This is a genomic window from Streptomyces sp. WI03-4A (assembly GCF_033792105.1).
GTDB lineage: Bacteria > Actinomycetota > Actinomycetes > Streptomycetales > Streptomycetaceae > Streptomyces > Streptomyces collinus_A.
In genome coordinates, this window is the sequence record NZ_JARAUO010000047.1 from 1 (window position 1) to 54,870 (window position 54,870).

A 54,870-nucleotide genomic window follows, 5' to 3' on the forward strand; every position below is an offset into this window, starting at 1 on the left:
GGCGACGGACCGTCTGCGGGGCGTGCGGCACCTCGCCCCGCGGCGCCCCGCGCGTCGTCCGTGGCGCCCCCGTCGGGCGCGTCGGGCGCGTCCTCGGTGTTCTCCGTGTCCGCCGCCGGTGCGCCGTCGAGGGTCCCGGCGGGCTGCCCGCGTGCCTCGCTCGGGGGTGCGGCGCCGAGCCGCCGGGCCAGCCAGACCGCGTCCGCCACGTCCTCCGCGGTGGGGTCGAGCCCGCCCTGGCGCAGCTTGCCGATCAGCTCGTCCAGGCGGATCCCGGGCATCCGGCCATCACCTCGTGCGGTCGAGCGGCTGCATCAGCATCTCGGCGATCCGTTCCCTGGTGATGCTCTGCGCCCGTGGGTCGTGCCGGGTGAGGAAGAGGGCGTTGAGGAGCTGGTCGGCGGCGAGCACCTCGCCGGGTTCGCGCTCCAGGAACCTGCGGATGAGGTCCGCTCCGGCGCTGACGCCGTCCGCGCCGAGGTGCGCCTCGACCATGGCGGTGAGCTGCTCCTCGCCGGGCGGGTCCAGTTCGAGCTGGATGCAGCGCCTGAGCAGCGGGGCGGGGAAGTCGCGTTCGCCGTTGGAGGTCAGGACGATCACCGGGAAGGCGGTGCAGGCGATCCGGCCGCCGTGCACGGGGACCCGGTCGCCGTCGTGCGTGAGCACCTCGACGACGGGTTCGCGGTCCGCGAGCCGTTCCAGCTCGGGGATCGAGAACTCGCCTTCCTCCAGGGTGTTGAGCAGGTCGTTGGGCAGGTCGAGGTCGCTCTTGTCGAGTTCGTCGATGAGCAGCACGCGGGGCTGCGCGGCGGGCAGCAGCGCGGTGCCGAGCGGGCCGAGCCGGATGTAGGAGCCGATGCCGGGGGCGGCCGTCGTGCCCTCGCCGCCGCGGGCCCGCTCCAGCTGGACGTCCTGGAGCCTGCCTATGGCGTCGTACCGGTACAGGCCGTCCTGGAGGCCGGTGCGGCTGACGATGGGCCAGCGCAGCACCTTGCCCAGGCCGAGTTCGTGGGCGATGGCGTACGCCAGCGTCGACTTGCCCGTGCCCGGGTTGCCGGTCACCAGCAGGGGGCGGCGCAGGTAGAGGGCCGCGTTGACCGCGTCCACCTCGGCCGGCCGGGGCGCGTAGTTCTCGACCATGCGGCGGCGGACGCCGAGCCGGCGGGCGCTGCTGGGGTCCTCGGAGCCGGTCTCCTCGCCGTCCCGTGCGGCGGTGAAGTCGCGCCAGGGCGGCGGCGCCGGCAACCGCAGCATGCCGTCGTGCGGCTGGCCCACTCCGCGGTAGATCCGCCAGTCGTTCACCTTGGGCTCCTCCCGGCTCTGGTGATCATGCAGCGGACCCGGCCGTCCGACGTACGAGGCTACCGTCAGGCGACCGTGTCTGCCGAGGTTCGAAGCGCCCGGCGTTCACTTCCGGACCTCCGAACAGCCTTGCGGGGCAAGCGGGTTGACGGGCTGTCCGGCCGGCGTGCCGGACCGGTCAGCCGCCGGGCGCGGCCAGCGGAGGTGGTCGCATCGTCTCGGCGGCGTACGGCGGCCGGTCGGGCGGGTCGACGAGGACCGCCAGCTTCCCGCGCAGGCCCCGCTCCCGGGCGGTGTCCGGGTCGTAGAGGCTGATCCGCAGGTCGCGCACCTGTTCGTGCAGCCCCTCGGCCCTGCCGGCCGTCCCCAGCACATGGGCGACCTGCCGGTGGAAGTCCCGGCACTCCTCGTGGTCGTGCCGGTCGCGCCGCCACAGCACCACCGAGTGCCCGGCCATGAGCGCGTCCTTCATCGCCGCCTGCCCCTCCCCGCTGCCGACGGGACCGCAGTAGACCGGGACGGACGTGTCGTCCATCGCCGACAGGGCGCCGTAGTACGGGTAGCGGCCCGAGGGGCGGACCTGGGCGGGGTGGCCCTCGGCCGGGGAGCGGCCGTGCAGCGGTTCGTGCGCGAGCGGTCCGCGGACCGCGCCGCGCCAGCGTTTGCGCCACTCGGGAGCGGGCGGCCGGGCGTTGCGCCGCACGTCCCGTACGACGACGCTCCGGCGCATCCCGAGCGGCATGGACCGCTCGTCGACGAAGTCGTCGTCGTCGATGGCGTCGTCGATGCCGATGCCGAAGCCGTCGGCAGCGAAGTCCGTGTCACCACCACCGCCGTCCGTGGCGGTCCACCCGCCGGAGCCGTACGCGGGGTCCGGCGGGGCGGGGGCGTCGGGGAGCAGCTGCCACTCGTCCACCGGCAGGTCGAACAGGGCGCGGGGCAGGAACACCTCGATCGCGGCCAGGTGCTCGTCGTGGTCGCCCTGGCCCAGCGCCCGGGCGAGCGGTGCGCGCAGCGCCCCGGCCAGGTCCTCGGCCCGCGCCCCGCGGTCGTCGGCGTCGACCGGGGTGACGTCGAGGCCGTCGTGGATCAGCTGCACGGTCCAGGGGTGGCGCCCGTCGTACATGGGCGCCCCGACCTTGACGAGGACGTCGGTGCGGGTGCCGGGCGGCGCCGCGGCCGGTGGTGCGGCGGCCGGTGCCGCGGCGGGGCCGAGGCCGTCGCCCGCGGGGGCGTCGACCCCCTCGAGCAGGGCCCGGACGGCCTCGCCGACCGCCCAGTGCCGGTGGCCGTCGGCCTGCCCGGCGAGCCAGTGGGCGAACGCGCTCAGCCGCGCGGGGTCCACGGACCCGGGGTGGTCGCGCACGGCCCTGCGGACCGCCTTGGCCGCGTACAGCAGGACGGCGTCGAGGTCCACCAGTGTGCCGCCGCCGCCCGGTTCCAGGGTGCGCAGCCCGTGCAGCAGCGCGGCACCCTCGCGCCAGGTCCGCACGTCCCGCAGCACCAGCGAGCGCAGCCGCTCGCCGCGCACCTGCTCCTTGACCTCCTCCACGAGGTGGACGACCTCGCCCGCCCCGGCGGGCGGCGGCAGCTCGGCGAGGTGGCCGTAGAGCCGGGTGCGCAGCTCGGCGCCGATGCCGGTGACCGGGGGCGCGAGCGCGGGCAGTCCGGCCCGCAGGGCGGTCCAGTGGGCGTACGACGAGGGGTCGTCGAGGAGGCGGACGTGGTGCAGGTCGTGGGCGCGCAGCACCTCGCGCAGGACGTCCGTCCCGGCGCGGCCCTCGCGCGGGTCGGGCAGTTCGTGCAGCGCGGTGACCGGGACGGCGACGCCCTCCTCCCGCCGGCGGCCCTTGATCACGCCGACGACCGCGCCGTGCCGGAGGTCGAGCACGGGCCCACCGGACAGTCCGCCGATCGGCAGGCTGCCGCCGAGCAGCAGCGCCCGCGCGTCGGAACCCGTGAGTTCTCCGGTGCCGTGCCTGACGCCCAGCTCACCGGTCTGCACGGACCAGCCGTACAGCCCGACGGGGGCGCGGGCGGCGGGCTCCCGGTCGCTCAGCCACAGGCAGCGCACGTCGTCGGCGCCGGCCACCCGGACGAGCGCGAGGTCGGGGAACGGCCAGGGGTCGCGCGGCGGCTCGCCGGGCCCGGGCCGTGGCGCGAGGAGCACGGCGGTCCCGGTGCCGGTCCGCTCCCGCAGGTCACCGGCGGTGGTGCGCTCCTCCCAGGTCACGCGCAGGGCGTTCTCCCCTCGGCACACCGCGGCTCCCCCCTTCCCCACGACGTGGGCGCAGGTCAACAGCCAGCCCGGGGCGATGAAGAACCCCGACCCCCAGTAGGCGTCACGGTCCGTTGCATACCCGTCACCCGGTGCGCCGATGCGTGCGAGCGAGGGGCGCACCAACTCGTCGAAGGCGCTCATGCGGTGCCGGGGGCCGGGGACCTGGGCGGTACGACGGAACCCCCGGGTGCGGCGGGGTCCGTGCCACCCCCGGCCGCCGCGGGTTCGGTCCAGGTCAGGGACACCGTCAGGGAGGACGTGCCGCCGCCACCGGCGATGGCACTCACGACCGTGCCCGACTGCGCCGTCAGTTCGATCCCGAAGCTGACGGACACCTCGACCGGGGTGGGTGTGTCCAGACCGGCGCGCAGGGAGCGCACGACGCCCCCGACCGTGCCGGCGAGGCCGCCCGCCATGCCGATGACCCGGTCACCGAGGCCGGTGTCCCAGTACCCGCCCTCGTCCAGGGCCTCCTCGCCGGTCCTGCCGATCCTCGCCCAGACGACGGTCCCGTCGTCCAGCCGTACGCGTTCGAGCCCTCCACCCATGACGCCCCCGTTCGCTGGAATGGGAGGAGAAGGCTAACGCCGGAGAAAGCTGAGAGGGAGGGCAGACGGACGATACGGCTGATGATCGCCGTTGCGGCCGGGGCGCGGGGACCGGACGCGGGGACCGCTCGGGCCCTACTCGTCGTCCTCGTCGTCGAGCCGGGCGAGCCAGGTCGCGAGCCGCTCGACGGGCACCTCGAAGTCGGGGTTGAGGTCCACGAACGTGCGCAGCTGCTCGGCAAGCCACTCGAAGGTGACCTCTTCCTCGCCGCGCCGCTTCTCCAGCTCCTCGATCCCGCGGTCGGTGAAGTACATGGCTGCCTCTCCTGCGTGTCCGCCTGCGTGCCGCCCGCGCCCCAGGTCGTGTGACGGGCCGCGCGGTGGATGGTCCAGCACCAGCGTATGCAACGGCGCGCGTGGCACGGACGGCCGCCCGTCGCACGAACAGGTGCCTTGACTTTCCGTGACCACGATATATCGTGTTTCCCGGAAGACGCGATATGGCGTGTCGCGAGAGTCGCGACCGTGTCCGGCCGAGGAGGCTCCCCATGTCCGAGTGGTCCGTCGCCGAGCCCCGGAAGCTCACGTTCGACACTCCGGTGAGCGACCTGCACGTACGCATCGTCAACGGAACGGTGAACGTCGTGGGCACCGACGAAGGTTCCGCCCGCATGGAGGTCACGGACATCGAGGGGCCACCCCTGGTGGTCACCCAGCAGGGCGGCACCCTGACGGTGGCCTACGACGACCTGCCCTGGAAGGGCTTCCTCAAGTGGCTCGACCGCAAGGGCTGGCGGCGCAGCGCCGTGGTCTCGCTCGCGGTCCCCGCCGACACGCGCGTGGAGGTGGGCGTGGTCGGCGCCGGGGCGGTCGTCTCCGGCATCAGCGGCCCTGCCGTGGTCAAGGGAGTCACGGGCGACACGACCCTGGTGGGGCTGTCCGGGCCGGTCCGCGCCGACACCGTCTCGGGGAACCTGGAGGCCCAGGCCGTCACCGGTGATCTGCGGTTCAACTCGGTCTCGGGCGACCTGACCGTGGTCGAGGGCTCGGGCTCCGCCGTCCGCGCCGACTCCGTCAGCGGCTCCATGATCATCGACCTGGACCCGGACGGCCCCACGGACGTCCGGCTGACCAGCGTCTCCGGCGAGATCGCCATCCGCCTGCCGCACCCGGCCGACGCGGAGGTGGAGGCCAACACCGCGAGCGGCACCATCTCCAACGCCTTCGACGGACTGCGGGTGCACGGCCAGTGGGGCGCCCACAAGATCACCGGCCGCCTCGGTGACGGCAACGGCAAGCTGCGGGCCACCACGGTCTCCGGCTCGATCGCCCTGCTGCGCCGCCCGCCGGGGGAGGACGAACCGGCCGCCGCCTGGGAGTCCGGGCCCACCGCGGACACCGCGCCCGACCCGGCGACCGGATCCGAGACCGTCCCGGGGGACAATCCCGTCACCGGCCAGGGCGCCGACGCCACCCGCGACCCGGCCGACGGCACGACCGACAAGAAGGTGCTCTGACATGCCCCCCGTCTTCGCCCACGGCCGCCTCCGCCTGTACCTGCTCAAGCTGCTCGACGAGGCCCCGCGCCACGGCTACGAGGTGATCAGGCTGCTGGAGGAACGCTTCCAGGGCCTGTACGCCCCCTCGGCGGGCACGGTCTACCCCCGGCTGGCCAAGCTGGAGGCCGAGGGCCTGGTCACGCACACCACCGAGGGTGGCCGCAAGGTGTACGCGATCACCGACGCCGGCCGCGCCGAGCTGGCCGACCGCAGCGGCGAGCTCGCCGACCTGGAGCTGGAGATCCGCGAGTCGGTGGCCGAACTGGCGGCGGAGATAAGGGCCGACGTGCGCGGTGCCGCCGGTGACCTGCGGCGCGAGGTGCGGGCGGCCGCCTCCGAGGCCCGCCGGGGCACCACGGCCGGCGGCGACCGGACGGGCCCCTTCGGGGAGTTCGGCGACCTCGGCGACAAGGAGGCGTGGCGCGTCGCCAAGGAGGAGATGCGCCGGGCCAAGCAGGAGTGGAAGGAGCAGGCCCGCCGCGCCAAGGACGAGAGCCGCCGGGCCCGCGAGGAGGCCCAGCGGGCCCGCCACCAGGCACAGGAGGCCCAGGCACGGGCGCGGGCGCAGGCCCAGGAGGAGGTGCAGCGCATCGCCCGCCGGGTCCAGGAGCGCGTGCAGGACCACTTCACCCGCGGCGACTGGCCGACCGGCGTGCGCGAGGGCCTGACCGAACTCGCCAAGGAATTCGGCGAGTTCGGCAAGGACTACGGCAAGGAGTTCGGCAGGGACCGGGGCTTCGGCCGCGCCTCGGGGGAGCCGGCCGACGGCCCCCGGAAGTCCGCCCCCGCGACGGGGCCCGACTACCTCTCCACTCCGGAGGACTTCCCCGCCGAGTACGAGCCGGCCTGGGCCCACGAGGAGACCACCGGCGACCCGGCCCGCGACCTCGACCGGCTGCTCGACCGCTTCCGCGACGGCATCCGTGACGCCGCCCGGGACCACGGCGTCAGCGACGACCAGGTCCGCGACGCCCGCCGCCACCTGTCGGCGGCGGCCGCCCACATCGGGGCGATACTGCGCGGCCCGAAGGTCTGACCCGCCGCGCGTCGGCCGGGACGGACCGGTGGTCCGTCCCGGCTCGGCACTGAGCCCCCCGCCAAGCGGCCGACGGCCGGCGGTCGCCGACCGGTCAGCGGGTCAGCCGTTGGTCAGCACGATCTTGCCGAACTGCTCGCCGGAGGCCAGCCGTTCGAAGCCCTCGCGGGCCCGGTCGAGCGGCAGCTCCTCGTCGATGACGGGCCGCACACCGGTGGCGGCACAGAAGGACAGCAGGTCCTCCAGCTCCTCCTTGGTGCCCATGGTGGAGCCGACGACCTTCAGCTCCAGGAAGAAGATGCGGGTCAGCTCGGCGTGCGAGGGCCGGTCACCGCTGGTGGCGCCGGAGATGACGACGGTGCCGCCGGGCCGCAGCGACTTCACCGAGTGGGACCAGGTGGCGGCGCCGACGGTCTCGATGGCGGCGTCCACGCGCTGCGGCAGCCGGGCCCCCGGTTCCACCGCCTCGACCGCGCCCAGCTCCACGGCCCGCTTGCGCTTGGCCTCGTCCCGGCTGGTGGCGAAGACCCGGAGGCCGGCCGCCTTGCCGAGCACGATCGCGGCCGTGGCGACACCGCCGCCCGCGCCCTGCACGAGGACCGAGTCACCGGGCCGCACCCCGGCGTTGGTGAAGAGCATCCGGTACGCGGTCAGCCAGGCCGTCGGCAGACAGGCGGCCTCCGCGAAGGACAGCTCCTTCGGCTTGGGCAGGATGTTCCAGGTCGGCACGGCGACCTGCTCGGCGAAGGTGCCCTGGTAGCGCTCGGTGAGGATGGAGCGCGGCTCGTTCGGGCCGACGCCGTGGCCGGTCTGGCCGATGACGGAGTGCAGGACGACCTCGTTGCCGTCCTCGTCGACACCGGCGGCGTCGCAGCCGAGGATCATCGGCAGCTTGTCCTCTGCGAGGCCCACGCCGCGCAGGGACCACAGGTCATGGTGGTTGAGGGAGGCGGCCCGCACGGTGACGGTACTCCAGCCGGGCCTGGCCTCGGGAGCCGGGCGCTCCCCCAACTCAAGTCCGGTCAGCGGCTGGTCGCGGTCGATTCGGGCGGCGTAGGCAGCGAACATGGCTCGACGATAGGTGCGCCGTGCAGCGGACGAAACCGCAGGGGGCTGTGACACATGCCCTCTTGCGTGACGGCACCCGTGCGGCGCAGCGGTCCCGACGGGTGGACGCGAACCGGGACGGGACACAGGGAGCGGGAACGGGGCGGGGAACGCGAAACGGCCCCGTCCGTGGGGACGGGGCCGTTTCGCGCGATGTCGGCTGACGCGCCGCGTCAGCGACGGGCGACGCCCTCCGCGCGGGCGGCCGCCGCCACGGCCGCGGTCACCGCGGGAGCGACCCGCTCGTCGAACGGCGAGGGGATCACGTAGTCGGCGGCGAGGTCGTCACCCACGACGGACGCCAGCGCCTCGGCGGCGGCGATCTTCATGCCCTCGGTGATGCGGGTGGCCCGCACCTGCAGCGCACCGGCGAAGATGCCGGGGAAGGCGAGGACGTTGTTGATCTGGTTCGGGAAGTCCGAACGACCGGTCGCGACGACCGCCGCGTACCGGTGCGCCACCTCCGGGTGCACCTCCGGGTTCGGGTTGGCCATCGCGAACACGAAGGCGCCCTTCGCCATGGAGGCGACCGCGGACTCGGCGACCGTACCGCCGGAGACGCCGATGAAGACGTCGGCGCCCGCGAGGGCGTCCTCCAGCGAACCGGTGACGCCCGCCTTGTTGGTGAAGCCGGCCAGCTCGCGCTTGACCGGCGTCAGGTCCTGGCGGTCGGCCGAGACGACGCCCTTGCGGTCCGCCACGGCCACGTCCCCGATGCCGGCCTCGACCAGCATCTTGGCGATGGCCACACCGGCCGCGCCGGCGCCCGAGATGACGGCCCGCAGCTGGCCGATCTCCCGTCCGCTCAGCCGCGCCGCGTTGCGCAGCGCCGCCAGCGTCACGACCGCCGTGCCGTGCTGGTCGTCGTGGAAGACCGGGATGTCGAGGCGCTCCTGCAACCGGCGCTCGATCTCGAAGCACCGGGGCGCCGAGATGTCCTCCAGGTTCACTCCGCCGAACGAGGGAGCGAGCCGGACCACGGTCTCGACGATGTCGTCGACGTCCGTGCAGTCGAGCGCGATCGGCACCGCGTCCACGCCGCCGAACTGCTTGAAGAGGATCGCCTTGCCCTCCATCACGGGGAGGGAGGCCTGGGGACCGATGTCCCCGAGTCCGAGCACGGCCGTACCGTCGGTCACGACCGCGACCACGGAGGACTTCCATGTGTAGTCGTTGACAAGCTCCGGCTGTTCCGCGATCGCGGTGCACACGCGAGCGACGCCGGGCGTGTACGCGAGGGAAAGGTCGTCCTTGTCGCGGATCGGCACGGTGGCCTGCACAGCCATCTTGCCGCCACGGTGCAGCGCGAACGCCGGATCGAAGGAATCGAGGGGCTCGGCCCCGTCCTGATCCGTGCCGTTGTCGCTGCGAGGATTGACGATCTCCGCTGCCACTTTGTTGTACCCCTTAGGTATGCATGGTTTGAGGGTCGACCACTCCTGGTGAGGGGTGGGCGGGCACCGCGCCGGGTCCGATTGCTGATACGTACGGACCGACGCGACGGGCGCGCCGCACACGCGCCCTGAGCCCCGGATGAGGGGTGTAAAGAACCTTCTTACCGGACGGACGGCGGTCACGACGAGTCCATTAGGTGCAAGGTCACATCACGGACCAGAACGCCACACCCCGGTGACACGCGGCTGACACGAGCACGCCATCGTCGTGACCGGTCGGTAACTACAAGGGCGTCGACAACGCCACACCGGGGGACCACATCGTGAGATGGTCCGAAGATTTTCCGGCTTCGCTGATGGATTTCCGCAGATCTGCGGGTCCGACGGCCCGTCGTGACGGGACCTGATCGTGTTCGGGGATCACCCGTTATCCGATTTTGACATAGCGACGCCCTCGAATGGCGTAGTCCGAATGGCAAGATGCCGTAAACCCACGAGGTCGCGACACCCGATGGTGTGTGTTTCCGTCGACCCATCGGCACCTCTCCCATTCGCCGGAGGAACCACGATGACCGCAAGCTCCACCCGTCGTACGACCGCCGCGCACTCCCGTCTGGCCGCGGTCGGTGCGATCGCGGTCGCCGGAGCCCTGCTGCTCACCGGTTGCGGTGACCAGACCAAGGACAAGAACAACGACTCCGGCAGTGCGTCCACCAGCAACGCCCCGCTGGCCGACAAGCTTCCCAAGGACATCCGCGACAAGGGCGAGATCAAGGTCGGCTCGGACATCGCGTACGCCCCGGTGGAGTTCAAGGACTCCTCCGGCAAGGTCGTCGGTCTCGACCCCGACCTGGCCGCCGCGATGGGCAAGCAGCTCGGCGTGAAGCTCACGTTCGAGAACGGCACCTTCGACGCCCTGCTCACGGGTCTGCGCTCCGGCCGCTACGACATCGCGATGTCGGCGATGACGGACAACAAGAACCGCCAGGAGGGCGTCGACCCGGACACCGGCAAGAAGGTGGGCGAGGGCGTCGACTTCGTCGACTACCTGACCGCCGGTGTCTCCATCTACACCCGCAAGGACGACACCAAGGGCATCACGTCCTGGTCGGACCTGTGCGGCAAGAAGCTCGCCGTCGAGCGCGGCACCGTCTCCGAGGACCTGGCCAAGCAGGAGGCCAAGAAGTGTCCCGCGGGCAAGAAGCTCACCATCGAGCCGTTCGACGACGACCAGCAGTCCCAGACCCGTCTGCGCTCGGGCGGCGTGGACGCGGCCTCCTCCGACTTCCCGGTCGCCGCGTACGCGGTGAAGACCTCCGGTGGCGGCAAGGACTTCCAGGTCGTCGGCGACCAGGTCGAGGCGGCTCCGTACGGCATCGCCGTGGCCAAGAACGACACGCAGCTGCGCGACGCGCTCCAGGCGGCCATGAACGCCATCATCAAGAGCGGCGAGTACCAGAAGATCCTCGAGAAGTGGGGCGCCGAGGACGGCGCCGTCAAGGAGTCCGCCGTCAACGGTGGCAAGTGACCCGCGGATCCCGAGCGGCCACTGGAAGGCAACACCCGTGACTGACATGAAGAAGACGGCGGAGCCGGCGGACACCCCGCCGGCCGGCCCGGAGGCCATCAAGGCCATCCCGGTCCGCCACTACGGGCGGTACGTCACCGCCGTCATCGCGATCGCGATCCTCGTGGCGATCGTCTACGCGTTCGGCCAGGGCAAGATCAACTGGCACGCGGTCCCTGACTACTTCTTCGACGACCGGATCCTGACCGGTGTCGGCAAGACCCTCCTGCTGACGGTCCTGTCGATGGTGATCGGCATCTTCGGCGGCGTCGGCCTCGCCGTGATGCGCCTGTCGAAGAACCCGGTGACCTCGTCGATCGCGTGGTTCTACATCTGGTTCTTCCGCGGCACCCCGGTCCTGGTGCAGCTGTTCCTGTGGTTCAACCTGGGTCTCGTCTTCGAGTACATCAACCTGGGTCCGATCTACAAGGACTACTGGTCGGACTTCATGACGCCGCTGCTGACGGCGCTGCTCGGCCTGGGCCTGAACGAGGCCGCGTACATGGCCGAGATCTGCCGGGCCGGTCTGCTCGCGGTGGACGAGGGCCAGACCGAGGCGGCCCACGCGCTGGGCATGAGCCACGGAAAGACGCTGCGCCGCATCGTCATCCCGCAGGCCATGCGGGTGATCGTGCCGCCGACCGGCAACGAAGTGATCAACATGCTGAAGACGACCTCGCTCGTGGCGGCCGTCCAGTACCCGGAGCTGTTCCGTTACGCCCAGGACATCGGGCAGAACTCGGGCGCCCCGGTGGAGATGTACTTCCTGGCCGCGGCCTGGTACCTGATCATGACGTCGATCCTCAGCGTTGGCCAGTACTACATCGAGCGGTACTACGCACGTGGCTCCAGCCGCAGCCTGCCGCCCACCCCGTGGCAGAAGGTCAGGGCGCACCTCACGACCTTCTCGAGCAGGAAGGTCACGGCATGACCGACAAGACGATCACGGACTCCGTGGTGCGGCACTCCACCGTCCCGATGGTCAAGGCCGAGGGCGTGCACAAGTCCTTCGGGCCCGTCGAGGTCCTCAAGGGCATCGACCTGGAGGTCAAGGCGGGTGAGGTGTTCTGCCTCATCGGCCCCTCGGGCTCCGGCAAGTCCACCTTCCTCCGGTGCATCAACCACCTGGAGAAGGTCAACGCCGGCCGTCTGTACGTCGACGGCGAGCTGGTCGGCTACCGCCAGAAGGGCGACAAGCTGTACGAGCTCAAGGACAGCGAGGTCGCGCTCAAGCGCCGGGACATCGGCATGGTCTTCCAGCGCTTCAACCTGTTCCCGCACATGACCGCGGCCGAGAACGTCGTCGAGGCGCCGGTCCAGGTCAAGGGCGTCAGCAGGAGCCAGGCCAGGGAGCGCGCCATGCAGCTGCTGGAGCGGGTCGGCCTGGCCGACAAGGCCGGGAACTACCCCTCCCAGCTCTCCGGCGGCCAGCAGCAGCGCGTGGCCATCGCCCGGGCCCTCGCGATGGACCCGAAGCTGATGCTGTTCGACGAGCCGACCTCGGCCCTCGACCCGGAGCTGGTCGGTGACGTCCTCGACGTCATGCGCGACCTCGCCGAGTCGGGCATGACGATGGTCGTCGTCACCCACGAGATGGGCTTCGCCCGCGAGGTGGGCGACAGCCTGGTGTTCATGGACGGCGGCGTCGTGGTCGAATCCGGCCATCCGCGGGACGTGCTGACGGACCCGCAGCACGAGCGGACGCAGTCCTTCCTGTCCAAGGTGCTGTAGGACCCCTGCGAGAGGGGCGGTACGAGGATCCACGTCGATCCTCGTACCGCCCCTCTCGCGTGCTACTTGAGCGCGAGGAGCAACGTGTCCGACGGCGAGCACCACACCGCCCGGGCCTCGCCGAACCCGATCTCGCGCAGCACGCGCGCGTGCCACGCCGCGGACGGCATGTCCCCGTCGGCGTGCTCGCCGTAGATCTCGAAGCGGCGGGCGGTGGGCCCGGCGAGGACGGGGTCCGCCTGCGCGAGCTGCCACCACTCGGCCCAGTCCAGGGCCCCGTCCCGTTTGGCCTGATCCATACGGGCATGTCGCAGGGCCCGCTCCGCCGCGTTGATCCGCGGCGTGCTCTCGTCGATCATGTGGTCCGCGTTCATGAAGACACCGCCGTCGCGGACCAGCCCCGCGACCCGACCGTAGAGGGCCGCGAGGGGTTCGCTGTGCAGCCAGTGCAGGGCCGTGGCGGTCAGGACCGCGTCGTAGGAGTCGTACGGCAGCAGTGCCGGCCAGTCGGGGTCCTTGAGGTCGGCGGTGACGAAGGAGACCCGGTCGTCGCCCTCGAAGGTGCCGCGCGCGATGGCGAGCAGCGCGGGGTCGAGGTCCACCCCGGTGCTGGTGCCGCGGGGAACCGGGCCAGCAGCCGGGCGGTGATGCTGCCGGTGCCGCAGGCCAGGTCGAGCACGCGCGGGGCGGTGCCCACGAGCGCCTCGACCATGTCGAGCATGATCCGGAACCGCTCCTCGCGGTCCGGCATGTACCACTCCTGCTGCCGGTCCCAGCTCTCCTGCCAGGCGGCCCAGTCCGTTCCGGTACCGGTCGTCATGGAAGCCCCGTCTCCTCACGTCCGCGTAATACCCTGGAAGCACGACCGGCTGTTACCCGACCGCAGACACGACCATAGAGCGCCCTCGTAAGGACTACAAGTGGAACTGGCCTATTACTCGGACTACGCCGTACGGCTCGTGAACAGCGAGGAACCGGTCCGCGGCAAGGACGCCCTGACCTCGGTCGAGGCCGTCCGCGACCTGTTCGGCGGCAACGCGTCGGCGGCCCGCCGCGCCACCGACGCCGACGTGACCCGCTTCCGCTCGGTGCGGGGCCGGTTGCGGGGCGTCTTCGAGGCGGCCGACCAGGGCGACGAGACCCTCGCCGTGGACCTGCTGAACTCCCTGCTGCTGGAGTTCCCGGTGAGCCCGCAGATCTCCGGCCACGACCACCGGGACGAGGACGGCCGCCCGCTGTGGCACATGCACCTGGCCGACCACCCGTCCAACGCCACCGCCGGCTACGCGGCGATCGCGGCGATGGGCCTCGCCTTCCACCTGACCGAGTACGGCGTCGACCGGCTCGGCCTGTGCGAGGCAGCGCCCTGCCGCAACGCCTACCTCGACACGTCCACCAACCGCTCCCGGCGCTACTGCTCGGACCGCTGCGCGACCCGCGCCAACGTGGCCGCCTACCGGGCCCGCAAGCGTCTGGAGGCCGACCGGTCGGGCAGCAGCGGCCTTGCCGCGCCGAGCACCCAGCGGGCGAGTGCGAGCGGTGAGCGCTGACCGTCCTTGAGCGGCCGGTAGCGCAGCCACGCCCGGCCCAGGATCAGCTCTTCCGGCACCACCCCGTAGTCCGTGCTGTCCCCGCCCGCGTACGGATTGTCCCCGAGCACCCACCAGCCGCCCTCGCGCCGCTCCACGGCGCGCTTGACGACCAGCAGGTCCTGCTGGAAGGGATGACGCAGGACGACGACGTCCCCCGCCCTGATCGCCGCCCCGTACTGCAGCAGCAGCCGGTCCCCGTGGTGCAGCGTGGGCACCATGGACGGGCCCGTCACCTCGGCCAGCCCGAACGGCGCCCCGGCCCTCCCCCGCTCGGTCTCCTGCGACAGCTCCGGCATCACCGGCACCTCCCCGGTCCGTTCCTCCACCAGTCTCAGTCTGACCCTGGACTTTTGTCCTAAGCCCTAGGGGGCACTCAGGAAAACACGTCTCCCAGGGAGTAATGTCGCACCTGAGAAGACGATCACGAGGAAGGAATGCTCCATGCTTTCCCGCCTGTTTGCCCCCACGGTCAAGGTCAGCGCGCACTGCGACCTGCCCTGCGGTGTGTACGACCCGGCCCAGGCCCGCATCGAGGCGGAGTCGGTCAAGGCCGTCCAGGAGAAGATGGCCGGCAACGACGACCCGCACTTCCAGGCGCGTGCCACTGTCATCAAGGAGCAGCGCGCCGAGCTGGCGAAGCACCACGTCTCCGTGCTCTGGAGCGACTACTTCAAGCCCCCGCACTTCGAGAAGTACCCGGAGCTGCACCAGCTGGTCAACGACACCCTGAAGGCCCTCTCGGCCGCCAAGGCGTCCACGGACCCGGCGACGGGCCAGAAGGCTCTGGACTACATCGCCCAGATCGACAAGATCTTCTGGGAGACGAAGAAGGCCTGAGGGCACTTCTCCCCGACGGGGGCCCGGCCGGTTTTCCGGCCGGGCCCCCGTGGCGTGCGCGGACCCCTGACGTGAGCGGACCCCGCCCGTCCGGCACCGCGGGGGTACCGGGCGTGCCAAGCTGAGGGGCATGACCCTGGAGGACCTGGTACGACTGCGCCGGGTGCGCGACCGCATGGACCGCGAGTACGCCGAGCCGCTCGACATGGCCGAGCTGGCCCGCGGCGCCCACATGTCGCCGGGCCACTTCCAGCGCAGCTTCCGCAAGGCGTACGGCGAGACGCCGTACAGCTATCTGATGACCCGCCGGGTCGAGCGCGCCAAGGCGCTGCTGCGCGGCGGCGAGCTCTCCGTCACCGAGGTGTGCTTCGCCGTCGGCTGCACCTCGCTCGGTTCCTTCAGCTCCCGGTTCACCGAGCTGGTCGGCCAGACCCCGAGCGCCTACCGGGCGGGCTCGCACGAGGAGAGCGCGGTGATCCCGTCCTGCGTGGCCCGCTCCCTCACCCGCCCCCGCCGCCGCCCGTACTGACGGGACCGGGGCATCGGGAGGGCGTGGCGGGCCTGCCCGGCCTGGGGCCTGTTGCGAAAGGGGCGTCGTCGCCCGCACGGCAGGCGCCACCTTCGCACCAGGCCCTAGCGTGAGGCCATGGATCTGAAACTGAAGCAGTGTTTCATCGCCGTGGACGACCACGACAAGGCGCTCCACTTCTACTGCGAGGTGCTCGGTATGGAGGTCCGCAACGACGTGGGCTTCGAGGGCATGCGGTGGGTCACCGTCGGGTCGCCGCTGCAGCCGGACGTGGAGATCGTGCTGGAGCCGCCGGGCGCGAGCCCGGACATCTCCGCGGCCGACAAGCAGGCGATCGCCGAGCTGCTCGCCAAGGGCCTGCTGCGCGGGGTCATCTTCACCACCACCGACTGCGACGCGCTGTACGCGCGGGTCCGGGAGGCCGGCGGCGATGTCCTCCAGGAGCCGACGGACCAGCCGTACGGAGTGCGCGACTGCGCCTTCCGGGACCCGGCCGGCAACATGCTGCGCTTCCTCCAGCGCCCCGCGGAGCAACCGGTCGGCTGACCGGCGGTACTGATCCTTCTCCCGGCCGGGAGCGGGGACGGCTGCCTACCATCCGGTCATGAACACGATCCGCTGGACCTACGCCTTCGTCGACCGGCCGCTCGGCCGGCTCGCCGAGGCCCACGCCTTCTGGACGGCCGTCACCGGCACCGGGCTCTCCGGATTCCGGGGCGAGCACCGGGAGTTCGTGACGCTGCTGCCGGACGGCGCGGACCCCTGCCTGAAGCTGCAGGGGGTCCTCGACGGCGAGGGCGGGGCGCACCTCGACTTCTTCGTCGAGGACGTGCGGGCGTTCCTGGCCACGGCCACCGGACTCGGCGCGGTGACGGCGGCCGACCACGGGGACTGGGCCGTGCTCCGCTCGCCGGGCGGGCAGCCGTTCTGCGTGGGGGCCTGGCAGGGCGAGGCGGTCCGGCCGCCCGTGGTCGAGGGCAGCCGCCTCGACCAGGTGTGCCTGGACGTCCCGCCCTCCGTGTACGACGCGGAGACCGCCTTCTGGGCCGCGCTGACCGGCTGGGAGTCGCCGGCCGCCTCCCGGCCCGAGTTCCGCGTGCTCACACCGCCGGCGGGCCTGCCGGTCCGGATCCTGCTGCAGCGGCTCGACGACGAGCGTCCGCCCTCCGCCCATCCAGACCTCGCCTGCGCCGACATCGGGGCGACCCGGGCCCGGCACGAGCGGCTGGGCGCCACGGTCGTCGGCCGGGGCCCGCACTGGACGGTGATGCGCGACCCGGCCGGCGGCGTCTACTGCCTGACCGGCCGCGATCCGGAGACCGGCGGGCTGCCCCGGACGTGAACACGCGACCGGGCCGGCCCGGTCGGCCCGGTCAGCCCCAGGGCTCCACGTCCACGACGGCGTCGACCGGCACCGGGCCGTACACGTGCGGGAACTCCTCACCGTGCGGCGGCATGGCGTCGTACCGCACCGGTACGCCGAGCAGGGCGGGGTCCACGACCAGCACGACGAGTTCGTCGGGCCCCTCGTAGTCGCCGTACAGGAAGGCGGCGATGCGCGGGAGTTGCTCGCGGGTGGAGAAGTGGATGAACCCCTCCTCCTGGAGGGTGCGGCCGCGGGTGGACACCTCGTAGGCGCCGGCCTCGCGCGCCGCCTCCCACAGGGAGCGTTCGGTGATGTGGACGATGTGCGGCAGTTTCGGCATGCGGCCACGCTAGAGCCTCGGCAGGGCCGCGCGGCACACCGCGGTCCCGGCCGGCCGGGACCGTCCGCTCAGTAGCCGGCCGCGGCTCACTCGACGGGGCGTGCCGCGCCGGCGCCGGGCGCCGGGGCGCCGGGCTCGCTCCGCACGGCCCGCTCGGCCGGCCCGCCGCGGGCCGCGCAGTCGGGGTTGCGGCACGGGCCGGGTCGCCACACGGGAACCCAGGCGCCCAGCGTCTTGTGCCGCCCGACGACCGTGTCGACGGACTGTCCGCAGACGGGACAGACGTGTGCCTCCCTGTCCATGCCCTCAGGGTAGGGCGGCCGGGGGCTCAGCGCTTCCCGGAGTACGTCCGCACGAGCGCGCCGTTGCCGAACTGCCGCACCGAGTCCGGGCCGGACTCCTGGATGTCGAGGCCGGTGGCGAACATCGGCATCCCCGTGCCGTGGACCATCGGGTAGGTCTCGAGACCGTCACCGTGCTCTACCTGGCCATGCTCGGGCTCATCGTGGAACACCTGACCCTGCCCGGTGTCCTGGACGACGCCCTGCCGGGCGTGCGGGTCCCGGAGGGCCTGGTCGAGGCGATCGTCCCGGGCGGGTAGCGGCCCTCGGGCCCGGGCGGACGAGCCTGCGGACGTACGGCGGCCCCGCGCACCTGGGGATGCGCGGGGGCCGCCGGGCCGGAGCCACCGGCGGGGGCGCGGGGTCAGGAGCCGCACACCCCGGTGGCTCCGGGGTCTTCGCCCGCCGGCCGCCGGCGCGGGCCGCGGCCGCCGCGTCACAGGTCGCGGCGGCCCCGGTCACCGCGCCGTCGGCCGACGGCGGTCCAGGGTCTTCCGTCCGGATCAGGCCGCACGTGGCCCGAGCAGGCCGGACGAGGCCGGTGTAGGCCCGAGGAGGCCCGGTCAGGCCGGACCAGGCCCGAGGAGACCCGAGCAGGCCCGGTCAGGCCGGACCGAGCCGGACCAAGCCGGACAAGGGCGGACCCGGGCGCCAGGGCCCGCGAGCCAGGCACGGTCCGGGCGGCAGGCCCTAACTGCTGCGCCGGGTCACGAACTCGGCCAGGGCCAGCAGACCGCCCGCCGCCTCCGGTGCCGGCACGGCGCGGGCCAGCTCCTGCATCGCCCGGGCCATCCGGTCGGCCGCCTCCGCCTGCGCCCAGTCCCGGCCGCCGGCCCGCTCGACGGCCAGGGCCGTCCGCGCGATCTCCCCGCCACCCCCGTCCTCCCCCTCGGCGTAAGGAGTGCCGTAGAGCGCGGCGAGTTCGGCCGCGGCCGGGGTACCGCTGGCCAGGGCCGCCACCACCGGGAGCGACTTCTTGCGGACCGCGAGATCGGCGCCGGCCGGCTTGCCGGTGCGCCGCGGATCGCCCCATATGCCGATGACGTCGTCGATCAGCTGGAACGCGAGCCCGGCCTGGCGGCCGAACCCGTCGAGCGCCGCCACGTCCTCCTCGCCGGCGCCCGCGTACAGGGCGCCGAGGGCACAGGCGCAGCCCAGCAGCGCGCCGGTCTTCGCCTCGGCCATGGCGAGCACCTCGTCCAGCGTGACCTCGTCCGGGGCGCGGCGCTCCATGGCCGTGTCCGTGTGCTGGCCCTCGCACAGCTCGACGACGCAGTCGGCGAGCCGCACCGCGGCCGGCCCGGCGGCCGGGTGCGGGTCCTCGGCGAGCAGGCGCAGGGCCAGCGCCTGCAGGGCGTCACCGGCGAGGATCGCGTCCGCCTCGCCGAACACGGCCCAGGCGGTGGGCCGGTGTCTGCGGGAGGTGTCCCGGTCCATCACGTCGTCGTGCAACAGCGAGAAGTTGTGGACCAGTTCGACCGCGGCGGCCGCCCGGACCGCCGCCGCCCTCGCCCGGGACCCGCCGAGCGCGGCGGCCGCGGCCAGCACGAGCGCCGGTCTGATGGCCTTGCCCGCGTTGCCCGCCGCCGGTGTGCCGTCGGCCTGCTCCCAGCCGAAGTGGTAGAGCGCGATCCGCCGCATGGCGCCGGGCAGTGAGTCGAGGGCCGCCCGCAGCGCCGGGTCGACCAGGGCCCGGGTCCGCGCCAGCAGCGCCGCCGCCTCCTGTCCGTCGAGCGGGCCGGGTCCGGCGTCGCCCGCGGCCCCCCGCCGCTCGCGCGGCGCGGGCGCACGCTCCCTGGTCCCCGTCATGAAGTCGGTCATGGGCCCCCCTCGCACAGTCCGCGGCCGGCGCCGCCTCCGCTCCGGCCGGCCGCACGCACCGAGGGCGTACCCGCCCCGGAGGGCGGGGACACGGCCGCGACGTACGGAAACGTCACCTCCACCGGCCGATCTCGACGTTCTCCAGCACACCGAGGGCGTCGGGCACCAGAACGGCCGCCGAGTAGTACGCCGTGACCAGGTAGTTGATGACGGCCTGCTCGTTGATACCCATGAACCGGACGGACACGCTCGGCTCGATCTCGTCCGGGATGCCGGACTGCCGGAGCCCGATGACACCCTGCTCGGCCTCGCCGGTACGCATGGCGATGATCGAGGTCGTGCGTTCCGGTGAGACGGGGATCTTGTTGCACGGGTAGATCGGCACACCGCGCCAGGTCGGGATGCGGTTGCCGCCGATCTCGACGGTCTCCGGGACGAGTCCGCGCTTGTTCAGCTCGCGCCCGAACGCCGCGATCGCACGCGGGTGGGCGAGGAACAGCTTGGTGCCGCGGCGGCGGCTGAGCAGCTCGTCCATGTCGTCCGGGCTGGGCACACCGTCGTGCGGCTGGAGACGCTGGTCGTACTCGCAGTTGTGCAGCAGTCCGAAGTCCCGGTTGTTGACCAGCTCGTGCTCCTGACGCTCCTTGAGCGCCTCGACCGTGAGCCGCAACTGCTGCTCGGTCTGGTTCATCGGCTGGTTGTAGAGGTCGGCGACGCGCGAGTGGATGCGCAGCACCGTCTGGGCGATGCTCAGTTCGTACTCGCGGGGGCGGCCCTCGTAGTCGACGAAGGTGTGCGGGATGTCCGGCTCACCGCTGTGGCCGGCCGCCAGCTCGACCTCCTTCTCTCCGTACCTGTTGGTCCGCTGCTCGGGGATCGAGCGCAGCTCGTGGACGTGGTCGCGCAGCGAGTCGGAGCGCTCGGCGACCTGCTCGAAGTCCTGGCGGCTGAGAGTCAGCACCGTGCAGGCGGTGTCCGCGCGGGCCGTGTACTCCCAGATCGCGTCCGGGTCCAGCAGCGCCGCCTCGCCGAAGTAGGCGCCGTCGGCGAGGACACCGAGGACCGCGTCGTCGCCGTACGGGCCGGTGCCGATCTTCTCGACCCTGCCGTGCGCCAGCAGATGGACCTCGTCGGTCCGGCTGCCGAAGGAGGCGATCAGCTCGCCGGGCGCGAACTCCCGCTGCCGGCAGCGCCGGGCCAGCTCGGTGAGCACCTCGTCGTCCTCGTACGACCGCAGGGCCGGCAGCTCGCCGAGTTCCGCCGGGATGACCTCCACCTGGTCCCCGGTCTTGACGAAGGTGATACGGCCGTCGCCGACGGCGAACGTCAGACGCCGGTTCACCCGGTACGTGCCGCCCTGCACGTCGACCCAGGGCAGGGTCCGCAGCAGCCAGCGGGAGGTGATCTCCTGCATCTGTGGGGCGGACTTGGTCGTGGTGGCCAGGTTCCGCGCAGCCGCCGTGCCGAGAGACTGCTGGGGCTTGCCCTGCTCCGTGCGGACCTCTTCGCCTACCGACATAAGAAAATGCCCTCTCCTGTATGCCCGGCGCCGCATCGCACACCGGTCTCGCGGTCGAGCCTTCCAGTACGAAGAGCGACCACGCCATTACCCGAAAGAGCGGGAATGGATCATCGCACTAGTGGGCAGAAAGAGGGACCTTGTCCAGCACCGCCCACGATGCGCGATCTGTCCGGATCGGCTCGCACAGTGTGCGAACGATGTAGGCCAGGACGTCCGTTTTCGGTAGAAGCTCCGGTACGACGGGGCCGCGACCGGCGGCCACCGGGCACAGCACGAAGGAGCCGGCCATGGCCCCTCCCCTGTCCGCGAGCGGATTTCTGGACGCGCTTCGCGCGGAAGGCGTCACCGTCGTCGAGGTCGGCGACTGGCGGCACCACAACCGCAACCACAAGGGGCCCTGGGGTCCCGTCCACGGCGTGATGATCCACCACACCGTGACCCGCGGCAGCGCGCGCACCGTGGAGATCTGCCGGGAAGGTTTCCCGGCACTGCCGGGCCCGCTGTGTCACGGCGTGATCACCAAGGACGGCACGGTCCACCTGGTCGGCTACGGGCGCACCAACCACGCCGGCCTCGGCGACGACGACGTGCTGCGCGCCGTGATCGCCGAGAAGCGGCTGCCCCCGGACAACGAGGCCAACACCGACGGCAACCGCCACTTCTACGGCTTCGAGTGCGAGAACCTGGGCGACGGCGAGGACCCCTGGCCCGAGGAGCAGCTGGACGCGATCGAGCGGGTCGCCGCGGCCGTGTGCCGTGCCCACGGCTGGACGGAACGGTCGGTCATCGGCCACCGGGAGTGGCAGCCGGGCAAGGTCGACCCGCGCGGCTTCACGATGGCCTGGCTGCGCGAGCGGGTCGGGGAGCGGCTGAAGGGTTAGTCGGGGCCCGGGCGACAATGGTGGCGTGACCAGCCCCGGCCAGCTCGCCCCGCGTCTGCCGTCGCCCCTGGAGGAGATACGGGACGACCGGTTCGACCGGCGCGGCCTGCGTCTCCTGCTCAAGCGGGACGACCTCGTCCACCCCGAGCTGATCGGCAACAAGTGGCGCAAGCTGGCGCCGAACCTGGCGGCGGCGGGGGGCCGGCCGCTGGTCACCTTCGGCGGCGCCTGGTCCAACCACCTGCGGGCGACCGCGGCGGCGGGCCGGCTGCTCGGGCTGCCGACCACCGGCGTGGTGCGCGGCCACGAGCTGGCCGACCGCCCGCTCAACCCGTCGCTGTCCCGGTGCGCGGCCGACGGCATGCGGCTGCACTTCGTCGAACGGTCGGCGTACCGGCGCAAGGACGAGCCGGAGACCCTGGCCGCGCTCCTGCGGGCGGCCGGCGCCGAGGACGCGTACGTCCTCCCGGAGGGCGGCAGCAACACCGCGGCGGTGCGCGGCTGCCGCGAGCTCGGCGTGGAGCTGCGCGGCCGCGCCGACGTCGTCGCGGTGGCCTGCGGCACCGGTGGCACGCTCGCCGGGCTCGCCGCCGGGCTGGCCCCGGGGCAGCGCGCGCTCGGCGTCCCGGTGCTCAGGGGCGGCTTCCTGGCGGGCGAGGTGACGGCCCTCCAGGAGCGCGCCTTCGGCGCCCGCACCGGCGCCTGGTCCCTGGACGACCGCTTCCACTTCGGCGGCTACGCCCGCACCGGCCCCGAACTCGACGCCTTCGCCGAGGACTTCGAGCAGCGGCACCGGCTGCCGGTGGAACGTATCTATGTCGCCAAGTTGCTCTGGGGACTTGTCGCCCTGGCCGAGGAGGGCGCCTTCGCGCGCGGGACGGCCGTCGCCGCGGTCGTCACGGGCCGGCCCTTCCCCGCGGCCTGACGGACGCCTGGACGCCCCGGCGGGCCCGCCGGCCCTCCGCTACCCGGCCTCGCGGTAGGCGGCCGCCTCCTCCAGGTCGAGCCGGCGCAGCAGCGCGCGCAGCATCTCGTCGTCGATGTAGCGGTGGTCGCGGAGCCTGACGAAGACCTCGCGCTCGGAGCTGATCATCTCGCGGGACAGCCGGCGGTAGGTGTCGTCCACGGACTCCCCGGTGACGGGGTTCAGCTGGCCGAGCCGTTCCCAGACGGCGTTGCGCCGGCGCTCCAGGACCGTGCGCAGGCGGTCGGCGAGCGGCGGGGGCAGCGCGTTGCGCTCGTCGGAGAGCAGTTCGTCCAGGCGGTTCTCGGCGGCCCGGGACGCCTGTGCCTGGGCGTTGGCCTCGGCCAGCGTCTCGGCCTGCCGGTCGCGGCCGGGGAACCTCAGCAGGCGGATCAGCGGGGGCAGGGTCAGCCCCTGCAGGACCAGGGTGCCGATGACGGTGGTGAAGGTCAGGAAGAGGATCAGGTTGCGCTGCGGGAAGGCACCGCCGCCGTTCACGGTCGCCGGGATGGAGAAGGCGATGGCCAGCGAGACCACGCCGCGCATCCCGGCCCACGAGGTGACCATCGCGCCACGCCAGGTGGGGTCCTCCTCGCGCTCCCTCACGCGCGCCGACAGGCGGGGCAGGAAGGTCGCGGGGTACACCCACGCGAACCGGGCGAGGACGACGACGAGGAAGAGGACGACCGCGTACCAGGTCGCCTCGGCACCCTCGTAGTGCCCGAGGCCCTTGAGGACGACCGGGAGCTGGAGGCCGATCAGGGCGAAGACGGCCGACTCCAGGATGAAGGCGACCATCTTCCACACCGCCTCCTCCTGGAGCCGGGTGGCGAAGTCGACCTCCCACGCGCGATGACCGAGGTACAGGGCGACGACCACGACCGCGAGGACCCCGGAGGCGTGCAGCTGCTCGGCGACCCCGTAGGCGACGAACGGGATCAGCAGCGAGAGGGTGTTCTGGATGAGCGGTTCCCTCAGGTGGGTGCGCAGCCAGTGCAGGGGCGCCATGAGGACGAGCCCGACGCCGACGCCGCCGACGGCGGCGAACAGGAACTCGCGGATGCCGCCGGCCCAGGTGGCGCCCGCGCCGACGGCGGCGGCGACGGCGACCTTGTAGGCGGTGATCGCGGTGGCGTCGTTCAGCAGGGACTCGCCCTGGAGGATCGTCGTGATCCGCGACGGCAGACCGACCCGGCGGGCGACCGCCGTGGCGGCCACCGCGTCCGGCGGGGCCACCACCGCGCCCAGCACCAGGGCGGCGGTCAGCGGCATTCCCGGGATGATCACATAGGCGGCCCATCCGACCACGACGGTCGCGAAGAGCACGTAGCCGACCGACAGCAGGGCCACCGGTCTGAGCTGGGCCCGCAGGTCGAGGTAGGAGCTGTCGGTGGCCGAGGTGTAAAGCAGCGGGGGCAGCAGCAGCGGGAGTACCACTTCCGGGTCGAGTTCGTAGTCCGGCACCCCGGGCACGTAGGAGACCAGGAGGCCGACCGCGACCAGCAGCAGCGGCGCCGGCACCGGTCCGCGCCGGGCCGCGGCGGCGACCGCCGCACTGCCCGCCACCAGCAACAGCAGCGGCATCACGTCCATGGTTCTCGCCCACCCTCGTTTTTCGCGCGGTCCCCCGCACGCCCGTCGTACTGTGGCAATCATGAAACAGTGCACGCACACCGACGCGCTGCCGCTCCACGAGCCCGAGCCGCTCGCCGCGACCTGTCCCGAGTGCCTGCGGGACGGCACGCATCCGGTGCAGCTGCGCCTGTGCCTCACCTGCGGCCACGTCGGCTGCTGCGACTCCTCGCCCGGGAGGCACGCCACGGAGCACCACGCGACGACCGGTCATCCCGTGATGCGGACCTTCGAGCCCGGCGAGGACTGGCGGTGGTGCTTCGTCGACCACGTTCTCGTGTGACACTTCACAGGGACGGCACGCGGCCGTGACCGCCGACGGTTCGGGCGTCTGACGCCGGGGTACGTCAACCCGGCGCGCGCTCTTCCCTTTTGGGGCCGCTGACCCTCTAGACACGGAGCGTATCCACAGCTTTACTGTGAGTGACGCCAGGGGGTTGGGGTCCCGGGGACAGATACGTTCGGAGCGCGATAGCGTCACCGCGGAACCACGTGTGCGTTACCCCGGGGGGCGACCCTCGGCCCCGTAAAGCTTGTACCACCATGGAGGTGAGGGTGTCCCAGATCGCAGGCGAGCCCGCGACCCAGGACTTCGTGGAAGTCCGGCTGCCGGCTGCGGGTGCCTACCTGTCGGTGCTGCGGACGGCCACGGCCGGCCTGGCGGCCCGTTTGGACTTCACCCTGGACGAGATCGAGGACCTGCGCATCGCCGTCGACGAGGCCTGCGCGATCCTGCTGCAACAAGCCGTGCCCGGCTCGGTGCTGAGCTGTGTCTTCCGGCTCGTCGACGACTCGCTGGAGGTCACGGTGTCGGCGCCGACCACCGACGGCCACGCGCCCTCGCGGGACACCTTCGCGTGGACCGTGCTCTCGGCCCTGGCGGGCAAGGTCTCGTCCGCCGTGGACGAGGACAGGACCGTGTCGATCAGCCTCTACAAACAGCGCGGCGCGGGCCCCGGGCCGGCGTGAGGAACGGGGACGGGCCGGTGCGGGACGAAGAGCGCGGCACAAGGGAGCTGCCGACGGGGGACCGAGAGTCCACGGCTGCATCCCGACGCATGGCGGACGGCATCGACGGCATCCCCGAGCAGGCCAGGCCACACCCGGAGGAGGACTCCGCGGAGGCCGCCGGCGACGGTGCCGCGCAGAGCACGCCTGCTGAGGGACGTGGGACGGCCGGCTCCGCCGCCCGCGCGCAGGCGGGGGCTCGGGGAAGGGCTACGGGCGGGACGATGAGCGAGCACGAGCGACACGCGGAGGACGGCGCGCCGGGCGCAGAGGCCGCGCCGACCCCTCACCACGACCCCCAGGACCGCAGCGGGGCGCGTGTGATGTTCGTCGAGCTGCGCAAGCTGAACGCGGGCAGCACGGAGTACGCGGAGCTGCGCAACCAGCTGGTCCGTATGCACCTGCCGCTCGTCGAGCACCTGGCGCGCCGCTTCCGCAACCGCGGCGAGCCGCTGGACGACCTCACCCAGGTCGCCACCATCGGGCTGATCAAGTCGGTCGACCGCTTCGACCCCGAGCGCGGTGTGGAGTTCTCCACGTACGCCACACCGACGGTCGTCGGCGAGATCAAGCGGCACTTCCGCGACAAGGGCTGGGCGGTCCGCGTGCCGCGCCGGCTCCAGGAGCTGCGCCTGGCGCTGACCACGGCGACGGCGGAGCTGTCCCAGCTGCACGGCCGCTCCCCCACGGTGCACGAGCTGGCCGAGAAGCTCGCCATCTCCGAGGAGGAGGTCCTGGAGGGCCTGGAGTCCGCGAACGCGTACTCGACGCTGTCCCTGGACGTCCCCGACACCGACGACGAGTCCCCGGCGGTCGCCGACACCCTCGGCGCCGAGGACGAGGCGCTGGAGGGCGTGGAGTACCGCGAGTCCCTCAAGCCGCTGCTGGAGGACCTGCCGCCGCGGGAGAAGCGCATCCTGTTGCTGCGCTTCTTCGGGAACATGACCCAGTCGCAGATCGCGCAGGAGGTCGGCATCTCGCAGATGCACGTGTCCCGGCTGCTCGCCCGGACCCTCGCCCAGCTGCGGGAGAAGCTCCTGGTGGAGGAGTAGCGGTACCGAAGTGGGCGGCGTCTACTCCGCCCGGCCCGGCCCCTTGATCCCGAGGGCCCGGGTCGTCGCCGGGTTCACCAGCAGCACCAGGGACGCGACGGCCACGACGGCGAGGGCGATGCCGCCCGGAATCGCCATGCTGTCGGCCTTGAGCAGGTTGTAGGCCACCGGGAGCGCCATGATCTGCGTGATGACGGCGGGGCCCCGGCTCCAGCCGCGCCTGAGCAGCAGGCCGCGCGCGGCCAGCAGCGGCAGCAGCGCGAGCACCATCAGCGTGACCCCGCCGGTCACGGCCTGCTGCCGGTCGTCCGGGTCGCCGGTGAGCCCGAGGACGAGGATCCAGACGCCGCCGACGAGGAGGGCCATCCCCTCCAACGCGGAGAGCGCCGCCGCGTACGTCAGCCGGCGCGGGCGCGCTCCGGCGGTGCCGTCGGTGCCGCCGCCGGCCTCGGTCGCGTCGGTGGCGCCGTCGTTCTGGGTGGGGTTCTGCTCGCTGCTCACCCCAGAAGGGTAGCCGTGCCCCGCGCCGCGGGCCGGGGCGGAGCGGCCCCGGCCCGGTGTCCGGAGTGTCCGGACTCACGCCCCCGTCTCTTACCCGATCCCTACCTCGGTCTGGGCCGGGTACCCCCCAGTAGGTACGCTGCCATCCATGCGTGCACTCCTCGTGGTCAATCCGGCGGCAACCACCACAAGCGCACGCAGGCGTGACGTGCTGATCCACGCGCTGGCGAGCGAGATGAAGCTGGAGGCGGTCACCACCGAGTACCGCGGCCACGCCCGCGACCTCGGCCGGCAGGCCGCGGAGAGCGACGACATCGACCTCGTCGTGGCCCTCGGCGGCGACGGCACCGTCAACGAGGTGGTCAACGGCCTGCTGCACGCCGGCCCCGACCCGGACCGGCTGCCCGGCCTCGCCGTGGTCCCGGGCGGTTCCACCAACGTCTTCGCCCGCGCCCTGGGCCTGCCCAACGATCCCGTCGAGGCCACCGGCGCCCTGCTGGACGCCCTGCGCCTGGGCAGCGAGCGGGTCGTCGGCCTCGGGCTGACCTCGGGCACGCCCGGCACCGAGGACGAGGCGGTGCCGGACCGCTGGTTCACCTTCAACGCGGGTCTCGGCTTCGACGCGGGCGTGGTGGGCCGGGTCGAGCAGCAGCGCGAGCGGGGCAAGAAGTCCACGCACGCGCTCTACGTACGTCAGGTGGTCCGGCAGTTCCTCGGCGAGCAGCACCGCCGGCACGGCCCCATCACCCTGGAGCGGGACGGCGCGGAAGCGATCACCGACCTGGTCGTCGCCATAGTCTCGAACACGTCCCCGTGGACGTATCTCGGCAATCGCCCGATGTACACGTCACCTAAGGCGTCGTTCGATACCGGGATCGACGTGCTCGGTCTCAGCCGCCTGTCGACGGCCGCGGTTGCCCGGTATGGCACCCAGTTGCTCACTTCGTCCCCCGAGCGCGGACCCCACGGCAAGCACGCCCTCTCCCTGCACGATCTGGACCGGTTCACCTTGCATTCGAAGGTCCCCCTCCCCCTTCAGATGGACGGCGACCACCTGGGACTGCGTACGAGCGTGACGTTCACAGGCGTACGCCGCGCACTGCGTGTGATTGTGTGAGCGGAAGAGGCGAAAGTCCTTTCACTCGAACGTTTAGGCCAGGATCCACCCCATGGAAGTACGGCTGTGACCCAGTCGACACCGAGGAATCAAAAAAAACTTTCCTGAAGGGGTTGTATCCGCCGCTGAGGTTTGCGAGTCTCTACGTGGCGATCGGGACGGCCCGCAAGACCGGCCTCCACTGATCACCGGAACCCCTCTTCAAACCAAGGACCACGCCGGGGAAGACTCGGCGGTCGGCCCTTCACTTGTTGAGGGATTCGTGAAAGCGTTCACATTCACAAGCAACTTGCATGTAATACCAAGGAGAGGTAGCAGCCATGGACTGGCGTCACAACGCCGTTTGCCGCGAGGAAGACCCCGAGCTCTTCTTCCCCATCGGCAACACCGGTCCTGCGCTGCTGCAGATCGAGGAAGCCAAGGCCGTCTGCCGTCGCTGCCCCGTCATGGAGCAGTGCCTGCAGTGGGCGCTCGAGTCCGGCCAGGACTCCGGCGTCTGGGGTGGTCTCAGCGAGGACGAGCGCCGCGCCATGAAGCGCCGCGCCGCTCGCAACCGGGCCCGTCAGGCCTCCGCCTGACACTCCCACCCCTGCTGACAGCCTGAGCTTGGCGGCGCGTGCAGCGAGCACGCATCTCCCGCCCCCGAGCCGCAGCGCGCAGTACCCCCGATGCGCTTAGCGAGAGCAGAGCAGCAACGAGCACGAGCCTCGGACCCCCAAGGGTCCGGGGCTTTCTGCTTGCCCGCTGCTCATTTCTGGGCGCGCACCGGGATGTCGAGGATCACCCGGGTGCCGCGCTCCGGCGCCGGGACCATGTCGAACGTGCCGCCCAACTCGCCCTCGACCAGCGTCCGTACGATCTGCAGGCCGAGGTTGCCCGAGCGGTGCGGGTCGAAGTCCTCGGGCAGCCCGACCCCGTCGTCCTGGACGGTGACCAGCAGGCGGGCCTCCTTGGTGGTGCCGCCGCGGACCGCGGACACCTCGACCGTGCCGGTGTCGCCCTCGCGGAAGCCGTGTTCCAGGGCGTTCTGCAGGATCTCGGTCAGCACCATGGACAACGGGGTGGCGACCTCCGCGTCGAGTATCCCGAAGCGCCCACTGCGCCGGCCGGTCACCTTGCCCGGTGAGATCTCGGCGACCATCGCGAGCACCCGGTCGGCGATGTCGTCGAACTCCACCCGCTCGTCCAGGTTCTGAGAAAGCGTCTCATGGACGATGGCGATGGAGCCCACCCGTCGCACCGCCTCCTCCAGCGCCTCCCGGCCGCGCTCGGAGCCGATGCGGCGGGCCTGCAGCCGCAGCAGGGCGGCGACCGTCTGGAGGTTGTTCTTCACCCGGTGGTGGATCTCCCGGATGGTCGCGTCCTTGGTGATCAACTCCCGTTCGCGGCGCCGGAGTTCGGTGACGTCCCGGCACAGCACCAGTGAACCGATGCGGGTTCCCTTGGGCTTGAGCGGGATGGCCCGGAACTGGATGACCCCGTCGTTGGTCTCGATCTCGAACTCGCGCGGCGCCCAGCCGCTGGCCACCTTGGCGAGCGCCTCGTCCACCGGGCCCCGGGTCGGGGCCAGTTCGGCGGTGGTCTGCCCGAGGTGCTGGCCGACCAGGTCGGCGGCGAGGCCGAGGCGGTGGTAGGCGGAGAGGGCGTTCGGGGAGGCGTACTGGACGACGCCGTCCGCGTCCAGCCGGATCAGTCCGTCGCCGACGCGCGGCGAGGCGTCCATGTCGACCTGCTGGTCGGGGAAGGGGAAGGAACCCGCGGCGATCATCTGCGCGAGGTCCGAGGCGCTCTGGAGATAGGTCAGCTCCAGGCGGCTCGGGGTGCGGACGGTCAGCAGGTTGGTGTTGCGGGCGATGACGCCGAGGACGCGGCCCTCACGGCGCACCGGGATCGACTCGACCCGCACGGGGACCTCTTCGCGCCACTCCGGGTCCCCCTCGCGCACGATCCGGCCCTCGTCCAGCGCCGCGTCCAGCATGGGCCGCCGGCCGCGCGGCACCAGGTGCCCGACCATGTCGTCCTGGTAGGAGGTCGGGCCGGTGTTGGGCCGCATCTGGGCGATGGAGACGTACCGGGCGCCGTCCAGCGTCGGGACCCACAGGACCAGGTCGGCGAAGGAGAGGTCGGAGAGCAGCTGCCACTCCGAGACCAGCAGGTGGAGCCACTCGAGGTCGGAGTCGTCGAGGGCCGTGTGCTGGCGTACGAGTTCGTTCATGGAGGGCACCTTGTGAGCGTACCCGGGCCGTGAGTGGCCGAAAAAACACCCGCGGGCCGCGGCGCCTGAGAGGGACCCTCAACCCTCCCGGCACCGCAGCCCGGAGCATCATCGGCCGTGGGGTGTGCGGTCCCGGTCGGCCGAAGGTCGAGGAGCCGGGGCAGTCAGGGCAGAGAGCACCGGTTCCTCGGTCCGTCCTCCTGTGCGGGGAAGACGGAAGCTTTTCAGTTTTCCCTGCAGTGCCCCCGTGCATTGTGGACTAGACCACAAGGGCGTGTCCATGCGCGGGGGCAGGGGTTGTGGCACAGCCACTGGCACGCGATGCCCCGAAGCCTAGCCCGCCCGGGTCGGCAGCGGGGCCGGATGGCGGGGGCAATTTCGGCGGGCGGCTCCGGTTCGGCTCGGCGCGACGGCCCGGGAACGGCATGGTGCGGCCCTCCCGATCCTGTTAGATTGGTCCGCAGATTGGTCTAAACCACATAGCTCCTCACGGCTTCTTCAGAACGGCAGGCCCAGCGTGGAAGTTGTCATCGTTCCGGACGCCGCGGCGGGCGGCGAGCTGATCGCCGAGGCCATGGCCCAGCTCCTGCGGCGCAAGCCCGACGCGCTCCTCGGGGTGGCCACCGGCTCCACCCCGCTGCCCGTCTACCAGGCGCTGACCGCCAAGGTGCGCTCCGGCGCCGTGGACACCGCGCGGGCCCGTATCGCCCAGCTCGACGAGTACGTGGGACTGCCCGCGGAGCACCCCGAGTCCTACCGCTCGGTGCTGCGCCGGGAGGTGCTGGAGCCGCTCGGGATCGGCATGGACGCGTTCATGGGCCCGGACGGCACGGCCGCGGACGTCCAGGCGGCCTGCGAGGCGTACGACCGCGCGCTCGCCGGGGCCGGCGGCGTCGACCTCCAGCTGCTCGGGATCGGCACCGACGGGCACATCGGCTTCAACGAGCCGTGCTCCTCGCTCGCCTCGCGCACCCGGATCAAGACCCTGACGGAGCAGACCCGGGTGGACAACGCCCGCTTCTTCGACGGCGACATCGAGCAGGTCCCGCACCACGTGATCACCCAGGGCATCGGCACCATCCTGGAGGCCCGGCACCTGGTGCTGCTCGCGACGGGCGAGGGCAAGGCGGACGCGGTCGCCGCGACCGTCGAGGGTCCGGTGGCGGCCGTCTGCCCGGCCTCCGCGCTCCAGCTGCACCCGCACGCCACGGTGGTCGTCGACGAGGCCGCCGCCGCCAAGCTCAAGCTGGCCGACTACTTCCGGCACACCTACGCCCACAAGCCCGACTGGCAGGGGATCTAGCCGGGCGCCGGGCGGGAGCGGTGCCCGGGGGCGACCGGGTGCTATGGACTAGACCAACACCGGGTCCCCGGGTATATAGAGGAGGTCACGGACCGTGCGGATGGATCCCTGACACACGAAGCCGTGCCACGATGTGAGCCGTGGCCGATGGGATGTCGGTCGCTTTCGGCATCAGGAGCCGGGAAGGCAGAGCATGAGCACCGACGTCGGCAGTGCGGAGAACGAGGCCGGGACGACGGTCCGTACCGCGCGCGTGCCCAAGTACTACCGCTTGAAGAAGCACCTGCTCGACATGACGGAGACGCAGGCGCCCGGCACGCCGGTACCGCCCGAGCGCACGCTCGCGGCCGAGTTCGACACCTCCCGCACCACCGTCCGCCAGGCCCTGCAGGAACTCGTCGTCGAGGGCAGGCTCGAACGCATCCAGGGCAAGGGCACCTTCGTCGCCAAGCCGAAGGTCTCGCAGGCGCTCCAGCTCACCTCGTACACCGAGGACATGCGCGCCCAGGGCCTGGAGCCCACCTCCCAGCTGCTGGACATCGGGTACATCACGGCCGACGACCGGCTCGCCGAACTGCTCGACATAACGGCGGGCGGCCGCGTACTGCGCATCGAGCGCCTGCGCATGGCCAACGCCGAGCCGATGGCCATCGAGACCACCCACCTCTCGGCCAAGCGCTTCCCGGCGCTCAGGCGCTCGCTGGTGAAGTACACCTCGCTGTACACGGCCCTGGCCGAGGTCTACGACGTGCATCTCGCCGAGGCCGAGGAGACCATCGAGACCTCGCTGGCCACCCCGCGCGAGGCCGGCCTGCTGGGCACCGACGTGGGCCTGCCGATGCTGATGCTCTCGCGCCACTCCCTGGACCGCGAGGGCAAGCCGGTGGAGTGGGTGCGTTCGGTGTACCGCGGCGACCGGTACAAGTTCGTGGCCCGTCTGAAGCGCCCGGCGGAGTGACCCGGTCAACCCGGTGAACCGGCCCGCGCCGCGGCCGGTCCGGCGTCTTCACACGTCAACCGCGAAATCGGCATGCCGATATGCGGACGGGGTCTTCCGCTCCCGCGACACCGTCACCTAGATTGCCTGCGCATTACACAGGTTGATCAGCGAGGGGACGGAGCCGTGGCATGTCCGAAACGCCTGAAGTGAGACCACCGGTGGTGACACCGGTCCGCGTGATCATCGCTCTGTGCCTCGTAGCGCCCTTCGTGGCGATGCTGTGGGTCGGCTCGTACGCCAAGACGGACCCCGCGTTCATCGGGATCCCGTTCTTCTACTGGTACCAGATGCTGTGGGTGCTGATCTCCACCGCGCTCACCGTGCTCGCCCACCGGCTGTGGCTGCGTGACCAGCGCGGACGCCGGACGCAGGGCGGAGGTGTTGCGAAGTGAAGGACGGCGTCAACGGCGTCGCGCTCGGCGTCTTCGTCTTCTTCTTCCTGGCCGTCACGGTCATGGGCTTCCTGGCCGCGCGCTGGCGCAAGGCCGACAACGAGCACTCCCTGGACGAATGGGGCCTGGGCGGACGGTCGTTCGGCACCTGGGTCACCTGGTTCCTGCTCGGCGGCGACCTGTACACGGCGTACACCTTCGTCGCTGTACCGGCCGCGATCTACGCGGCGGGCGCGGCCGGCTTCTTCGCGGTGCCGTACACGATCCTGGTCTACCCGCTGATCTTCACGTTCCTGCCCCGTCTGTGGTCGGTCTCGCACCGCCACGGCTATGTGACGACGTCGGACTTCGTGCGCGGCCGCTTCGGCTCCAAGGGCCTGTCGCTGGCCGTGGCGCTCACCGGCATCCTCGCGACGATGCCGTACATCGCGCTCCAGCTCGTCGGCATCCAGGCGGTGCTGGACGTGATGGGGGTCGGTGGCGGCGAGAACACCAATTGGTTCGTGAAGGACCTGCCGCTGCTCATCGCCTTCGGCGTGCTGGCCGCGTACACCTACTCGTCGGGTCTGCGCGCCCCCGCCCTGATCGCGTTCGTGAAGGACGCGCTGATCTACATCGTCATCGCGGTGGCGATCATCTACATCCCGATCAAGCTGGGCGGGTTCGACGACGTCTTCGCCAAGGCGGGCGACGCGTTCAGCCAGGTCAACCCGGCCACCGGCAAGCCGCGCGGCGCGCTCACGCCGCCGGAGGCCGGCCAGTGGACCTACGCCACGCTGGCGCTCGGCTCGGCCCTGGCGCTGTTCATGTACCCGCACTCGATCACCGCGACCCTGTCCTCCAGGAGCCGTGAGGTGATCCGCCGCAACACCACGATCCTGCCGCTGTACTCGCTGATGCTGGGCCTGCTCGCGCTGCTCGGCTTCATGGCGATCGCGGCCGGGGTCAAGGTGACCAACGGGCAGCTGGCGATCCCGCAGCTCTTCGAGGACATGTTCCCGGACTGGTTCGCGGGCGTGGCCTTCGCGGCGATCGGCATCGGCGCCCTGGTGCCGGCGGCCATCATGTCCATCGCGGCGGCGAACCTGTTCACGCGCAACATCTACAGGGACTTCATCAAGCCGGACGCCACGCCCAAGCAGGAGGCCCAGGTCTCCAAGGTCGTGTCGCTGCTGGTGAAGGTGGGCGCGCTGGTCTTCGTCCTGACGATGGACAAGACGGTGGCCATCAACTTCCAGCTGCTGGGCGGCATCTGGATCCTGCAGACCTTCCCGGCCCTGGTCGGCGGTCTGTTCACCCGCTGGTTCCACCGCTGGGCGCTGCTCGCCGGCTGGGCGGTCGGCATGGTCTACGGCACGCTCGCCGCCTACGGCGTCGCCTCCCCGACCCAGAAGCACTTCGGCGGCTCCGCAAAGGAGATCCCGGGCATCGGCGAGATCGGCTACATCGGTCTCACGGCGTTCGTCCTCAACGTGGTGGTCACGGTGGTCCTCACGTTCGTCCTGAAGGCCGTGAAGGCCCCCGAGGGCCTCGACGAGACCCGGCCGGAGGACTACACGGCGGACGCGGGCGACGCGGGGGTCCAGGTGGAGCTCCCGCCGGCCACGGCGGGCGCCGGGCACTGACCCGACCACGCACCGGGAGCGGGCCGCCGACGGCATGTCGGCGGCCCGCTCCGCGTCGCCCCCGGGCGTCCGCCGGCCGTCCTCCGGCGCTCCGCCGGGGCCGGCACGCTCGTCACTCTGGCGGTCCGTGAGCTGACCCTCTGGAGCCACCGCACCCCGCGACAGACACAACATCTGGGGGTGACACCACAGCCCGGCACTAGATGTATGCTCATGCTCGCTGTCGCCGCAGGGGAATCCGGTGCGAATCCGGAACTGTCCCGCAACGGTGTACTTGCGTGCATCCGCACGCCTGTCCAGTCCGAGGACCTGCCGTCAGCGCGCGCCCGGCCGTCCGGTCCGGGTGCCTCCAGACGTCCGGGCCTCGTGGAGTGGGCCGGTGGACGCGACGTCGTGCGCGCTCGTGCCGTCGCCGCCCGCTGCCCTCCGCCAGGCCCCCGTGCCGAGCGAGGGAGAGCCCCACGTGACCATCGCGCCCGCCGATCCGGCTTCGGTCAGCGACCCGAACACCGACGGTCCCGGTGCCGCGCTGCTGCGGACCCTGACCGAGCTGACCGCCGACCTCCCCGACGCCGACCCCGGCCGGGTGGCCGCGGCTGCGCTGCGCGGCCGGTCCGCACGGGCCGACGAGGCGGAGCTGCGCGAGCTGGCCACGGAGGCGGCCGCCGGGCTCATCTCCGAGGACCCCGCCTACTCCCGGCTGGCCGCCCGGCTGCTGACCGTCTCGGTGCGCGCCGAGGCCGCCTCGCAGGGCGTCACCTCCTTCACCGGGTCCGTCGCCGTGGGCCACCGCGAGGGCCTGATCGCCGACCGCACCGCGGAGTTCGTCCGGCTGCACGCCGACCGTCTGGACGCGCTGGTCGACACCGCGGCCGACGACCGCTTCGGCTATTTCGGCCTGCGCACCCTGCACAGCCGCTACCTGCTCCGGCACCCCATCACCCGCAAGGTGATCGAGACGCCCCAGCACTTCATGCTGCGGGTGGCGTCGGGCCTCGCCGAGGACGACACGGTCCGCTCGCTGGACGAGGTCGCCGCGCTCTACCGGCTGATGAGCCGCCTCGACTACCTGCCCTCCTCCCCCACGCTGTTCAACTCCGGCACGCGGCACCCGCAGATGTCGTCCTGCTACCTGCTCGACTCGCCCCTGGACGAGCTGGACTCCATCTACGACCGCTACCACCAGGTGGCACGGCTCTCGAAGCACGCCGGCGGCATCGGCCTGTCGTACTCCCGCATCCGTAGCCGCGGTTCGCTGATCCGCGGCACCAACGGGCACTCCAACGGCATCGTGCCGTTCCTGAAGACCCTGGACGCCTCGGTGGCCGCCGTGAACCAGGGCGGACGGCGCAAGGGCGCGGCCGCGGTGTACCTGGAGACCTGGCACTCCGACATCGAGGAGTTCCTGGAGCTGCGCGACAACACCGGTGAGGACGCCCGCCGTACGCACAACCTGAACCTGGCGCACTGGGTCCCGGACGAGTTCATGCGCCGGGTCAACGCCGACGAGCAGTGGTCACTGTTCTCCCCGGCGGACGTGCCCGAACTGGTGGACCTGTGGGGCGCGGAGTTCGACGCGGCCTACCGCAAGGCGGAGGCGGACGGGCTCGCCCGCCGGACCATCCCGGCCCGCGACCTGTACGGCCGCATGATGCGCACCCTCGCGCAGACCGGCAACGGCTGGATGACCTTCAAGGACGCCGCCAACCGCACCGCGAACCAGACGGCGGAGCCGGGCCATGTCGTCCACTCCTCCAACCTCTGCACCGAGATCCTGGAGGTCACCGACGACGGGGAGACGGCGGTCTGCAACCTGGGGTCGGTCAACCTCGGCGCCTTCGTGACCGACGGGGACCTCGACTGGGAGCGCCTGGACGCCACGGTCCGCACGGCCGTCACCTTCCTCGACCGCGTCGTCGACATCAACTTCTACCCGACCGAGCAGGCGGGCCGCTCCAACGCCAAGTGGCGTCCGGTGGGCCTGGGCGCCATGGGTCTCCAGGACGTCTTCTTCAAGCTGCGCCTGCCCTTCGACTCCGCCGAGGCCAGGGCCCTGTCCACGCGGATCGCCGAGCGGATCATGCTGGCCGCGTACGAGGCCTCCGCCGACCTCGCCGAGCGCAACGGCCCGCTGCCGGCCTGGGAGAAGACCCGCACCGCCCGCGGCGTCCTGCACCCGGACCACTACGACGTGGAACCGACCTGGCCGGAGCGCTGGGCGGCGCTGCGCGAGCGGATCGCCTCCGTGGGCCTGCGCAACTCGCTCCTCCTGGCGATCGCGCCCACCGCGACCATCGCCTCCATCGCGGGCGTGTACGAGTGCATCGAGCCGCAGGTGTCCAACCTGTTCAAGCGCGAGACGCTGTCCGGTGAGTTCCTCCAGGTCAACTCCTACCTGGTGCAGGACCTGAAGGAGCTGGGCGTGTGGGACGCCCGGACCCGGGAGGCGTTGCGCGACTCCAACGGATCGGTGCAGGAATTCGCCTGGATCCCGGCCGACGTGCGGGCGCTGTACCGCACGGCGTGGGAGATCCCGCAGCGCGGCCTGATCGACATGGCCGCCGCCCGCACCCCGTTCCTGGACCAGGCCCAGTCGCTGAACCTGTTCCTGGAGACGCCGACCATCGGCAAGCTCTCCTCGATGTACGCGTACGCCTGGAAGTCGGGCCTGAAGACGACGTACTACCTGCGCTCCCGCCCGGCGACCCGGATCGCCCGGGCCGCCCAGGCCCAGGCGCGGACCGAGGCCACCATCCCCGTCCAGCAGGCCGCCGACCCCGACGCGGTCGCCTGCTCCCTTGAGAACCCCGAGTCCTGCGAGGCCTGCCAGTAATGACCACCCGTAACCAGAACCTGCTCGACCCGGGCTTCGAACTGACCCTGCGTCCGATGCGCTACCCGGACTTCTACGAGCGCTACCGCGACGCCATCAAGAACACCTGGACCGTGGAGGAGGTCGACCTCCACTCGGACGTGGCCGACCTCGCGAAGCTGTCCCCGGAGGAGCAGCACCTCATCGGCCGCCTGGTGGCCTTCTTCGCGACGGGTGACTCGATCGTCGCGAACAACCTGGTGCTGACGCTGTACAAGCACATCAACTCCCCCGAGGCGCGGCTCTACCTGAGCCGGCAGCTCTTCGAGGAGGCCGTGCACGTCCAGTTCTACCTGACGCTCCTGGACACCTACCTGCCCGACCCGGACGACCGGACGGCGGCCTTCGCGGCCGTGGAGAACATCCCCTCCATCCGCGAGAAGGCGGGGTTCTGCTTCAAGTGGATCAACGAGGTGGAGAAGCTGGAGCGGCTGGAGTCCCGGGCGGACCGCCGGCGGTTCCTGCTGAACCTGATCTGCTTCGCCGCGTGCATCGAGGGGCTGTTCTTCTACGGGGCCTTCGCGTACGTCTACTGGTTCCGCAGCCGGGGCCTGCTGCACGGCCTCGCCACCGGCACCAACTGGGTGTTCCGCGACGAGACGATGCACATGTCCTTCGCCTTCGACGTGGTCGACACCGTCCGCAAGGAGGAGCCCGACCTCTTCGACGACGAGCTGCAGCAGCAGGTCACCGACATGCTGCGGGAGGCCGTCGAGGCCGAGCTGCAGTTCGCGCGCGACCTGTGCGGTGACGGCCTCCCGGGGATGAACACCGAGTCGATGCGCCAGTACCTGGAGTGCGTCGCCGACCAGCGTCTGACGCGGCTCGGCTTCGCCCCGGTGTACGGCTCGGAGAACCCGTTCTCCTTCATGGAGCTGCAGGGTGTTCAGGAGCTGACGAACTTCTTCGAGCGCCGCCCGTCGGCGTACCAGGTCGCGGTGGAAGGCACGGTCGACCTGGACGAGGACTTCTGATCCCTCCTTCCGGCCCGGGCCTCCCGGGCTCCCCGGGCCTCCTGGGCCCTCCTGATCTGCCGGTCGATGATCCGGTCCCGCACGATGCCGATCACCGCCGGGAGGACCAGGAGGCCCAGGATCCCGATCACGGCGATCATGCCGAGCAGTCCTTCTGTCTGTGCCGTAGTCATAGACACCACTGTCGCGCCTGACACTCCTTACCGGGAGTGGCAGGACTGCCGTGCACCCTCGATTTACTGCCAGCATCGAGGCACACTGGCGGCATGCTGCGCAATGTGGTCGCCGTCCTGCTCGACGGCGTGAACCCCTTCGAGCTGGCCGTCGTGTGCGAGGTCTTCGGCACCGACCGCAGCGACGAGGGCCTGCCGGTGTACGACTTCGCGGTCGCCTCGGCCGAAGGCCGGACGCTGCGTTCGAACGCGGGTTTCTCGCTGCACGTCGAGCACGGCCTGGAGCGACTGGATTCGGCCGATCTGATCGCCGTGCCGGCCGGGTCCGACTACGCCTCCCGCCCGTTCCCGCCCGAGCTGCTGGACGCCCTGCGCCGCGGCGTGGACCGCGGCGCCCGGGTGCTCAGCGTCTGCTCGGGCGTCTTCGTGCTCGCCGCGGCCGGGCTGCTGGACGGCCGACGGTGCGCCGTGCACTGGCACCACGCGGACGAGCTGGCCCGCCAGTACCCGCGGCTGACCGTCGAGCCGGACGTGCTCTACGTGGACGAGGACCCGGTGATCACCTCGGCCGGCACCGCGGCCGGCATCGACGCCTGTCTGCACCTCGTGCGCAGGGAACAGGGCCCGGAGGTCGCCAACCGGATCGCCCGGCGCATGGTGGTGCCGCCGCACCGGGACGGCGGGCAGGCGCAGTACATCGAGCGGCCGCTGCCCAAGGCCCCGTGCGACACCGTCGGCGAGGTCCTGGCGTGGATGGAGCGGCACCTCGACCGGGAGGTGACCGTCGAACAACTCGCCGCCCGCGCCCACATGGCCCCGCGCACCTTCGCCCGCCGCTTCCAGCAGGAGACGGGGACCACCCCCTACCGCTGGATCCTGCGCCAGCGCGTGTTGCTGGCACAGGAGTTGCTGGAGGGCACGGACGAGACCATGGACGCGATCGCCTCGCGCACGGGCTTCGGCACGGCGGCCGCGCTGCGCCACCAGTTCGTCCGCGCGCTGGGCACCACCCCGGCGGCCTACCGGCGCACGTTCCGCGGCCCGCAGGCCGCCTGAACACGCGCCGGCGCCGACTGCCCGCGGGCTACCAGGGCAGCGGCCTGAGCAGCAGCCGGTGCGGCCGCAGCGTGATGCCCACGCGGGTGCTGTCGTTCGACCCGCCGACCTGCTCGAAGCGGTACTTCGCCGAGATCGCCGCGGTGATCAGGCTCAGCTGGGCCATGGAGAAGTGGTCGCTGGGGCACTTGCGGTTGCCCACGCTGAACGGGCTCATGGCGTACTTCGGCACCTCCTTGGCCCGCTCGGGCAGCCAGCGGTCCGGGTCGAAGTCGAGGTGCCGGTCGTAGGAGCGGGCGTCGCGCTGGACGGCGTAGGGGCTGTAGACGATGTCCGCCCCGGCCGGAATGCGATAGCCGCCCAGCTCGGTGTCGGTCACCGCGCGCCGGGTCAATATCCATACGGCGGGCCTGAGCCGCATGGCTTCCACGACCACATTGTTGGTGTGCCTGAGCTCCCGTACGTCGGCGAATCCGACGGGTCGGCCACCGGTCGCGGATTCGACCTCCGCGCGCACCTTCTCGGCGTGTTCCGGGTGTTCCGCGAGCACCTGGAGCAGCCACATGATCGTGGAGGCGACTGTTTCGCTTCCGGGGGTGAGTATCGCGACCACCTGGTCGTGGATCTCCTGTTCCCCGATGGGGTCGCCATTGTCGTCCTTCGCCTCCAGCAGTGCCGTCAGCAAATCGTCCGGCTTTTGACCAGATGCCCTCCGCTCGGCGACGATCTCGTCGACCAGCAGATGCAAATCGGCCAGCGCCCGGTTGAATTCACGGTTGGCCGGGAGCGGCAGCCGGTAGAGCGGTCCGAGCGGGATGACCATCCTGCGGTACATACCACGGAAGACGGTCGCGAGATCGGCGCTCAGCCGCTCCGCGCGCTCGTCCATGTACTCGCCGCGCAGCAGGCAGCGGGCGGCGATGCGCACGGCGACGCGGAACGACTCCGCGGTGCAGTCGACGGTCGCGCCCGGCTTCCAGCGCTCGGTCAGCCCGTGCGCCTCCTCCTCCATCACCGGGCCGTAGGCGGGGATCGCGTCGAGCCGGAACGCGGGCTGTATGGTGCGCCGCTGGCGGCGGTGGCGGGGGCCGTTGGCGGTGGCCACGCCCTCCTTGCCCAGCAGGCCCTCCAGGGACTCCCACAGCGGTCCGCCGATGCGGTAGTCGGGGCTGAGCGCGAGGGCGCCGGTGAGCGCCGGGGTGGTGACGGCGTAGACCGTCTTCGGGCCGAGCCGCAGCCGCACGACGTCGCCGTGCTCACGCAGGCCGGACATGAAGGCCAGCGGGTCGCGGACCAGTTTCAGGCCGTGGCCGAGGCCCGGGACGGCGCCGCCGGCCAGCGGCGGCTCGCGCAGTTCCGGCGTCCGCGGGGTCACGGGCTTCACAGACTCGACGGTCATTTCTCACCTGCCGCTTCGTTGTTGACGTACGGGGGAGTGGACCGGTCGTCCCAGCTGTCGACCATGTACCGGCCTGACTCGTGGTGGAACCAGTAGACGGAGCTGAACCAGTTCCGCATGTTGCCGACGCAGACGCGCACGGCGGCGCTCAATTCCTTTCCACGGGTGGTTCCGTCGGCGAGTCCGTCGGCGAACCGCAGGGCTTCGCGCTCGGCCTCCAGGAATTCACTGATGCATTCCTCGACGCGTCGCCTGACTTCGTCCACGGCTTCTTCGAGGGTGAACCCCTCGTGGGTGACGAGACTGATTCCCAGATTGTGCACCTCGTCGCCCGCTATTTCCTTGGGCAGCGAACAGAGGTCGTTGTACCAGGCGGCGAATTCCTGGCTCAGCAGTGCCGGCCTGCGATATGCCGCGTGTTTCCGCACCGGGTCCGGGAGTTCACAACCGGCGCCCTGCTCCAGCAGGTCCGTCCATATCCAGTGCGCGAAGGTGAGCCGGCGCAGGGCGAGATACTCCTCGACCTTCGGGACGTGTCCCGCGGTCCGGTTGCGGAACTCGCGGTCGTAGGCCTCGATCACCGCGTGGAAGTGGCGGGCGAAACGCCGGTTCCAGGTGCGCGGCAGGAACGAGTACAACCGCAGCACGCTGTCCGCGAACCCCGCCACCAGGGAGTCCGGGTGATGCAGATGGTGCCGGGGGGAGGCGAGGGCCGCGTGCAGTCGGTGCCTGAGGCGCCGCCAGTCGTCCGGGCGGCCGTGCACGATGTCCCGGTCGTGGCGGTCGTCCCAGACGAAGAACCAGGCGCTGTAGTCCGCGATGGCCTGGAGGACCTCCTCGGTGGCGTCCGTGTAGTACCCCGCCATCAGGTCGGTGTAGCAAAGACCGTCGGCATATTCCCGCACCTTGTCCGCCGGCATGAGCCGCTTTTCGAGCAGCCACACCCGGGTCTTCTCCTGGAGCTTCGGCCAATACGGGTGGAGTTGTCGGGGAAACAGCTCCTCGATCACCGGGAGGGCGAGAGACGGCGGTACCGCGACCGCTGTCGACGATGTGGTGCCGTGTGAGAAAGCGTGCACGAACAGTCCCCTCTCAGCCGCCAGGAGCGCAACACCCCTCCGTGCCGTGCCGGGCGTGCGCCGTTGCGTATCCCCGCTCTTACATTCAGCACCACAACTGACCGTTATGGGAACGGATTTGCTCCACTCACCACCCCAACATGCCGGGAATCATGCGACGAACAAACGAACGACGCCCGGTCGGGAAGGATCCCGACCGGGCGTCGTCGATGACGTCGTGGCTGCTCCCGCAGGGTCGCCGTACGTCTCGGCCGTGTCTCTCAGCCGTTGGCGACCACGGGGTAGCGTGGCTCGTTCTCGGCCATCTGCCGCAGCGCGTCCTTGCGGTCCCGCTTCGACAGCCGGTCGATGTAGAGGTAGCCGTACAGGTGGTCCGTCTCGTGCTGCAAACACCGTGCGAAGTAGCCGGTGCCCCGGACCCTGATCGGGTTGCCCTTCTCGTCCTGGCCGGTGACCTCGGCGTAGTCGGGGCGCGCGAGCGGCGCGTACGCCGTGGGCACGGACAGGCAGCCCTCGTTGCTGTCGTCCAGCCGGCGCTGGTCGGCGGGCAGCTCCACCAGCTTCGGGTTGCACACCACGCCCACGTGCCGGACACCCTCGTCGTCCTGGCAGTCGTAGACGAAGACCTTCAGGTCCACACCGATCTGGTTGGCGGCCAGGCCCACGCCCTCGGCGGTGCGCTGGCTGGCGAACATGTCCGCTACCAGCTGGTCCAGCTCCGCGCCGAACTCGGTGACGTCCTTGCACTCGGTGTGCAGCACGGGGTTGCCGACGACGGTGATCGGCCGCGAGGTGCCGCGCTCGCGCCAGGCGTTCTCGCGCTCCTCGCAGTCCTCCGTGTCGACGACGTACCCCTCGTCGTCGACGGGGAGCACGCCCGCGTGCTGCTGATCGGTGTCCTGCTGCGCCATGACCGACGTAAGCCTTCCTGCACAAATACTGGGAGTGATGCTGATACAGGGTACGTGCAGCGCCCTGTCACGGGCGCGCGGAACCGCGTGACCAGCCCCCCAGGGGCCCGCGGCCCGGGGCTGCGTCAGCACACCTCTTCGAGATCCCGCCAGTCGCGCGAGTCCGGGCTGTCGGCGACCCAGCCGTCCAGCAGCCCCCGGACCAGCGAGGCGGGTGCCGCCACTCCGCACTCCCGCTCCGGCACCCACAGCTGGCCGTCCGTGCGGTGCCCGAGCGGCCCGGGGTGCCCCGGCTCGCTGTGGTCGTGCGGGTCCAGGTGCATGCCGTCGCCCTCGTCCGAGGGCATCCGCGACTCCGAGCACATGCGGCACAGCAGCCGCACCGACGAGGACCAGTCCTCGGCGGCGAATCCGGCGTCGGCGGCGAGCTGCTCCAGGGCGTCCCGGTCGGCCTCGGTGGCCGCTTCCAGCAGCACCACCCAGGTGGGGACGGGCGAGGGCGCCCACAGCTCGATCTCGTCGAAGACCGGGTAGGAGTGCCCGGCGGACGTGGTGCGCTCGCCGTGCGGGACGCCGTCGTGCAGCACGACCTCGCCCCAGCGCCGCCCGGACGACGGGAGCGGGATGGACAGCACCTCGATCCGCGCCGGGTCGAGCCGGCGGCCCCAGACCACCTCGGCCTCGCCCTCCGGGGAGAGCCGTACGGCCGCGCTGCCCAGTTCCATGCCGAGCGGCTCGCCGGAGGCGGTGGCCCCTCCCCCGGCCTTCGGCCGGGAGGTACCCCCGGGCACCCGCAGCCCGTAGGCCTGCCAGGCCCGGCGGGCCAGCGGCCAGTCCTGCAGGGCGGTCGCGGCGATGCCCACGTTCCACCAGTCCGGAGCGCCGGTCTCGCGGTCCAGGAGGGCCACGGCGCGCAGTCCGGCGGCGCGGGCCTGCTCCCAGTCGTGCCGGAACTTGTGCAGCAGCGCGAGGTTGAACCAGGACTCCGACAGCCAGGGTTCCAGGTCGGCGGCGCGTGTCAGCAGCTCGCCCGCGTCCTCGTACCGGCCGTCGCCGATGAGCGTGAACGCCCTGTCGGTGGCCTGCCGCCAGGAGGCGGAGGGCCGGTGCCGTCCCTTGCCGAAGATCCTCACGATTCCCGCCTGCCAGTTCCAGTTCCGCACGTGGGCTGGCTTGTGCCCCCGGACACCCTCTCCCTCGCATCCAACCACGTACGGCGGGAGGGGCGCTCATTACCCATGGGTTACCCCGTCACGCGCTGGGTCAGACAGTCGGGCCGCGCTCCGGCGCCGTTGTCGCCTCGCCACCCCCCGGCCCCCGACAGCACCCGGGCGAGCGACTCCACGACTTCCGGAGCGTAGTCCCCCGCGGTGGCCAGGCGCAGCTCCTCCAGCGCACGCAGCGGTCCGTCGGGCCCGGCGTCGCGCGCCTTCTCCTCGTACGCGTTCACCGCCCGGATGATCCGCGCGGCCGGCGGCTGGTCCGCGCAGGGGTCGGCCTGCCGCTCGACGACGACGGCGACCGCCGCGTCCACCCCGGTCTGCCGGACGACGGCGCCGCCGAGCAGCGCGATGCGCCGCTGCTCCTCGCGGGGCAGGGCGGCGGTGGCGCCGGCCGGGACCGGGTCGACCAGGCTGAGCTGGCCGATGTCGTGCATGAGGGCGGCGTACTCCAGGACGGTCAGCGCGGGCCCGGGCAGGCCAAGTTCGCGGCCGACGGCCAGGCTGAGCGCGGCGACCCGGCGGGCGTGCCCGGCGGGGGTGTACCCGGCGATCTCGGTGGCGCGGGCGAGGGAGGCGATGGTCTGCCGGTAGGTGGCGCGGACGGCGGCGTAGCGGCGCACGGAGAGCTGGGTGAGCAGCAGGGGCAGGCAGAACACCGGCAGTGCCCACAGTCCGGCGACGGCGACGGCGAGCGCCATCACCGCGCCGGTCGCGCACACGGCGGACCCGATGCCGAGCAGTCCGCGCAGCTCCTCGCGCAGCTGCGGGCCGAAGGGCCAGCCGGTGCGGGAGTGGGCGAGCGCGGCGGCGAGGACGGCGTCGCACAGGGCGGTCAGGACGAGCAGGGCGACGACGAGCAGGGCGTAGCCGGGGCCGTCCCAGCCCTCCAGGGCGCCCTGCAGGTACAGGGGCTGGAAGCACACGGCGGCGAAGCCGACGGTCAGGACACGGCGGGCCAGGTGGTCGAGGGTCGGGGTGCGGCCGGACCAGAGGTGCGGGACGCCGCCGAGCAGGGAGGCGGCGAGGACGACGGTGACCACCTGCGCGGCGCCGTGCTGGGTGGGATGTCCGGCGTCGGCTCCGAGCAGCGCGTACGACAGCGATCCGGCGGTGCCCAGCGGGGCGGCCTGCCGGACCTGGGGCCCGCTCCACCGGGTCAGCTCGCCGACGGCTATGAGCACCCCGAAGGCGAGCGCCACGCCCCGGTCCTCGATCCCGCTCCACAGGCTGACGGCGAGGCAGGCACCCGCGGTGAGGCCGGCGCCCGTGTGCACGATCCGCAGGGCGGTCACCGGCCCGCTCCGCTCGGGCTGCCGGCGGCCGGCTGCTGGGCCGGGACCGCGGGCGAGGTCTCGTCGGCGGTGACGGCCGGGTGCCAGCCGTGCCGGTCCAGCGCGTCGGCGAGCGCGGTGACCATGCGGGGGTCGAAATGGGTCCCGGCGCACCGCCGCAGCTCGGTGACCGCGGCCTCGACGGGCCGGGCCCGGCTGTAGGAGCGGGTGGAGGTCATGGCGTCGAAGGCGTCGGCGACGGCCACCACGCGGGCGCACTCGGGGATCTGCCCGCCCGCGAGCCCGTACGGGTAGCCGCTGCCGTCGAGCCGTTCGTGGTGGTGGAGGATGGCCGCCCGGGCCTCGCCGAGGAAGGAGATCCCGCGGACCATCTCGTGGCCGTACTCGGGGTGCAGCTCGATGACCCGCCGCTCCTCGGGGGTCAGCGGGCCGTCCTTGCGCAGCAGTCGGGTGGGCACACCGAGCTTGCCGACGTCGTGCAGGATGCCGGCGAAGCGCAGCACCTCGACGCGCGCGTCGTCCATGCCGAGTTCGCGGGCGATCAGCACGGACGCCTGGCCGACCCGTTCGCTGTGGCCACGGGTGTAGCCGTCCTTGATGTCGACGGCCTGCACCAGCGCGCGGATGGTGGCCTGGTGGGCGGCCCGCTCGCGGTGGTACTGGGCGAAGACCCAGCAGGAGACGCACATCGGCAGCAGCACGAGCAGCGCGGCGACGGGCCCGTAGCGGCTGCGCCACAGCACGGCCATCATCAGCCCGGCCAGTCCGTGCACCGCGACCGGCGCGAGGGAGCGGAACAGCAGCCCGCCCCAGGCCCGGCGCGGCGACACCCTCCCCCACGGCCTGCGAGGGGTGGGCGGCACCCCCGCGCCCGCCGCCAGGATCCCGCCGTCGAGCACGGAGAGCACCAGGCAGAAGGCGAGGACGGCAGCTCCGGCGGGCACGAGCACGTAGGGGAAGTGGCAGGCGACGACGGCGTCACGGCCGCCGAGCGACCAGTGGACCCGGGCCGCGCCCCACACGGCGAGCGAGGGCCGCGCGGCCCGCCACACCCGGCGGAGCCGGACGGGCCGCTCCTCGACGCGGGCGAGCAGGGCGGCCGGCAGCGGCACGAGCGCGGCGGCGGGCGGGGGCAGCAGGAACGCCCCGGCGAGCAGGACGGGGTAGAACGTGCCGCCCAGACGGCGTCCCACGACGTGGTCGCAGGCCGCGTACAGGCCCGCGAGCAGGGTCAGCGCCCACCAGGGGGTGCGGGTGCCCGGGAACGGCAGCGCGCAGAGGACGACCGACAGAGCGACGCAGGCGACCCAGGCTCGCGCCCTCGCCGGAACCGCCTCCATCACGCCCCTCCCCGACCGTGCCTGCCCAGGCTCGGAGCCTAGGACGGGCGTCGGGGGGCGCGGGGGACCATGCCCCGGGGATTAGCACGTTCGAGTGATGACGGGTCGTGGCGGGGCGGCGGCTCCGCCGCGGCGCTCAGCGCTCCTGCGGAGCGGCGGTCACGTCGTGCTCGGGCACGGTGTGCCCGGAGCGGATCAGGTCGATCCGCCCCATGACCTTGGCGCGCAGGTCCGCGGGCACGTCGTCATGTCCGCAGCACCGCTTGACCAGCTTCTTCACGGCCTGCTCCAGGCCGTACTTCTCCAGGCACGGGGAGCATTCCTCGAAGTGGTGCTGGAACTTGTCGCGGTCGACGTCCGGCATCTCGCTGTCGAGGAACTCGTACAGGTGGTCGAGGACCTCACTGCAGTCCGTCTCGTGCGGCTCTCCGCAGCTCATGAGCCCGAGCCTTTCGCTTCGTTCGACTCTCCGGCGCCGGCCGGGACCAGCCCCCGCTCACGGGCGTAGTCCTCGAGCATGCCGCGCAGTTGACGGCGGCCCCGGTGCAGCCGGGACATCACCGTACCGATGGGTGTCCCCATGATGTCCGCGATCTCCTTGTACGCAAAGCCCTCTACGTCCGCGAGATAGACGGCGATGCGGAACTCCTCGGGGATCGCCTGCAGCGCTTCCTTCACGTCGGAGTCCGGCAGGTGGTCGAGCGCCTGCGACTCGGCGGAGCGCAGACCGGTCGACATGTGCGACTCGGCACGGGCGAGCTGCCAGTCCTCGATCTCCTCGGCCGCGCTGCGCTGGGGCTCGCGCTGCTTCTTGCGGTACGAGTTGATGAAGGTGTTGGTGAGGATCCGGTACAGCCAGGCCTTCAGGTTGGTGCCCTCGCGGAACTGGTGGAAGGACGCGTACGCCTTCGCGTAGGTCTCCTGCACCAGGTCCTCGGCGTCGGCCGGGTTGCGCGTCATGCGCAGCGCGGCCGAGTACATCTGGTCGAGGAATTCGAGCGCGTCCCGCTCGAAGCGCGCGCTGCGCTCCGCGGTCGACTCAGCGCTGTCGCCCCGGCCCTCGGGCTGCTCCGCCTGGCCGTTGTCGGTCCCTGCGTCGGTACCGGTGACCGGACCCACCTCCTCAAGATCCCGGGCAGGACCGAGACCGATCCCACTCGTTTCGGAGGATAGAACACGACCCGTGCCTGCCGCCCCTCGAATAGGGGTGGCCTTGGCCGCGTGCAGCACCGTCCAGTCCAGGTCAGTGCGGCTGCTGCGGCTCGGGCAGATGGTCGAACCCATGCGGCGGACTTCCTCTCCTAGGACTTCGGTGCCGGTTCCCCAGCACTTCTGTCCGCCACAACAGTGCTCCGCCGCCCCGCATTCCCGGGGGTCAGCCGAGTGACCGGGTCCACGCCACGACGGCGCCGGTGAGGACGTCGAGCGCCTCCTCCTGGGTGATCGCGGCGCGTTTGGGCACGGCGAACCCGTGGTCGCCGTGGGGCACCTCGGCCAGTTCGTGGTCGCCCTCGGGGAACTCCGCCGGCCTGCCGAAGGGGTCGGCGCCGCCCTGGACGACCAGCGTGGGCACCCCGGCGCCGAGGAGTTCGTCGGCCCGCGACTTCTCCGGCCGGCCCGGCGGGTGCAGCGGGAAGCTGAGCGCCAGCACCGCGTGCGCGCCGAGTTCGCCGGCGGTGCGGCAGGCGACCCGGGCGCCGGCGCTGCGCCCGCCGGAGACCACCGGCAGGCCGGGCCGGGCGAGCGCGGGCCAGATCCCGCGCCAGCCGGTGTCCAGGGTCTTCGGCGCGGGGGCGAGCTTCTTCCCGGCCACCCGCCAGGGCTGTTCGACGAGGGCCACGCTCGCCCCGTGCCCGGGCAGCACCCGGGCGAGCGCCTGGAGGTCCCGTGCCTCGACGCCGCCGCCGGCGCCGTGGCCGAGGGCCAGCACCAGCCGCGGCTGTTCCGCGGGGTGCCAGGTGATCCGGGCGTCTCCGGCGTCCGTGGCGATGATCTCGGTGGTGGTCACGTCAGAAGAGTGTGCCCTCCTCCGGCGCCTGAAGCTCCTTCAGCAGCTCCGGTCCGTTGTTGCGGACGTTGCTGACGGCGGTGCCGACCGGGTAGGCGCGCATCAGGCCGGGCGGGGGCGGGGCCAGCAGTCCGCGCAGCTCGTCCGGGTCGGTGCGGGCGGGGTCGAGCCAGGCGCCCCAGCGGTCCGGGGTGAGCATCAGCGGCATCCGGGGGTGGATCTCGGCGAGGGTGTGCGGGCCCTCGGCGGGGGCCACCGCCAGCGGGGTGGTCTCCGCCTCGGTGGTGATCACCGAGCAGGTGACCCACCAGGCGCCCGGGTGGTCGTCGGGCAGCGTGCGGTCCCGCCAGAACTCGTAGAGACCGGCCATCGCGAACACCGAGCCGTCGGCGGGCAGCACGAAGTAGGGCTGCTTGCGGGGCCGCTTCCTGCGGCCCTCCTCCTCCAGCTCCCGCTCCTGCTTGCCGGTGACCCACTCGTAGTAGCCGTCGGCGGGCAGGATGCAGCGCCGGGCGGCGAAGGCGCGGCGGTAGGAGGGCTTCTCGTGCACGGTCTCCGCGCGCGCGTTGATCATCCGGGCGCCGCCCTCGGGCGTCTTGGCCCAGGAGGGCACCAGGCCCCACTTGAGCCGGCGCAGCTGGCGAACCGGACGCGGGCTGTCCGCGTCTTTCACCGGACGGTCGAGAACGGCGTAGACCTCCTTGGTCGGGGCCACGTTGAAGTCCGCTTCCAGGGTCTCCTCGGGCTCCCACTTCTCGATCCCGAAGACGCCCGCGAGATCCTCCGGCCTACGACTGGATGCATACCGTCCGCACATACGTGCCACACTGCCAGGCCCACCCGTCCCCCGACCACCACCTTCCGGCGACGACCTCTCGCGCCGCCCTCCTCCGGACACGCACCGAACCGAGCACAGGGAGCCACTCGGACCTATGGACAGCCTCGCCGCCACCGCGCTGCCCGACTTCTGGGACCGGCTGACCGGCACCCAGCCCGACCCCGACCTGTGGGTGGTGCTCGCCACTCTGGTCGCCGCGCTCGCGGTGGTGGTCTGGCACCCGGTGTGGCGGCTCGCGCGCAACGCCGTGACCATCGCCCACGAGGGCGGCCACGGCCTGGTCGCGCTGCTCACCGGCCGGCAGCTCACGGGGATACGCCTGCACTCCGACACCAGCGGTCTGACGGTCAGCCGGGGCAAGCCGTACGGGCTGGGCATGATCCTCACCGCGGCCGCGGGGTACACCGCCCCCTCGCTGCTGGGCCTGGGCGGGGCCGCGCTGCTGGCCGCGGGCCGCATCACGCTGCTGCTGTGGGTGGCGACCGCGCTGCTGGTCGCGATGCTGGTGATGATCCGCAACGCGTACGGGGTGCTGACCGTGGTCCTGGCCGGGGGCGCCTTCCTGCTGGTGTCCTGGCTGGCCGGTGCGCAGGTGCAGGCCGCCTTCGCCTACGCGGTGGTGTGGTTCCTCCTCCTCGGGGGCGTGCGGCCGCCGTTCGAGCTCCAGTCCAAGCGGTCGCGGGGCGGCGCCGGGGACTCGGACGCGGACCAGCTCTCCCGGCTGACGCACGTTCCGGCGGGGCTGTGGCTGTTCCTGTTCCACGCGGTGTCCCTGTGCTCACTCATCGGTGGCGGCCGCTGGCTGCTGGAAGGTTGAGACCGGGCCCTGCTTATAAAGTGGCCTCATGGCCCCGAACACCGCCCACCCCGCCCTCTGGCCCGCCCCGCACGCGAGCGGAGCCGTCGACGCCACGGTCCACGTGCCGGGGTCCAAGTCGGTCACCAACCGCGCCCTCGTGCTGGCCGCCCTCGCTTCCGAGCCCGGCTGGCTGCGCCGCCCGCTGCGCTCCCGCGACACGCTGCTGATGGCCGGTGCCCTGCGGGCCATGGGGGTCGAGATCGAGGAGGGGGTGGGCCCGGACGGCTCCGGGGAGGCCTGGCGGGTGCTGCCCACCGGCCTGCACGGCCCGGCCACCGTCGACGTCGGCAACGCCGGCACGGTGATGCGCTTCCTGCCGCCGGTGGCCGCGCTCGCCGACGGCCCGATCCGCTTCGACGGGGACCCGCGGTCCTACGAGCGGCCGCTGCACGGTGTGATCGACGCGCTGCGCGTGCTCGGCGCCCGGATCGACGACGACGGCCGGGGCGCGCTGCCGCTGACCGTGCACGGCGGCGGGGCGCTGGACGGCGGCCCGGTCTCGATCGACGCCTCCTCGTCCTCCCAGTTCGTCTCGGCGCTGCTGCTGTCGGGCCCCCGCTTCAACCAGGGCGTGGAGGTCCGGCACACCGGCGCGACCCTGCCCTCGATGCCGCACATCCGGATGACCGTGGACATGCTGCGCGCGGTCGGCGCCCAGGTGGACACCCCGGAGTCGGGCGGCGAGCCGAACGTGTGGCGGGTGACGCCGGGCGCCCTGCTGGGCCGGGACCTGACGATCGAGCCCGACCTGTCGAACGCCCAGCCGTTCCTGGCGGCGGCCCTGGTCACCGGCGGCAAGATGCTGATCCCGGACTGGCCGGAGCGCACCACCCAGCCGGGTGACCGGCTGCGGGAGATCTTCACCGAGATGGGCGGCACCTGCGAACTGACCGAGTTCGGGCTCGTGTTCACCGGCTCGGGCGCCGTCCACGGCATCGATGTCGACCTCGGTGACGTCGGCGAGCTGACGCCGGGTGTCGCGGCGGTCGCCGCGCTCGCGGACTCCCCCTCGACCCTGCGGGGCGTGGCGCACCTGCGGCTGCACGAGACGGACCGGCTGGCCGCGCTGACCAAGGAGATCAACGGGCTGGGCGGTGACGTCACCGAGACGGCCGACGGCCTGCACATCCGCCCGCGCCCGCTGCACGGCGGGGTGTTCCACACCTACGAGGACCACCGCATGGCGACCGCCGGTGCGATCATCGGCCTGGCGGTCGAGGGTGTGCGGATCGAGAACGTGGCGACGACGGCGAAGACCTTGCCCGACTTCCCCGAGCTGTGGACCGGGATGCTGGGGAACTGACGGGCGGACTGGGATCATGCGCCGCTACGGCAAGCACACCGACGAGGACGACATCCGCACCCGCCCGAACCGCAAGGGCAACCGGCCGCGCACGCATATCCGGCCCAAACACGAGGACGCGGCCGAGGGCATGGTCCTCACCGTCGACCGCGGCCGGCTGACCTGCCTGGTCGGCGACCGTACGGTCATGGCGATGAAGGCCCGCGAGCTGGGCCGCAAGGCGGCCGTCGTGGGCGACCGGGTGGCCCTGGTCGGTGACCTGTCCGGCAAGAAGGACACCCTCGCGCGGATCGTGCGCATTCAGGAGCGCGGCTCGCTGCTGCGCCGTACCGCCGACGACGACGATCCCTACGAGCGGGTCGTCGTCGCCAACGCCGACCAGCTGGCGATCGTCACCGCGCTCGCCGACCCCGAGCCGCGCCCGCGGCTGATCGACCGCTGCCTGGTCGCGGCCTTCGACGGCGGCCTGGAGCCGCTGCTGGTGATGACCAAGTCCGACCTGGCCCCGCCGGACAAGCTGCTGGAGCTGTACGGCGCCCTCGACATCCCGTACGTCGTCACCAGCCGCGAGGAGCTGGAGAACGGCGATGCGGCGGACCGGGTGCGCGCGCACCTGGACGGCAAGATCACCGCCTTCGTGGGGCACTCGGGCGTGGGCAAGACGACCCTGGTCAACGCGCTGGTCCCGGAGGAACGCCGCCGGGTCACGGGGCATGTGAACGCGGTGACCGGCCGAGGCCGGCACACCACGACGTCGGCGCTCGCGCTGCCGCTCACCGCTGCGGACGGCTGGGTCGTCGACACCCCGGGCGTGCGCTCCTTCGGCCTGGCGCACGTCGACCCCTCCCGCGTGATCCACGCCTTCCCGGACCTGGAACCGGGCACGGAGGGCTGCCCGCGCGCGTGCAGTCACGACGAGCCCGACTGCGCGCTGGACGCCTGGGTCGAGGAGGGGCACGCGGACCCGGCGCGGCTGTTCTCCCTGCGCCGGCTGCTGGCCACGCGGGATCGCCGAGAGGGCGACTGAGCTTCGCGTTGTTTGCCGGGGCCCGCCGCCGGTAAGTGCATAATCGCACCGAGCCGGAGATCAGGACCTACGGGAGGACCGTACATGCCGTGGCTGCTGGTCATCGTCGCCGGCTTTCTGGAGACGGGCTTCGCCGTGTGCCTCAAGCTCTCCCACGGGTTCACCCGGCTGTGGCCGACGATCGCCTTCGCCTCCTTCGCGCTGGGCAGCTTCGGCCTGCTGACCCTGTCCCTGAAGAAGCTGGACGTCGGCCCCGCGTACGCCGTGTGGACCGGGATCGGCGCGGCGGGCACCGCGATCTACGGCATGGTCTTCCTCGGTGACCTGGTGTCGACCCTGAAGATCGTGTCGATCTCGCTCGTCATCATCGGCGTGATCGGCCTGCAGCTCTCGGGCTCCGCCCACTGAGGGTCCGCCAACTCCGTCAGGTCCCCGCCTGTCGGGTGTCAGACCGGCTGGCCGGGGAGCGCGCCGCGCACCAGCGCGGCCATCCCGCCCTCCCCCGGCGGCGCCGCCACGCACGACAGCGCGAGCCGTACGACCAGTTCGCAGGAGCGGGTCAGCTCGGAGCCGTCGGCGTGGCCGGTCCCGGCGCCGCCCAGGACGGTCACCGCCCTGTCCCGCACGAGCCGCACGAAGTCGCCGGGCGTGGGCAGTGGCCCGTCCGCCCGGCGCTGCGCGGGCACGGCGGACGCGGACGGCACGGCGGAGAGGGTCGGCGCGGGCAGGCGCTCGCTCCAGCAGCCGGTGAGCATGGCCCGTACCAGCGCGTTGTCCCGGGCGGCCGACGCCATCCACTCGGCGGTCGCGGTCAGCCGGTCCCGCGGGTCGGTGTGCGCGGCCAGCGCCCGCTCCACCCCGGCGAGATAGCCGTCGGCCTCCCGCCTCACCAGCGCTCTGGCCAGCCCTTCCTTGCTCCCGAACTCGTTGTACAGCGTCTGCCGGGACACCCCCGCCGCCGCCGCGACGTCGACCATCCGCACCGCCGACCACGGCCGCCGGGCCAGCGCCGTGTAAGCGGCGTCCAGCAGCGATTCCCGGGCTGCAGGCATCTTCGCCTCCCTGGGGCGAGCGACACTGCGCCCAGATTTGACGCGCGTACATGCACTGTCAAGGGTCCGCGGAGGTACGAAAAGGCGTTCGCCACCCCCACCCTGCACGAGCGTCCCGGCGCCCACCGGACAACGGGACGGCCGACGCGGAGCCATGGAACGCGCCGCCGCCCGGAGGCGTCGCGCTCGCGCGGGCGTGGCCCGCCGGCTCGCGCGCCACGGAACACGCCCGGTCCACGGAGAGGCCCGGCCCCGCCGTCACCGACGCTCCGCAGGGCGTCCGGCAGGACGGCCTTACGGGCGGTCGGGCCCCCTGTAGCCCCGGCCTCGTCCCGGCGGATACCGTTCGTCACATGCAGGACTACCTTGACGACCTTCGCCTCGCCCACGTCCTCGCGGATGCCGCCGACGCCGCCACCATGGCCCGTTTCAAGGCCCTCGACCTGAAGGTGGAGACGAAGCCGGACATGACGCCGGTGAGCGAGGCGGACAAGGCGGCGGAGGAACTCATCCGCGGCCAGCTCCAGCGCGCCCGCCCCCGGGACGCGATCCTCGGCGAGGAGTACGGCATCGAGGGCACCGGCCCCCGCCGCTGGGTGGTCGACCCGATCGACGGCACCAAGAACTACGTACGCGGTGTGCCCGTGTGGGCGACCCTCATCTCCCTGATGGAGGCGGGCGAGGGCGGCTACCAGCCCGTCGTCGGCCTGGTGTCCGCGCCCGCGCTCGGCCGGCGCTGGTGGGCCGCCAAGGGCCACGGCGCGTACAGCGGCCGCAGTCTGACCTCGGCGGGCCGCATCCACGTCTCCCGCGTCAGCAGCCTGCCAAACGCCTCCTTCGCGTACTCCTCGCTCTCCGGCTGGGAGGAGCAGGGCCGTCTCGACGGCTTCCTCGACCTCAC

Annotated in this window: 57 protein-coding genes, 2 pseudogenes and 1 riboswitch (1 of these 60 only partly in view); of the genes and pseudogenes, 30 read left to right on the top strand and 29 right to left on the bottom strand. The window is 72.1% G+C overall.

Annotated features, from left to right (window positions below; translation table 11 throughout):
• The 5 genes from PV343_RS33885 to PV343_RS33905 form a co-directional block, all read right to left on the bottom strand.
• Positions 1–281 (bottom strand): hypothetical protein (locus PV343_RS33885; protein ID WP_319150868.1); only part of this gene is annotated, 281 nt, incomplete at its 3' end.
• 7 nt (positions 282–288) lie between these two features.
• The gene (locus tag PV343_RS33890; RefSeq protein WP_319150869.1) at positions 289–1,302 is read right to left on the bottom strand and encodes an AAA family ATPase; all 1,014 of its coding nucleotides are present in this window, start codon (positions 1,300–1,302) and stop codon (positions 289–291) included.
• Positions 1,303–1,480: 178 nt separating this feature from the next.
• On the bottom strand, positions 1,481–3,724 hold the full coding sequence (locus tag PV343_RS33895; RefSeq protein ID WP_319150870.1) for a trypsin-like peptidase domain-containing protein: 2,244 nt from the start codon (positions 3,722–3,724) through the stop codon (positions 1,481–1,483).
• A complete protein-coding gene (locus PV343_RS33900) occupies positions 3,721–4,131 on the bottom strand; it encodes a CU044_2847 family protein (RefSeq protein WP_319150871.1) in 411 nt (136 codons plus the stop codon). The genes PV343_RS33895 and PV343_RS33900 overlap by 4 nt, the downstream gene beginning before the upstream one ends.
• A 135-nt stretch (positions 4,132–4,266) precedes the next feature.
• Positions 4,267–4,446, bottom strand: coding sequence for a DUF6104 family protein (locus tag PV343_RS33905; RefSeq protein ID WP_003992906.1), 180 nt, complete (start codon positions 4,444–4,446; stop codon positions 4,267–4,269).
• Positions 4,447–4,679: 233 nt separating this feature from the next.
• Here PV343_RS33905 and PV343_RS33910 point away from each other — a divergent pair, with 233 nt between their 5' ends.
• Both PV343_RS33910 and PV343_RS33915 read left to right on the top strand, forming a co-directional pair.
• Entirely contained in the window at positions 4,680–5,648 is a 969-nt protein-coding gene (locus tag PV343_RS33910; RefSeq protein WP_319150872.1) for a DUF4097 family beta strand repeat-containing protein, read from the top strand.
• 1 nt (position 5,649) lies between these two features.
• Positions 5,650–6,726 carry a PadR family transcriptional regulator gene (locus tag PV343_RS33915; RefSeq protein WP_319150873.1) on the top strand — a complete coding sequence of 359 codons (1,077 nt, stop codon included), beginning with the start codon at positions 5,650–5,652 and terminating at the stop codon, positions 6,724–6,726.
• 102 nt (positions 6,727–6,828) lie between these two features.
• Here PV343_RS33915 and PV343_RS33920 read toward each other — a convergent pair whose 3' ends face one another.
• Positions 6,829–7,794: a zinc-binding dehydrogenase gene (locus PV343_RS33920; RefSeq protein WP_319150874.1), complete on the bottom strand. Its 966-nt coding sequence runs from the start codon at positions 7,792–7,794 to the stop codon at positions 6,829–6,831.
• A 212-nt stretch (positions 7,795–8,006) separates the two neighbouring features.
• Positions 8,007–9,227, bottom strand: a complete 1,221-nt coding sequence (locus PV343_RS33925) for an NADP-dependent malic enzyme (RefSeq protein ID WP_319150875.1) — start codon at positions 9,225–9,227, stop codon at positions 8,007–8,009.
• Between the two features lie 568 nt (positions 9,228–9,795).
• On the opposite strand from PV343_RS33925, the gene PV343_RS33930 reads away from it, so the two are divergent.
• From PV343_RS33930 to PV343_RS33940, 3 genes are read left to right on the top strand one after another with little or no spacing between them, the layout of a single operon-like run.
• Complete coding sequence (locus tag PV343_RS33930) at positions 9,796–10,755, top strand: ABC transporter substrate-binding protein (protein ID WP_319150876.1); 960 nt, start codon at positions 9,796–9,798, stop codon at positions 10,753–10,755.
• A gap of 46 nt (positions 10,756–10,801) precedes the next feature.
• Positions 10,802–11,725: an amino acid ABC transporter permease gene (locus PV343_RS33935; protein ID WP_319150926.1), complete on the top strand. Its 924-nt coding sequence runs from the start codon at positions 10,802–10,804 to the stop codon at positions 11,723–11,725.
• Positions 11,722–12,525 (top strand): amino acid ABC transporter ATP-binding protein, encoded by an 804-nt coding sequence (locus tag PV343_RS33940; protein WP_319150877.1) that lies wholly within the window; start codon positions 11,722–11,724, stop codon positions 12,523–12,525. The genes PV343_RS33935 and PV343_RS33940 overlap by 4 nt, the downstream gene beginning before the upstream one ends.
• 62 nt (positions 12,526–12,587) lie before the next feature.
• Here the strand turns inward: PV343_RS33940 and PV343_RS33945 are convergent.
• Positions 12,588–13,345, bottom strand: a pseudogene (locus PV343_RS33945) (class I SAM-dependent methyltransferase).
• Between the two features lie 100 nt (positions 13,346–13,445).
• Here PV343_RS33945 and PV343_RS33950 point away from each other — a divergent pair.
• Complete coding sequence (locus PV343_RS33950) at positions 13,446–14,075, top strand: CGNR zinc finger domain-containing protein (RefSeq protein WP_319150878.1); 630 nt, start codon at positions 13,446–13,448, stop codon at positions 14,073–14,075.
• Here PV343_RS33950 and sodX read toward each other — a convergent pair.
• Positions 13,979–14,413 (bottom strand): nickel-type superoxide dismutase maturation protease, encoded by a 435-nt coding sequence (gene sodX / locus PV343_RS33955; RefSeq protein ID WP_319150927.1) that lies wholly within the window; start codon positions 14,411–14,413, stop codon positions 13,979–13,981. The two genes, PV343_RS33950 and sodX, sit on opposite strands and share 97 nt — an antisense overlap.
• Before the next feature lie 145 nt (positions 14,414–14,558).
• Between sodX and sodN the strand changes: the two genes are divergently transcribed.
• The 4 genes from sodN to PV343_RS33975 all read left to right on the top strand — a co-directional run bounded on the left by sodN (position 14,559) and on the right by PV343_RS33975 (position 16,825).
• Entirely contained in the window at positions 14,559–14,954 is a 396-nt protein-coding gene (gene sodN, locus PV343_RS33960) for a superoxide dismutase, Ni (RefSeq protein WP_020942188.1), read from the top strand.
• Positions 14,955–15,084: 130 nt separating this feature from the next.
• A complete protein-coding gene (locus PV343_RS33965; RefSeq protein WP_020942187.1) occupies positions 15,085–15,483 on the top strand; it encodes a helix-turn-helix transcriptional regulator in 399 nt (132 codons plus the stop codon).
• Positions 15,484–15,600: 117 nt separating this feature from the next.
• Positions 15,601–16,029 carry a VOC family protein gene (locus PV343_RS33970; RefSeq protein WP_319150879.1) on the top strand — a complete coding sequence of 143 codons (429 nt, stop codon included), beginning with the start codon at positions 15,601–15,603 and terminating at the stop codon, positions 16,027–16,029.
• 58 nt (positions 16,030–16,087) lie between these two features.
• On the top strand, positions 16,088–16,825 hold the full coding sequence (locus tag PV343_RS33975) for a VOC family protein (protein ID WP_319150880.1): 738 nt from the start codon (positions 16,088–16,090) through the stop codon (positions 16,823–16,825).
• Between the two features lie 31 nt (positions 16,826–16,856).
• On the opposite strand, the gene PV343_RS33980 is transcribed toward PV343_RS33975, so the two are convergent.
• The 3 genes from PV343_RS33980 to PV343_RS33990 form a co-directional block, all read right to left on the bottom strand.
• On the bottom strand, positions 16,857–17,189 hold the full coding sequence (locus PV343_RS33980) for a DUF952 domain-containing protein (RefSeq protein ID WP_319150881.1): 333 nt from the start codon (positions 17,187–17,189) through the stop codon (positions 16,857–16,859).
• 86 nt (positions 17,190–17,275) lie between these two features.
• On the bottom strand, positions 17,276–17,491 hold the full coding sequence (locus tag PV343_RS33985) for a hypothetical protein (RefSeq protein ID WP_319150882.1): 216 nt from the start codon (positions 17,489–17,491) through the stop codon (positions 17,276–17,278).
• Positions 17,492–17,517: 26 nt separating this feature from the next.
• The gene (locus tag PV343_RS33990) at positions 17,518–17,640 is read right to left on the bottom strand and encodes a hypothetical protein (RefSeq protein ID WP_319150883.1); all 123 of its coding nucleotides are present in this window, start codon (positions 17,638–17,640) and stop codon (positions 17,518–17,520) included.
• Between the two features lie 6 nt (positions 17,641–17,646).
• On the opposite strand from PV343_RS33990, the pseudogene PV343_RS33995 reads away from it, so the two are divergent.
• Positions 17,647–17,790: pseudogene (locus tag PV343_RS33995) on the top strand (TetR/AcrR family transcriptional regulator); the annotation flags it as partial.
• A gap of 430 nt (positions 17,791–18,220) precedes the next feature.
• Here the strand turns inward: PV343_RS33995 and PV343_RS34000 are convergent.
• Together PV343_RS34000 and PV343_RS34005 are read right to left on the bottom strand one after the other, a co-directional pair.
• Positions 18,221–19,351 carry a family 2 encapsulin nanocompartment cargo protein polyprenyl transferase gene (locus PV343_RS34000; RefSeq protein ID WP_319150884.1) on the bottom strand — a complete coding sequence of 377 codons (1,131 nt, stop codon included), beginning with the start codon at positions 19,349–19,351 and terminating at the stop codon, positions 18,221–18,223.
• A 112-nt stretch (positions 19,352–19,463) separates the two neighbouring features.
• Positions 19,464–20,870 (bottom strand): family 2B encapsulin nanocompartment shell protein, encoded by a 1,407-nt coding sequence (locus tag PV343_RS34005; RefSeq protein ID WP_319150885.1) that lies wholly within the window; start codon positions 20,868–20,870, stop codon positions 19,464–19,466.
• 290 nt (positions 20,871–21,160) lie between these two features.
• Between PV343_RS34005 and PV343_RS34010 the strand changes: the two genes are divergently transcribed.
• Both PV343_RS34010 and PV343_RS34015 read left to right on the top strand, forming a co-directional pair.
• Positions 21,161–21,754, top strand: a complete 594-nt coding sequence (locus tag PV343_RS34010) for an N-acetylmuramoyl-L-alanine amidase (RefSeq protein WP_319150886.1) — start codon at positions 21,161–21,163, stop codon at positions 21,752–21,754.
• A gap of 25 nt (positions 21,755–21,779) precedes the next feature.
• Positions 21,780–22,679: a 1-aminocyclopropane-1-carboxylate deaminase/D-cysteine desulfhydrase gene (locus tag PV343_RS34015; RefSeq protein ID WP_319150887.1), complete on the top strand. Its 900-nt coding sequence runs from the start codon at positions 21,780–21,782 to the stop codon at positions 22,677–22,679.
• A 39-nt stretch (positions 22,680–22,718) separates the two neighbouring features.
• Here PV343_RS34015 and PV343_RS34020 read toward each other — a convergent pair whose 3' ends face one another.
• Positions 22,719–24,311 (bottom strand): Na+/H+ antiporter, encoded by a 1,593-nt coding sequence (locus PV343_RS34020; protein ID WP_319150888.1) that lies wholly within the window; start codon positions 24,309–24,311, stop codon positions 22,719–22,721.
• Positions 24,312–24,372: 61 nt separating this feature from the next.
• Here PV343_RS34020 and PV343_RS34025 point away from each other — a divergent pair, with 61 nt between their 5' ends.
• From PV343_RS34025 to PV343_RS34035, 3 genes are all read left to right on the top strand, one after another.
• Positions 24,373–24,633, top strand: a complete 261-nt coding sequence (locus PV343_RS34025; RefSeq protein WP_319150889.1) for a UBP-type zinc finger domain-containing protein — start codon at positions 24,373–24,375, stop codon at positions 24,631–24,633.
• Between the two features lie 272 nt (positions 24,634–24,905).
• A complete protein-coding gene (locus PV343_RS34030) occupies positions 24,906–25,319 on the top strand; it encodes an anti-sigma factor (protein WP_006136266.1) in 414 nt (137 codons plus the stop codon).
• A gap of 17 nt (positions 25,320–25,336) precedes the next feature.
• Positions 25,337–26,410: an RNA polymerase sigma factor SigF gene (locus PV343_RS34035; RefSeq protein ID WP_319150890.1), complete on the top strand. Its 1,074-nt coding sequence runs from the start codon at positions 25,337–25,339 to the stop codon at positions 26,408–26,410.
• A 21-nt stretch (positions 26,411–26,431) separates the two neighbouring features.
• Here PV343_RS34035 and PV343_RS34040 read toward each other — a convergent pair whose 3' ends face one another.
• Positions 26,432–26,911, bottom strand: a complete 480-nt coding sequence (locus PV343_RS34040) for a hypothetical protein (RefSeq protein WP_415923533.1) — start codon at positions 26,909–26,911, stop codon at positions 26,432–26,434.
• 148 nt (positions 26,912–27,059) lie between these two features.
• Here PV343_RS34040 and PV343_RS34045 point away from each other — a divergent pair, with 148 nt between their 5' ends.
• Together PV343_RS34045 and PV343_RS34050 are read left to right on the top strand one after the other, a co-directional pair.
• Positions 27,060–28,028 carry a diacylglycerol/lipid kinase family protein gene (locus PV343_RS34045; RefSeq protein ID WP_319150891.1) on the top strand — a complete coding sequence of 323 codons (969 nt, stop codon included), beginning with the start codon at positions 27,060–27,062 and terminating at the stop codon, positions 28,026–28,028.
• A 320-nt stretch (positions 28,029–28,348) separates the two neighbouring features.
• On the top strand, positions 28,349–28,606 hold the full coding sequence (locus tag PV343_RS34050) for a WhiB family transcriptional regulator (RefSeq protein WP_016639615.1): 258 nt from the start codon (positions 28,349–28,351) through the stop codon (positions 28,604–28,606).
• A 170-nt stretch (positions 28,607–28,776) separates the two neighbouring features.
• Here the strand turns inward: PV343_RS34050 and PV343_RS34055 are convergent, their stop codons facing one another.
• A complete protein-coding gene (locus PV343_RS34055) occupies positions 28,777–30,252 on the bottom strand; it encodes a sensor histidine kinase (RefSeq protein ID WP_319150892.1) in 1,476 nt (491 codons plus the stop codon).
• Positions 30,253–30,760: 508 nt separating this feature from the next.
• On the opposite strand from PV343_RS34055, the gene nagB reads away from it, so the two are divergent.
• The 6 genes from nagB (at position 30,761) to PV343_RS34085 (ending at position 38,409) form a co-directional block, all read left to right on the top strand.
• Positions 30,761–31,546 (top strand): glucosamine-6-phosphate deaminase, encoded by a 786-nt coding sequence (gene nagB, locus PV343_RS34060; RefSeq protein WP_319150893.1) that lies wholly within the window; start codon positions 30,761–30,763, stop codon positions 31,544–31,546.
• A 193-nt stretch (positions 31,547–31,739) separates the two neighbouring features.
• Complete coding sequence (locus PV343_RS34065; protein ID WP_133920241.1) at positions 31,740–32,504, top strand: GntR family transcriptional regulator; 765 nt, start codon at positions 31,740–31,742, stop codon at positions 32,502–32,504.
• Between the two features lie 170 nt (positions 32,505–32,674).
• A complete protein-coding gene (locus tag PV343_RS34070; RefSeq protein WP_319150894.1) occupies positions 32,675–32,938 on the top strand; it encodes a DUF3311 domain-containing protein in 264 nt (87 codons plus the stop codon).
• A complete protein-coding gene (gene mctP / locus PV343_RS34075; protein WP_319150896.1) occupies positions 32,935–34,563 on the top strand; it encodes a monocarboxylate uptake permease MctP in 1,629 nt (542 codons plus the stop codon). Before PV343_RS34070 ends, mctP begins: the two co-directional genes overlap by 4 nt.
• Before the next feature lie 197 nt (positions 34,564–34,760).
• Positions 34,761–34,895, top strand: a riboswitch (cobalamin riboswitch).
• Between the two features lie 131 nt (positions 34,896–35,026).
• Positions 35,027–37,396, top strand: coding sequence for a ribonucleoside-diphosphate reductase subunit alpha (locus PV343_RS34080; protein ID WP_319150897.1), 2,370 nt, complete (start codon positions 35,027–35,029; stop codon positions 37,394–37,396).
• On the top strand, positions 37,396–38,409 hold the full coding sequence (locus tag PV343_RS34085) for a ribonucleotide-diphosphate reductase subunit beta (protein ID WP_319150898.1): 1,014 nt from the start codon (positions 37,396–37,398) through the stop codon (positions 38,407–38,409). The genes PV343_RS34080 and PV343_RS34085 overlap by 1 nt, the downstream gene beginning before the upstream one ends.
• On the opposite strand, the gene PV343_RS34090 is transcribed toward PV343_RS34085, so the two are convergent.
• A complete protein-coding gene (locus PV343_RS34090; RefSeq protein ID WP_319150899.1) occupies positions 38,322–38,582 on the bottom strand; it encodes a hypothetical protein in 261 nt (86 codons plus the stop codon). The two genes, PV343_RS34085 and PV343_RS34090, sit on opposite strands and share 88 nt — an antisense overlap.
• Before the next feature lie 93 nt (positions 38,583–38,675).
• Between PV343_RS34090 and PV343_RS34095 the strand changes: the two genes are divergently transcribed.
• Positions 38,676–39,638, top strand: coding sequence for a helix-turn-helix domain-containing protein (locus PV343_RS34095; protein ID WP_319150900.1), 963 nt, complete (start codon positions 38,676–38,678; stop codon positions 39,636–39,638).
• Between the two features lie 28 nt (positions 39,639–39,666).
• Here PV343_RS34095 and PV343_RS34100 read toward each other — a convergent pair whose 3' ends face one another.
• From PV343_RS34100 to PV343_RS34145, 10 genes are all read right to left on the bottom strand, one after another.
• Positions 39,667–41,037, bottom strand: coding sequence for a cytochrome P450 (locus tag PV343_RS34100; RefSeq protein WP_319150901.1), 1,371 nt, complete (start codon positions 41,035–41,037; stop codon positions 39,667–39,669).
• On the bottom strand, positions 41,034–42,116 hold the full coding sequence (gene cyc1 / locus PV343_RS34105; RefSeq protein ID WP_319150902.1) for an epi-isozizaene synthase: 1,083 nt from the start codon (positions 42,114–42,116) through the stop codon (positions 41,034–41,036). Before cyc1 ends, PV343_RS34100 begins: the two co-directional genes overlap by 4 nt.
• Positions 42,117–42,376: 260 nt before the next feature.
• Entirely contained in the window at positions 42,377–43,027 is a 651-nt protein-coding gene (gene def, locus PV343_RS34110; RefSeq protein WP_319150903.1) for a peptide deformylase, read from the bottom strand.
• A 125-nt stretch (positions 43,028–43,152) separates the two neighbouring features.
• Positions 43,153–44,160 (bottom strand): tetratricopeptide repeat protein, encoded by a 1,008-nt coding sequence (locus tag PV343_RS34115; RefSeq protein WP_319150904.1) that lies wholly within the window; start codon positions 44,158–44,160, stop codon positions 43,153–43,155.
• Positions 44,161–44,270: 110 nt separating this feature from the next.
• The gene (locus tag PV343_RS34120) at positions 44,271–45,542 is read right to left on the bottom strand and encodes a metal-dependent phosphohydrolase (RefSeq protein ID WP_319150905.1); all 1,272 of its coding nucleotides are present in this window, start codon (positions 45,540–45,542) and stop codon (positions 44,271–44,273) included.
• Positions 45,539–46,882: an HD-GYP domain-containing protein gene (locus PV343_RS34125; RefSeq protein WP_319150906.1), complete on the bottom strand. Its 1,344-nt coding sequence runs from the start codon at positions 46,880–46,882 to the stop codon at positions 45,539–45,541. The genes PV343_RS34120 and PV343_RS34125 overlap by 4 nt, the downstream gene beginning before the upstream one ends.
• Positions 46,883–47,018: 136 nt before the next feature.
• Positions 47,019–47,321, bottom strand: coding sequence for a mycothiol system anti-sigma-R factor (gene rsrA, locus PV343_RS34130; protein ID WP_020942157.1), 303 nt, complete (start codon positions 47,319–47,321; stop codon positions 47,019–47,021).
• On the bottom strand, positions 47,318–48,001 hold the full coding sequence (sigR, locus tag PV343_RS34135) for an RNA polymerase sigma factor SigR (protein WP_020942156.1): 684 nt from the start codon (positions 47,999–48,001) through the stop codon (positions 47,318–47,320). The genes rsrA and sigR overlap by 4 nt, the downstream gene beginning before the upstream one ends.
• Positions 48,002–48,257: 256 nt before the next feature.
• On the bottom strand, positions 48,258–48,890 hold the full coding sequence (locus tag PV343_RS34140) for an alpha/beta family hydrolase (protein ID WP_319150907.1): 633 nt from the start codon (positions 48,888–48,890) through the stop codon (positions 48,258–48,260).
• A 1-nt stretch (position 48,891) separates the two neighbouring features.
• Positions 48,892–49,707: an SOS response-associated peptidase gene (locus PV343_RS34145; protein ID WP_319150908.1), complete on the bottom strand. Its 816-nt coding sequence runs from the start codon at positions 49,705–49,707 to the stop codon at positions 48,892–48,894.
• Between the two features lie 115 nt (positions 49,708–49,822).
• Here PV343_RS34145 and PV343_RS34150 point away from each other — a divergent pair, with 115 nt between their 5' ends.
• The 4 genes from PV343_RS34150 (at position 49,823) to PV343_RS34165 (ending at position 53,325) form a co-directional block, all read left to right on the top strand.
• Positions 49,823–50,545 carry a M50 family metallopeptidase gene (locus PV343_RS34150; protein ID WP_319150909.1) on the top strand — a complete coding sequence of 241 codons (723 nt, stop codon included), beginning with the start codon at positions 49,823–49,825 and terminating at the stop codon, positions 50,543–50,545.
• Between the two features lie 28 nt (positions 50,546–50,573).
• Positions 50,574–51,890 carry a 3-phosphoshikimate 1-carboxyvinyltransferase gene (gene aroA / locus PV343_RS34155; protein ID WP_319150910.1) on the top strand — a complete coding sequence of 439 codons (1,317 nt, stop codon included), beginning with the start codon at positions 50,574–50,576 and terminating at the stop codon, positions 51,888–51,890.
• A 16-nt stretch (positions 51,891–51,906) separates the two neighbouring features.
• A complete protein-coding gene (gene rsgA / locus PV343_RS34160) occupies positions 51,907–52,917 on the top strand; it encodes a ribosome small subunit-dependent GTPase A (protein ID WP_319150911.1) in 1,011 nt (336 codons plus the stop codon).
• A gap of 84 nt (positions 52,918–53,001) precedes the next feature.
• Positions 53,002–53,325, top strand: a complete 324-nt coding sequence (locus tag PV343_RS34165; RefSeq protein ID WP_020942150.1) for a DMT family transporter — start codon at positions 53,002–53,004, stop codon at positions 53,323–53,325.
• A gap of 38 nt (positions 53,326–53,363) precedes the next feature.
• Here PV343_RS34165 and PV343_RS34170 read toward each other — a convergent pair whose 3' ends face one another.
• Complete coding sequence (locus PV343_RS34170) at positions 53,364–53,969, bottom strand: TetR/AcrR family transcriptional regulator (RefSeq protein WP_319150912.1); 606 nt, start codon at positions 53,967–53,969, stop codon at positions 53,364–53,366.
• 353 nt (positions 53,970–54,322) lie between these two features.
• Between PV343_RS34170 and hisN the strand changes: the two genes are divergently transcribed.
• Positions 54,323–54,870: the 5' portion of a histidinol-phosphatase gene (gene hisN, locus PV343_RS34175; RefSeq protein WP_319150913.1), read on the top strand. The gene runs 253 nt beyond the window's last position; the window shows 548 of its 801 coding nt (coding positions 1–548); it begins with the start codon at positions 54,323–54,325; its stop codon lies off the right edge, out of view.

Coding starts and splice junctions, on each gene's coding strand:
- PV343_RS33895 (WP_319150870.1), bottom strand. CDS start 3,724: ATGAGCGCCTTCGACGAGTTGGTGCGCCCCTCGCTCGCACGCATCGGC.
- PV343_RS33900 (WP_319150871.1), bottom strand. CDS start 4,131: ATGGGTGGAGGGCTCGAACGCGTACGGCTGGACGACGGGACCGTCGTC.
- PV343_RS33905 (WP_003992906.1), bottom strand. CDS start 4,446: ATGTACTTCACCGACCGCGGGATCGAGGAGCTGGAGAAGCGGCGCGGC.
- PV343_RS33910 (WP_319150872.1), top strand. CDS start 4,680: ATGTCCGAGTGGTCCGTCGCCGAGCCCCGGAAGCTCACGTTCGACACT.
- PV343_RS33915 (WP_319150873.1), top strand. CDS start 5,650: ATGCCCCCCGTCTTCGCCCACGGCCGCCTCCGCCTGTACCTGCTCAAG.
- PV343_RS33920 (WP_319150874.1), bottom strand. CDS start 7,794: ATGTTCGCTGCCTACGCCGCCCGAATCGACCGCGACCAGCCGCTGACC.
- PV343_RS33930 (WP_319150876.1), top strand. CDS start 9,796: ATGACCGCAAGCTCCACCCGTCGTACGACCGCCGCGCACTCCCGTCTG.
- PV343_RS33935 (WP_319150926.1), top strand. CDS start 10,802: ATGAAGAAGACGGCGGAGCCGGCGGACACCCCGCCGGCCGGCCCGGAG.
- PV343_RS33940 (WP_319150877.1), top strand. CDS start 11,722: ATGACCGACAAGACGATCACGGACTCCGTGGTGCGGCACTCCACCGTC.
- sodX (WP_319150927.1), bottom strand. CDS start 14,413: ATGCCGGAGCTGTCGCAGGAGACCGAGCGGGGGAGGGCCGGGGCGCCG.
- sodN (WP_020942188.1), top strand. CDS start 14,559: ATGCTTTCCCGCCTGTTTGCCCCCACGGTCAAGGTCAGCGCGCACTGC.
- PV343_RS33965 (WP_020942187.1), top strand. CDS start 15,085: ATGACCCTGGAGGACCTGGTACGACTGCGCCGGGTGCGCGACCGCATG.
- PV343_RS33970 (WP_319150879.1), top strand. CDS start 15,601: ATGGATCTGAAACTGAAGCAGTGTTTCATCGCCGTGGACGACCACGAC.
- PV343_RS33975 (WP_319150880.1), top strand. CDS start 16,088: ATGAACACGATCCGCTGGACCTACGCCTTCGTCGACCGGCCGCTCGGC.
- PV343_RS33980 (WP_319150881.1), bottom strand. CDS start 17,189: ATGCCGAAACTGCCGCACATCGTCCACATCACCGAACGCTCCCTGTGG.
- PV343_RS33985 (WP_319150882.1), bottom strand. CDS start 17,491: ATGGACAGGGAGGCACACGTCTGTCCCGTCTGCGGACAGTCCGTCGAC.
- PV343_RS33990 (WP_319150883.1), bottom strand. CDS start 17,640: ATGGTCCACGGCACGGGGATGCCGATGTTCGCCACCGGCCTCGACATC.
- PV343_RS34000 (WP_319150884.1), bottom strand. CDS start 19,351: ATGACCGACTTCATGACGGGGACCAGGGAGCGTGCGCCCGCGCCGCGC.
- PV343_RS34005 (WP_319150885.1), bottom strand. CDS start 20,870: ATGTCGGTAGGCGAAGAGGTCCGCACGGAGCAGGGCAAGCCCCAGCAG.
- PV343_RS34010 (WP_319150886.1), top strand. CDS start 21,161: ATGGCCCCTCCCCTGTCCGCGAGCGGATTTCTGGACGCGCTTCGCGCG.
- PV343_RS34020 (WP_319150888.1), bottom strand. CDS start 24,311: ATGGACGTGATGCCGCTGCTGTTGCTGGTGGCGGGCAGTGCGGCGGTC.
- PV343_RS34025 (WP_319150889.1), top strand. CDS start 24,373: ATGAAACAGTGCACGCACACCGACGCGCTGCCGCTCCACGAGCCCGAG.
- PV343_RS34045 (WP_319150891.1), top strand. CDS start 27,060: ATGCGTGCACTCCTCGTGGTCAATCCGGCGGCAACCACCACAAGCGCA.
- PV343_RS34050 (WP_016639615.1), top strand. CDS start 28,349: ATGGACTGGCGTCACAACGCCGTTTGCCGCGAGGAAGACCCCGAGCTC.
- PV343_RS34065 (WP_133920241.1), top strand. CDS start 31,740: ATGAGCACCGACGTCGGCAGTGCGGAGAACGAGGCCGGGACGACGGTC.
- PV343_RS34070 (WP_319150894.1), top strand. CDS start 32,675: ATGTCCGAAACGCCTGAAGTGAGACCACCGGTGGTGACACCGGTCCGC.
- PV343_RS34085 (WP_319150898.1), top strand. CDS start 37,396: ATGACCACCCGTAACCAGAACCTGCTCGACCCGGGCTTCGAACTGACC.
- PV343_RS34090 (WP_319150899.1), bottom strand. CDS start 38,582: ATGACTACGGCACAGACAGAAGGACTGCTCGGCATGATCGCCGTGATC.
- PV343_RS34095 (WP_319150900.1), top strand. CDS start 38,676: ATGCTGCGCAATGTGGTCGCCGTCCTGCTCGACGGCGTGAACCCCTTC.
- PV343_RS34100 (WP_319150901.1), bottom strand. CDS start 41,037: ATGACCGTCGAGTCTGTGAAGCCCGTGACCCCGCGGACGCCGGAACTG.
- def (WP_319150903.1), bottom strand. CDS start 43,027: ATGGCGCAGCAGGACACCGATCAGCAGCACGCGGGCGTGCTCCCCGTC.
- PV343_RS34125 (WP_319150906.1), bottom strand. CDS start 46,882: ATGGAGGCGGTTCCGGCGAGGGCGCGAGCCTGGGTCGCCTGCGTCGCT.
- rsrA (WP_020942157.1), bottom strand. CDS start 47,321: ATGAGCTGCGGAGAGCCGCACGAGACGGACTGCAGTGAGGTCCTCGAC.
- PV343_RS34145 (WP_319150908.1), bottom strand. CDS start 49,707: ATGTGCGGACGGTATGCATCCAGTCGTAGGCCGGAGGATCTCGCGGGC.
- PV343_RS34150 (WP_319150909.1), top strand. CDS start 49,823: ATGGACAGCCTCGCCGCCACCGCGCTGCCCGACTTCTGGGACCGGCTG.
- aroA (WP_319150910.1), top strand. CDS start 50,574: ATGGCCCCGAACACCGCCCACCCCGCCCTCTGGCCCGCCCCGCACGCG.
- rsgA (WP_319150911.1), top strand. CDS start 51,907: ATGCGCCGCTACGGCAAGCACACCGACGAGGACGACATCCGCACCCGC.
- PV343_RS34165 (WP_020942150.1), top strand. CDS start 53,002: ATGCCGTGGCTGCTGGTCATCGTCGCCGGCTTTCTGGAGACGGGCTTC.
- PV343_RS34170 (WP_319150912.1), bottom strand. CDS start 53,969: ATGCCTGCAGCCCGGGAATCGCTGCTGGACGCCGCTTACACGGCGCTG.